Annotated in this window: 42 protein-coding genes, 1 pseudogene and 2 riboswitches (1 of these 45 running past the window's edge); of the genes and pseudogenes, 38 read left to right on the forward strand and 5 right to left on the reverse strand. The window is 42.1% G+C overall.

Translation table 11 applies throughout. The features are described 5' to 3' along the window. The 22 genes from IEX94_RS12750 to IEX94_RS12855 all read left to right on the forward strand — a co-directional run. Positions 1 to 379: Rpn family recombination-promoting nuclease/putative transposase (locus IEX94_RS12750; RefSeq protein ID WP_188857962.1), on the forward strand; the 379-nt coding region annotated here is incomplete at its 5' end. A gap of 48 nt (positions 380 to 427) precedes the next feature. Next, entirely contained in the window at positions 428 to 625 is a 198-nt protein-coding gene (locus IEX94_RS12755) for a hypothetical protein (protein WP_188857964.1), read from the forward strand. 250 nt (positions 626 to 875) lie between these two features. Continuing rightward, positions 876 to 1,664, forward strand: a complete 789-nt coding sequence (locus IEX94_RS12760) for a carbon-nitrogen family hydrolase (protein WP_308425604.1) — start codon at positions 876 to 878, stop codon at positions 1,662 to 1,664. Between the two features lie 25 nt (positions 1,665 to 1,689). Further along, positions 1,690 to 2,856 (forward strand): pyridoxal phosphate-dependent aminotransferase, encoded by a 1,167-nt coding sequence (locus tag IEX94_RS12765; protein WP_308425605.1) that lies wholly within the window; start codon positions 1,690 to 1,692, stop codon positions 2,854 to 2,856. 79 nt (positions 2,857 to 2,935) lie between these two features. Beyond that, positions 2,936 to 3,047: riboswitch (SAM riboswitch) on the forward strand. A gap of 457 nt (positions 3,048 to 3,504) precedes the next feature. Continuing rightward, positions 3,505 to 4,521 carry a methionine ABC transporter ATP-binding protein gene (locus IEX94_RS12770; RefSeq protein WP_188857969.1) on the forward strand — a complete coding sequence of 339 codons (1,017 nt, stop codon included), beginning with the start codon at positions 3,505 to 3,507 and terminating at the stop codon, positions 4,519 to 4,521. 5 nt (positions 4,522 to 4,526) lie between these two features. Next, complete coding sequence (locus IEX94_RS12775; protein WP_156854325.1) at positions 4,527 to 5,189, forward strand: methionine ABC transporter permease; 663 nt, start codon at positions 4,527 to 4,529, stop codon at positions 5,187 to 5,189. A gap of 33 nt (positions 5,190 to 5,222) precedes the next feature. Continuing rightward, positions 5,223 to 6,365, forward strand: coding sequence for an alpha-hydroxy-acid oxidizing protein (locus tag IEX94_RS12780; protein WP_229782710.1), 1,143 nt, complete (start codon positions 5,223 to 5,225; stop codon positions 6,363 to 6,365). A gap of 30 nt (positions 6,366 to 6,395) precedes the next feature. Next, positions 6,396 to 7,481 (forward strand): iron-containing alcohol dehydrogenase family protein, encoded by a 1,086-nt coding sequence (locus IEX94_RS12785; RefSeq protein ID WP_188857972.1) that lies wholly within the window; start codon positions 6,396 to 6,398, stop codon positions 7,479 to 7,481. 18 nt (positions 7,482 to 7,499) lie between these two features. Further along, a complete protein-coding gene (locus IEX94_RS12790) occupies positions 7,500 to 8,312 on the forward strand; it encodes a MetQ/NlpA family ABC transporter substrate-binding protein (RefSeq protein ID WP_188857973.1) in 813 nt (270 codons plus the stop codon). A gap of 456 nt (positions 8,313 to 8,768) precedes the next feature. Further along, positions 8,769 to 9,995: an NRAMP family divalent metal transporter gene (locus IEX94_RS12795; protein WP_188857975.1), complete on the forward strand. Its 1,227-nt coding sequence runs from the start codon at positions 8,769 to 8,771 to the stop codon at positions 9,993 to 9,995. A 39-nt stretch (positions 9,996 to 10,034) separates the two neighbouring features. Next, the gene (gene pxpB, locus IEX94_RS12800) at positions 10,035 to 10,781 is read left to right on the forward strand and encodes a 5-oxoprolinase subunit PxpB (protein ID WP_229782711.1); all 747 of its coding nucleotides are present in this window, start codon (positions 10,035 to 10,037) and stop codon (positions 10,779 to 10,781) included. A gap of 5 nt (positions 10,782 to 10,786) precedes the next feature. After that, on the forward strand, positions 10,787 to 11,554 hold the full coding sequence (locus IEX94_RS12805) for a LamB/YcsF family protein (protein ID WP_188857977.1): 768 nt from the start codon (positions 10,787 to 10,789) through the stop codon (positions 11,552 to 11,554). Further along, positions 11,555 to 12,514 carry a 5-oxoprolinase subunit C family protein gene (locus tag IEX94_RS12810; protein ID WP_229782712.1) on the forward strand — a complete coding sequence of 320 codons (960 nt, stop codon included), beginning with the start codon at positions 11,555 to 11,557 and terminating at the stop codon, positions 12,512 to 12,514. Between the two features lie 552 nt (positions 12,515 to 13,066). After that, positions 13,067 to 14,260 (forward strand): glycosyltransferase family 4 protein, encoded by a 1,194-nt coding sequence (locus tag IEX94_RS12815; protein WP_188857979.1) that lies wholly within the window; start codon positions 13,067 to 13,069, stop codon positions 14,258 to 14,260. A gap of 14 nt (positions 14,261 to 14,274) precedes the next feature. Further along, the gene (locus tag IEX94_RS12820; protein WP_229782713.1) at positions 14,275 to 15,555 is read left to right on the forward strand and encodes a glycosyltransferase; all 1,281 of its coding nucleotides are present in this window, start codon (positions 14,275 to 14,277) and stop codon (positions 15,553 to 15,555) included. 353 nt (positions 15,556 to 15,908) lie between these two features. After that, complete coding sequence (locus IEX94_RS12825; RefSeq protein ID WP_188857981.1) at positions 15,909 to 17,165, forward strand: nucleotide sugar dehydrogenase; 1,257 nt, start codon at positions 15,909 to 15,911, stop codon at positions 17,163 to 17,165. Positions 17,166 to 17,602: 437 nt separating this feature from the next. Beyond that, positions 17,603 to 18,427: an ABC transporter permease gene (locus IEX94_RS12830; RefSeq protein WP_188857984.1), complete on the forward strand. Its 825-nt coding sequence runs from the start codon at positions 17,603 to 17,605 to the stop codon at positions 18,425 to 18,427. A gap of 17 nt (positions 18,428 to 18,444) precedes the next feature. Further along, positions 18,445 to 19,371 (forward strand): ABC transporter ATP-binding protein, encoded by a 927-nt coding sequence (locus IEX94_RS12835; RefSeq protein ID WP_188857986.1) that lies wholly within the window; start codon positions 18,445 to 18,447, stop codon positions 19,369 to 19,371. Between the two features lie 26 nt (positions 19,372 to 19,397). Beyond that, on the forward strand, positions 19,398 to 20,693 hold the full coding sequence (locus IEX94_RS12840) for an accessory Sec system protein Asp2 (RefSeq protein ID WP_188857988.1): 1,296 nt from the start codon (positions 19,398 to 19,400) through the stop codon (positions 20,691 to 20,693). Then, positions 20,665 to 21,573: a class I SAM-dependent methyltransferase gene (locus IEX94_RS12845; protein WP_188857990.1), complete on the forward strand. Its 909-nt coding sequence runs from the start codon at positions 20,665 to 20,667 to the stop codon at positions 21,571 to 21,573. Before IEX94_RS12840 ends, IEX94_RS12845 begins: the two co-directional genes overlap by 29 nt. Next, entirely contained in the window at positions 21,574 to 24,303 is a 2,730-nt protein-coding gene (locus IEX94_RS12850) for a glycosyltransferase (protein WP_188857992.1), read from the forward strand. A 131-nt stretch (positions 24,304 to 24,434) separates the two neighbouring features. Beyond that, positions 24,435 to 26,840 carry a cell wall-binding repeat-containing protein gene (locus IEX94_RS12855; RefSeq protein WP_188857994.1) on the forward strand — a complete coding sequence of 802 codons (2,406 nt, stop codon included), beginning with the start codon at positions 24,435 to 24,437 and terminating at the stop codon, positions 26,838 to 26,840. A 66-nt stretch (positions 26,841 to 26,906) separates the two neighbouring features. Here the strand turns inward: IEX94_RS12855 and IEX94_RS12860 are convergent, their stop codons facing one another. Together IEX94_RS12860 and IEX94_RS12865 are read right to left on the reverse strand one after the other, a co-directional pair. Further along, positions 26,907 to 28,892, reverse strand: a complete 1,986-nt coding sequence (locus tag IEX94_RS12860; protein ID WP_188857997.1) for an acyltransferase family protein — start codon at positions 28,890 to 28,892, stop codon at positions 26,907 to 26,909. 274 nt (positions 28,893 to 29,166) lie between these two features. Continuing rightward, positions 29,167 to 29,904: a PIG-L deacetylase family protein gene (locus IEX94_RS12865; RefSeq protein WP_188857998.1), complete on the reverse strand. Its 738-nt coding sequence runs from the start codon at positions 29,902 to 29,904 to the stop codon at positions 29,167 to 29,169. Positions 29,905 to 30,030: 126 nt separating this feature from the next. On the opposite strand from IEX94_RS12865, the gene IEX94_RS12870 reads away from it, so the two are divergent. The 8 genes and pseudogenes from IEX94_RS12870 to IEX94_RS12905 all read left to right on the forward strand — a co-directional run bounded on the left by IEX94_RS12870 (position 30,031) and on the right by IEX94_RS12905 (position 48,739). Further along, positions 30,031 to 31,131, forward strand: coding sequence for a heparan-alpha-glucosaminide N-acetyltransferase domain-containing protein (locus IEX94_RS12870; protein WP_188857999.1), 1,101 nt, complete (start codon positions 30,031 to 30,033; stop codon positions 31,129 to 31,131). Positions 31,132 to 31,412: 281 nt separating this feature from the next. Then, positions 31,413 to 33,842, forward strand: coding sequence for a cell wall-binding repeat-containing protein (locus tag IEX94_RS12875; protein ID WP_188858000.1), 2,430 nt, complete (start codon positions 31,413 to 31,415; stop codon positions 33,840 to 33,842). Between the two features lie 206 nt (positions 33,843 to 34,048). Beyond that, positions 34,049 to 36,913 carry a cell wall-binding repeat-containing protein gene (locus IEX94_RS12880; RefSeq protein WP_188858001.1) on the forward strand — a complete coding sequence of 955 codons (2,865 nt, stop codon included), beginning with the start codon at positions 34,049 to 34,051 and terminating at the stop codon, positions 36,911 to 36,913. Positions 36,914 to 37,069: 156 nt separating this feature from the next. Continuing rightward, positions 37,070 to 37,176, forward strand: a riboswitch (SAM riboswitch). 132 nt (positions 37,177 to 37,308) lie between these two features. Then, a pseudogene (locus IEX94_RS12885) lies at positions 37,309 to 38,685 on the forward strand (LLM class flavin-dependent oxidoreductase). A 295-nt stretch (positions 38,686 to 38,980) separates the two neighbouring features. After that, entirely contained in the window at positions 38,981 to 41,350 is a 2,370-nt protein-coding gene (locus IEX94_RS12890) for a S8 family serine peptidase (RefSeq protein ID WP_188858002.1), read from the forward strand. 94 nt (positions 41,351 to 41,444) lie between these two features. Further along, entirely contained in the window at positions 41,445 to 41,966 is a 522-nt protein-coding gene (locus tag IEX94_RS12895) for a BsuPI-related putative proteinase inhibitor (protein ID WP_229782714.1), read from the forward strand. 126 nt (positions 41,967 to 42,092) lie between these two features. Beyond that, entirely contained in the window at positions 42,093 to 46,712 is a 4,620-nt protein-coding gene (locus IEX94_RS12900; RefSeq protein ID WP_229782715.1) for a cell wall-binding repeat-containing protein, read from the forward strand. Positions 46,713 to 46,999: 287 nt separating this feature from the next. After that, entirely contained in the window at positions 47,000 to 48,739 is a 1,740-nt protein-coding gene (locus IEX94_RS12905; RefSeq protein ID WP_188858005.1) for a cell wall-binding repeat-containing protein, read from the forward strand. A gap of 45 nt (positions 48,740 to 48,784) precedes the next feature. Here the strand turns inward: IEX94_RS12905 and IEX94_RS12910 are convergent, their stop codons facing one another. Continuing rightward, positions 48,785 to 49,822: an LCP family protein gene (locus IEX94_RS12910; protein ID WP_188858008.1), complete on the reverse strand. Its 1,038-nt coding sequence runs from the start codon at positions 49,820 to 49,822 to the stop codon at positions 48,785 to 48,787. A 213-nt stretch (positions 49,823 to 50,035) separates the two neighbouring features. Further along, positions 50,036 to 51,013, reverse strand: a complete 978-nt coding sequence (locus IEX94_RS12915) for an LCP family protein (RefSeq protein ID WP_188858010.1) — start codon at positions 51,011 to 51,013, stop codon at positions 50,036 to 50,038. Positions 51,014 to 51,249: 236 nt separating this feature from the next. Here IEX94_RS12915 and wecB point away from each other — a divergent pair, with 236 nt between their 5' ends. From wecB to IEX94_RS12955, 8 genes are all read left to right on the forward strand, one after another. After that, complete coding sequence (gene wecB / locus IEX94_RS12920; protein WP_188858012.1) at positions 51,250 to 52,365, forward strand: non-hydrolyzing UDP-N-acetylglucosamine 2-epimerase; 1,116 nt, start codon at positions 51,250 to 51,252, stop codon at positions 52,363 to 52,365. Between the two features lie 326 nt (positions 52,366 to 52,691). Further along, positions 52,692 to 53,468 (forward strand): putative hydro-lyase, encoded by a 777-nt coding sequence (locus IEX94_RS12925; protein ID WP_188858014.1) that lies wholly within the window; start codon positions 52,692 to 52,694, stop codon positions 53,466 to 53,468. Positions 53,469 to 53,747: 279 nt separating this feature from the next. Further along, positions 53,748 to 54,062, forward strand: coding sequence for an AbrB/MazE/SpoVT family DNA-binding domain-containing protein (locus IEX94_RS12930; RefSeq protein WP_188858015.1), 315 nt, complete (start codon positions 53,748 to 53,750; stop codon positions 54,060 to 54,062). Beyond that, positions 54,062 to 54,502, forward strand: coding sequence for a type II toxin-antitoxin system VapC family toxin (locus IEX94_RS12935; protein ID WP_188858016.1), 441 nt, complete (start codon positions 54,062 to 54,064; stop codon positions 54,500 to 54,502). The genes IEX94_RS12930 and IEX94_RS12935 overlap by 1 nt, the downstream gene beginning before the upstream one ends. 351 nt (positions 54,503 to 54,853) lie before the next feature. Beyond that, positions 54,854 to 55,225, forward strand: coding sequence for a hypothetical protein (locus IEX94_RS12940; RefSeq protein ID WP_188858017.1), 372 nt, complete (start codon positions 54,854 to 54,856; stop codon positions 55,223 to 55,225). Between the two features lie 834 nt (positions 55,226 to 56,059). Beyond that, positions 56,060 to 56,284 (forward strand): DUF1659 domain-containing protein, encoded by a 225-nt coding sequence (locus IEX94_RS12945; RefSeq protein ID WP_188858018.1) that lies wholly within the window; start codon positions 56,060 to 56,062, stop codon positions 56,282 to 56,284. A 58-nt stretch (positions 56,285 to 56,342) separates the two neighbouring features. Continuing rightward, on the forward strand, positions 56,343 to 56,558 hold the full coding sequence (locus IEX94_RS12950) for a DUF2922 domain-containing protein (RefSeq protein WP_188858020.1): 216 nt from the start codon (positions 56,343 to 56,345) through the stop codon (positions 56,556 to 56,558). Between the two features lie 103 nt (positions 56,559 to 56,661). Beyond that, positions 56,662 to 56,796: a YvrJ family protein gene (locus IEX94_RS12955; RefSeq protein WP_188858022.1), complete on the forward strand. Its 135-nt coding sequence runs from the start codon at positions 56,662 to 56,664 to the stop codon at positions 56,794 to 56,796. Between the two features lie 456 nt (positions 56,797 to 57,252). On the opposite strand, the gene IEX94_RS12960 is transcribed toward IEX94_RS12955, so the two are convergent. Continuing rightward, positions 57,253 to 57,671, reverse strand: the 3' portion of a protein-coding gene (locus IEX94_RS12960; RefSeq protein ID WP_188858024.1) for a MetQ/NlpA family ABC transporter substrate-binding protein. It continues 397 nt past the right edge of the window; 419 of the gene's 816 nt are visible here — the last part of the coding sequence; its start codon lies off the right edge, out of view; the stop codon is at positions 57,253 to 57,255.

Genomic DNA, 57,671 nt, shown 5'->3' on the forward strand with positions numbered 1-57,671 from the left:
ACCCGTTATTCCTTTAGTTATGTATCACGGAAACACAAGTTGGAATACTTCCGATATGCTTCGTAAGGCAATTGCAAATTATGATGACTTGCCGCGGGAAATACGTCAATTTATTCCCAACTACAAATTTTTGCTTTTTGATTTCACTAATTTTCCAGATGAAGAAATCAAGGGTGAAGCTCGTATCCGGATTTTAATTACGATGTTCCGCGATATTCGTAAGGCGGAATCGGTTCAAGAATTGCTTAGGATCCTTGAAAGAAGTATTTCTTATTTGCAGGAGTTGGATGATAAACAGACGGGTATGGAATACTTTGAGACGAAGCTGTACTATATTTTCAGCGCGGCGACGAATGTCACACTGGGAAATACGGATTAAATTACGGAAAAAATTAATAACAGTTATCCAGAAGGGAGCAAAATTATTATGAGCCTGGCTGATATGTTTCGTGAGGAAGGTAAAGAACTAGGTAAAGAGGAAGGTAAAAAACAAGGTAAAAAGGAAATGGAAGAAATACTGGTTAAAAACTCGATAAAAAAAGGCTTAGATCCTCATATCATCGAAGAAATAACTGGTCTATCACAAGAAGAAATCCAAAAAATCGCCAGCAATGTTAAAGAATAATTTTACTGCGTACCAAATGGTATGAAGCCGACCTGATCAAGCGTAACCAAGCGTTCCATACTATCTTAATCATAACTGGGACACTTGCACTGACCCCGATGTCCCGCTCATAACTGGGACACTCGCTCTGACCCCAATGTCCCACCAACCCCAATGTCCCAGCGGAAACATGGACGATATTCTGTCCATGTTTTTTATGTATGATAGGTGGAAGTGTGCTAATATGATATATATTTGAAAGGGGATGGATATGATGAAAGTTGCTGTTTACCAAATGGAACTTGTACCAGGTTCCCCGCATGATAACAGGGAAAAGGTGAAGCGTTGGGTTGGATCAGAAGTAAAGAATGATAAGCCAGACATCATCCTATTGCCGGAAATGTGGACAACATCCTATGTGCTGGAAGAGCTCCAAACAATTGCAGATGATGCATTAGAGCCTACTAAATCTTTTTTAAGTGAATTGGCGAAGGAATACAAGATTAATATTGTCGGTGGCTCGATTGCGAATAAAGTGGATGACAAATTATATAATACGAGTCTTGTTTTTGACCGCGCCGGCAACCTTGTTTATGAATATAGCAAGATGCACCTCGTACCGATGTTGAACGAACCAGCATACTTGACTGGTGGCAAGGAAAAAGTGCAAACTTTTGAACTCGATGGGATTCGGATGGGTGTCATTATTTGCTATGACCTGCGTTTTCCAGAACTCACGCGCAAGTTGGCGTTAGACGGGGCGCAAGTATTATTTATCCCTGCCGAATGGCCGAAACCGCGTACCAATCATTGGGTTAACCTGCAAATAGCCCGCGCAATTGAAAACCAAATGTATGTCGTATCTGCAAACAATGTCGGCACCCTGAATGAGGTTGAATACACCGGAACTTCTTTAATCGCAGACCCTTGGGGAGATGTTCTCGTAAAAGGTTCAGAAGATAAAGAAGAAACATTACGAGGCACAATCAATCCGGACAGGGTAATTGAAGTCAGAAAAAGTGTCCCAATCTTTGAAAGCCGTGTCCCAGAGTTATATTAAATATACAAATAAAGAGGTTATGTCAATGGAATTTTCGAATCGCCTAAAGGAGTTGCCCGTTCAATTTTTTGCAACTCTCGTAGAAAAAGTGACAAAAGCATACGCAGAAGGTCGCGATGTCATTAATTTGGGGCAAGGGAACCCGGATCAACCAACTCCACCCAATATTGTGCAAGCTTTGCAAGAAGCTGCCGCAGACCCAAATTCACATAAATACTCGCCGTTTCGTGGCACAGCGGAATTGAAACGAGCAGCAGCCGATTTCTATAAGCGGGAATACAATGTCGATTTAGACCCGGAAGCGGAAGTAGCTGTTTTATTTGGGACGAAGATTGGCTTAGTCGAACTACCCCTCGCCTTAATGAACGAAGGCGACATGCTGTTACTGCCAGATCCAGGCTACCCGGACTATCTATCTGGCGTCAAGCTTGCGAATGTTCGGCATGAAGTAATGCCATTACTTCGAGAAAATGCATTCTTACCAGACTATGACAAGCTCACGCCGAAACAATTAGAAGAAGCGAAATTACTTTACTTAAATTATCCGAATAATCCTACAGGAGCCATCGCTTCCAAAGAATTTTTCGAAGAGACGGCACAGTTAGGCAAGGAGCACGGTATCGGTATCGTCCATGATATTGCTTACGGTGCAATAGGCTTTGACGGGAAAAAACCGGTTAGTTTCCTCGAGGTAGAGGGCGCTAAAGATATCGGGATCGAGCTTTATACCTTATCGAAAACATACAATATGGCCGGTTGGCGAGTAGGATTTGCTGTTGGGAACGCGAAAATGATTGAAGCGATCAATCTCCTGCAAGATCATTTATTCGTTAGTCTGTTCCCCGCAGTCCAACATGCGGCGGCTGTTGCCTTAACTGCAGAGCAATCAAGTGTGGAGGAATTAGTCGAGCTGTATGAAGGGCGCAGGAATGCATTAATCGCGGCATGTAAACGGATTGGTTGGGAAGTTGAAGCTCCTAGTGGCTCGTTCTTTGCATGGCTGCCGGTTCCGAGTGGGTATACAAGTGAGCAATTTGCTGATTTGCTACTGGAAAAGGCTGATGTTGCTGTCGCCGCCGGAAATGGCTTCGGGACGTACGGGGAAGGTTATATCCGGATCGGTTTACTAGTTGATGAAGCCCGTCTTGAAGAAGCAGTCGAACGGATTGAAAAACTTAAACTTTTCTCTTAGTCTGAAAGATTACTAAAATAAGAGTTGACGACACGTAACTTTTGCTGTAGTCTATATCAATATAATTAAATAGTTTTATCTCTTATCAAGAGTAGCTGAGGGACTGGCCCGATGAAGCTCGGCAACCTTTTTATGTCAACCATAAAAGAGGTGCTAATTCCAGCAAAACGTGATGTTTTGAAAGATAAGAGAGGACCTCTGAATACATACAAAGCCTCTCTTTCTTTAGAAAAGAGAGGCTATTTTTATTGTATAAGCAACTATAAAGTAAAAGTGTTGTGATAACTTAGGTGTCCAGGGCCAGCCACGTCCGCTCTGCGCCCAGCAACTAGCAGATCTTTTGGTGGGACGAGCAGTGCGCATTCCCAAACTTCACACTCCTCCAATCGATAAGTCAACATCGGCTCAAAACTAAAGGAGGGCCGTTTAAATTCGGGCTAAAGCCCAACGGCGGGATACCGCTGAAGGAGCATGGTTCCTTTATCTCATTCCGGAGTGCTCCAGTTTGTACGTTGCTACGACGCACAGGATGTGCTAGTGCAGGTGTTGCGACAGGACGTCGCGTTTTTAACCTGCAAGGGCGCTTCCGCCTTTGTTTATACCAACTATTTCTTAATCTAAAGACGATTGGAAGGGAAAGGTAGATAGATGATCAAATTAGAGAACATCACGAAGGTATTCCCATCTAAAAATGGGAATGTTACAGCGGTAAACAATGTTAACCTTCATGTAAAAAAAGGTGAAATCCACGGTGTCATTGGCTACAGTGGTGCTGGTAAAAGTACCTTAATCCGGCTCGTCAATTTACTGGAAAAGCCGAACAGTGGAACGGTAACAATCAATGGCACAGAGCTAACAGCCCTATCAAATGAAAATTTGCGGAAAATGAGACAGAAGATCGGAATGATTTTCCAGCATTTCAATCTCATGAAGACTGCAACCGTTTATGAGAACGTAGCAACACCACTAAGACTTCTAGGGCTTAACAAAACAGAAGTGAAAGAACGTGTAGAAAAATATTTGAAAATTGTTGATTTAGGAGACAGAGAGGACAGCTATCCTTCTCAATTATCTGGTGGACAGAAGCAGCGGGTAGCCATTGCACGCGCATTATCACAGGAACCAGAAATCCTGCTGAGCGACGAGGCGACAAGTGCCCTTGACCCCGAAACAACTAATTCAATTCTTGATTTACTCCTTAAGATTAACAAAGAACTTGGGATAACCATCTTACTCATTACCCACGAAATGAGTGTTATTCAGAAGATTTGTGACGACGTGTCGGTTCTTGAAAATGGAGAAATCGTTGAACAGCGCTCCAGTATCGAATTGTTCACCGATCCCCGTCATAAGACGACAAAGAAGTTTTTAGATACGATTTCCCAGCGTAAATTATCCGCATCACTCATCAACCAATTGAAACTAAATGGTACGGTGACAAGCCTGACCTTTATTGGAGAGAGTGCCGGGGAGCCTTTACTTGCACAAGTGATTGAGAAGTTTAAAGTGAAGCCGAATATTTTAACGGCGAATATTATGGAATTGAAAAACGGAATCGTCGGAAATCTGATCATTCATCTTGTTGGTGAACAGGATCAAATCAATGCCTCCTTAACGTTCTTAAACGATCAAGGGGTCGTAACAGAAGAAGTGGAGGGTGAATAAATAAAATGGAAAACTTTATCGAACAATGGCTGCCTATTATTGGCCAAGCTATCATTGAAACGTTTCAAATGGTCATCATTTCCTTATTTTTTGCGATTTTGATTGGGGTGCCTTTAGGCATACTTGTTGTACTGACACGCCCGGGACAATCATTGGAAAATAAATTCGTCTATCAATTATTGAATCTCGTTATAAACATAGTCCGCTCGATTCCGTTTATTATTCTATTATTCTTTATTCTGCCATTTACGAAATTCTTGGTCGGCACAACGATTGGCGTGCAAGGTGTTATCGTTCCACTCGTTATTTACACCGCACCATATCTTGCACGCTTACTGGAAAGTTCTCTACTCGAAGTGGATAGCGGAATTATTGAAGCATATAAAGCAATGGGGATTAAAACACATAAAATCATCTGGAGTGTCATGCTTCGGGAAGCACGTCCATCCATCGTTTTAGGCTTAACAATTGTTACAATCAGCTTGATCGGTGCGACCGCAATGGCCGGTCTAGTCGGTGCAGGGGGACTCGGAGATCTTGCGTATCGTTTCGGACACTTACGTTATGAAGTAGATGTCATGTATGCAACGGTCTTTATCTTAATCATCCTCGTCCAAGGAATCCAGTCCCTTGGTAACCGGATCGCTGCACGTTTGAAAAAGGATTAAACGGAAGAAAGCCAACTTTAGGAGGTAGAAGTCTTGACGACTACAAAGCCGAAAGATGCATTCATTACGAACCTAGAAACAACGGAGACTTTTCCTTTTCGTGTAGAAGAATTAGAGGCAAAAGCGAAAGAAAAAATGTCGAAAAATGCATTTGGATACACCCGCTCAGGAGGCGGAGGGGAGGAGACGTTGCGGAAAAACACCGCTTCATTCGAGAAATATTCTATTCTGCCCCAATATTTAAATGATGTCTCCAACGTGGATACAAGTATTGAGCTATTTGGTCATACGTACCGCCACCCATTTTTGCTCGCTCCGATCGGAATGCTGAAAACTACGCATGAAGAAGCGGAACTTGCGGTTGCAAAAGCAGCTGCGAAATTGGATGTACCTTATATACAAAGCACGGTTTCCAGTTACGCAATCGAGGAAGTGGCAGAGGTTTCAGAAGGTAGTCCAAAATGGTTCCAGTTGTACTGGTCCAATAACGAAAATATTTCCTTTAATATGGTAAAGCGTGCAGAAGAAGCAGGCTATCAAGCAATCGTCCTTACTATCGATACAACAATGTTCGGCTGGCGCGAGGAGGACATGACGAACCGATTCTCACCGCTGAAAGCAGGCTACGGAAAAGCGAATTATATTACAGATAGTGCCTTTCTATCCACATTAAAGCAGGACGACGAGGCATCTGTCGTAGAAGAAATTTTGCAAAACATTTACCATCCGAAGTTAAGCTGGAAGCATGTTGCTGAACTGAAGAAACGCACATCTCTCCCGGTTTTATTAAAAGGAATCCTACATCCGACAGATGCAAGACTCGCGATTGAAAACGGGGTCGATGGCATTATCGTTTCCAACCATGGCGGTCGGCAGTTAGATGGTGTCATCTCTAGCATTGACGCGCTCCCAGCAGTTGTAGAAGAGGTTGGAGGGGAAGTCCCGATTTTAATCGATAGTGGCATTCGCCGCGGAGCAGATGTCGTTAAAGCACTTGCGCTAGGTGCCGACGCGGTTTTACTCGGCAGACCTTACGCATATGGGCTAGCCCTCGCTGGACAAGCCGGTGTTGAAAAAGTACTCACAAACTTTATGCAGCAGACAAGATCCTCCCTTGCGCTTGCCGGAGCGTCGAGTGTCAAGGCAGCGCGAAATATTCATATTTTGAAAGATTAAGCGAAGTAGGCGAAAAAAGGAGCACGTTAGATGGCAACAGCAATTGTAAAAGGAGCACCAGGCCATTACCGGACCGGTTCCGGTGTTTTAAAAGAATTACCGACGCATCTGGCAGATTTAGGTGTAAAAAATATTCATATTGTAAGTGGCAGAAAGGCATGGCAAGCGACATCACCCTATCTTCCGGAAGAATTGGATCACCAAGCATTAACATTCGTCGATGGTCCTTGCACATTAGAAACGAGCGAACAATTAGCAGCAATGTGCGAAAAAGAAAAAGCGGATGCTGTCATCGGTATCGGCGGAGGGACTGCACTCGATATTGCAAAAGCAGCAGCCGTCCAAGCTGGAATCAAGTCGGTTCTAATACCGACAATCGCAGCGACCTGTGCCGCCTGGACACCGCTTAGCGTATTCTATGAAGCGGACGGAACTCATTCCCACTATACCGAGTTCCCGGTAGCGAACACGCTCGTCCTGATTGAACCAGCAATCATTGCAGCTTCACCGATTCGATTTTTGAAGGCTGGGATCGGTGACACTTTGGCAAAATACTATGAAGCAGACGCGTTAGTTCGCAGTTTTTACAAGAATCAAGAATTCCCAGTTTGGTTGCAAGTTTCCCAGTTCGCTGCAAGAGCATGCCGCGATATTTTATTAAAAGACGGAAAAGCTGCACTTGAATCGGTTTCGAAGCAAGAAGTTACCGACGCACTTGCCCGCGTCATCGAAACGATTATTATGACAGGCGGCATGGTCGGTGGCTTCGGTGAAAAAGCGGGCAGGATTGCCGGGGCCCACTCGGTTCATAACGGTTTAACGGAGGCACCTAGTGTCAAAGATTTCTTGCACGGATCGATTGTTGCTTACGGTACGTTAGTCCAACTTGCGATAGAAGGAAAAGAGGAAGAACTCGACAAACTGCTGCAGTTTTATAAAGAATGGGAACTTCCAACATCATTAAAAGATTTATCCGTAGATGTAAAGGACACGGAATTACTAGGAAGGATCATTAAAAAGATTTTACTTCCACAAGAATCAATCCATTTAATGGAAGAAAAAGTGACAGAAGACATGTTAGAAAAAGCAATCTTCTATGTCGAAAATAAAATATGAAAGAATGAGGGGAAATAAATGAAAAAGACATTATTAACAGCAATACTTGCAAGTGTATTAATTCTATTCGCTGCTTGTGGCGGCGGCTCGGATGAAGGGGAAGGACTGCTCGAAGATGGAAAACTCGTTGTTGGAGTAACAGCAGGACCGCATGAAGAAGTTTTAGAAAAAGTGAAAGAGCTTGCGGAAGAGGAAGACTTGACGATTGAAATTGTGTCATTCAGTGATTATGTAATGCCGAACGTGAGTCTATCGGAAGGGGAACTCGATATCAACAGTTTCCAAACGGAGCCATTTTTTGATCATATGAATGAAGAACGTGGCCTGGATTTAGTAAAAGTTGCCGATACGATTACTTTCCCAATGGGAATTTATTCTGAGAAAGTTACAGATATAGCTGATTTAGAAGACGGTGCAAGTATTGGTCTTCCAAGTGACCCGACAAATAGTGGACGTGCATTATTATTATTTGAACAAGCTGGCTTAATCACGCTAGAAGAAGGACTTGGCGTAAACGCTACTGTCAATGATATCGCAGAAAATGAACATAACTATGAATTTATTGAGCTCGATTCTGCACAAATTCCGCGTCAGCTTGGTGAAGTGGATATCGCAGCAATCAACTCGAACTTTGCAATGGAAGCAGGACTTGTACCTGGAGAAGACTCGATTTTCATTGAACAAGATTCCACTTTTGTTAACTTGATTGCGGTACGCAAAGAAAACGAAGACGATCCAGCCGTTCAACAGTTCATCGATATTTATCAATCGGATGAAGTGGAGCAATTTGTTGAAGAAACGTATGGAGGATCGATCATTCCTGGTTGGTAGGTAGTTGGACAGAAATTGAATGTAAAAGTAGTGGGTAAGATCATCAAAATATGATTTTACCCGCTATTTTTTTGACAGTTTTTAAGTATTGGAATTCTCAACGTCCGAAAGCTCCTTTCCCTAGTTCGGATATTGCCCCCTATATATAATCAACAATCAATTAAGTTGAACTTTTCAATCGCATGATCCATCCACAGTCTATTCTGTACTGGCATGAAGATTAGCCATTTTTCAATGCAAAGTTTTCTCAATATTATGTGATATCGTAACTCGATTTTCAAACTTGCATGACCTTGTTATATTACTTATATTATATTTTCGACTTGTCGAATCTTTGGTTTTGCTTTTTTGAAAGAAATGTAACTAGTCAGGAACAAAGAAGCATACTAAAGATACTGACAAGTTTTTTATCATGCGCTGTATTTGACAAACAACTAGAAATTCAAGGAGGTCAACATGTCAAATTTAAAACAAGAAAACACATTACTTTCCGTGAAGGATCAGAAGGCTCGTAGAAGATCCCTCATTGGAGCGGCGTTTTTAATGGCAACGTCTGCAGTGGGGCCGGGATTCCTCACACAAACAGCAGTATTCACAGAATCGCTTTTGGCAAGCTTCGGTTTTGTCATATTCATTTCGATTCTATTAGATATAGGTGCACAGCTTAATGTATGGCGTATTATTAGTGTTTCAGGACTGCGCGGTCAGGAAATTGCGAATAAAGTTTTGCCAGGGTTAGGGTTCGTTGTCGCCATCTTTATCGTTATTGGTGGTCTTGCCTTTAATATCGGAAATATTGGCGGGGCAGGCTTAGGAGTTAACGTTGTACTAGGAATAGATCCAACAGTCGGAGCATTGATTTCTGCTGCATTTGCAATCTTCATATTCCTATCAAAAGAAGCTGGAGCGGCAATGGACAGGATTGTAAATGTTTTAGGAGCATTGTTAGTCCTTTTGATAGGTTATGTCATGTTCGTGAGTCAACCACCGATGGGGGAAGCGATTTATCGGACGTTCGTTCCACTTGAGCTTGATGTGTACGCGATTATTACAATTGTTGGTGGTACGGTTGGTGGGTATATCACGTTTTCTGGAGGCCACCGGTTACTCGATGCAGGAATTAAAGGTAAGGAATCGATTCCCGAAGTGAAAAGAACGGCTGTACTCGGTATTAGTGTCGCTTCACTCGTCCGGATTTTACTTTTCCTAGCGGTGTTAGGAGTTGTTTCTCAAAGAGTTGCCCTTGATCCGAGCAATCCTGCAGCAACTGTTTTCCAATCAGCCGCTGGTGATATTGGTTACCGATTATTTGGGATCGTTCTATGGGTTGCGGGTATCACCTCCGTCATAGGAGCGGCATATACATCCGTATCCTTCTTGCGCACCTTCCATCCGGTCATTGATAAATTTCATAAATACTGGATCATCGCATTTATTATCATTTCAACATTCGTATTTGTGACGATTGGTGAAGCTACAACCTTGCTTGTTCTTGCGGGAGCGGTAAATGGCTTGATTCTGCCACTCGTATTAGGCTCTATGCTGCTTGCAGCCCATAACAAGAAGATTATAGGAGACTACAAACACCCGGTGTGGTTGACGATATTTGGAGCGCTCGTTGTCATCTTAACTACAATACTCGGAGTCCGCACATTGATTCAAATGATCCCACAGCTATTCTAATCATGATAGAATAAGAATACACATGGTAAACGTGAAATCATGACAGAAATGGTGAAAGCAATGTTTGAAATCAGTATGTACGGTGATAGGGGAATTCGAATCCAACTAGGAACTGCGATTTCAAAAAAGACGAACGAGCGTATTCGTCATTTCTCTGTTCTCTTGGAGAAGGAAAATATTCCGGGAATCATCGAATGGATTCCAGCCTATACAGCATTGTCGATTTATTATGATCCATTTTTGATTTCATACGATTCCTTAGTGAATCGTATGAAATCCCTTTATGAAAAACATTCACTCGTCGAATTGCCTCCACCGCTAGTTACGGAGATACCTGTCTACTATGGGGAGGAATATGGTCCCGACCTTGGATTTGTCGCTGAACATAATGGACTTACCACCAAAGAAGCAATTCAGATTCATACGGGTACCAATTATCTTATCTATATGATGGGATTCTCTCCGGGATTTCCATATCTTGGGGGGATGTCAAAAGAAATCGCTACCCCACGGCATGCATCTCCCCGGGCAAAGGTTCCAGCAGGAGCTGTAGGGATAGCTGGTGCCCAAACGGGAATCTATTCAATGGAAAGCCCTGGAGGCTGGCGAATTATCGGAAGAACTCCAGTGAAATTATATAATCCATTCGATAGGCAACCCATTTTACTTCGAGCAGGGAATTATATTCGTTTCTCCTCTATAACAAAAACAGAATATGAGGAAATTCAGACAGCTGTATCACTTGGAACTTATGAGCCGAAAGTGGAACAATACAGAGGGGAGTGAAAGGCTTGGAAAAATATCTCGTCGATATAAATAGTGATTTAGGCGAAAGCTTTGGTGCGTACCAAATTGGTCAAGATGATGCAGTTATGAAATATATTACTTCAGCAAATATTGCAGCGGGCTTCCATGCAGGTGATCACAATGTGATTGCACGCGCTGTAAAAATGGCGGCCGAAAACAATGTCGGAATCGGTGTCCATCCTGGGTTCCAGGATTTGCAGGGATTTGGCAGACGCCTACTTCATGTGGACCCTAAAGAAATCTATAATCTTATCGTTTATCAGATTGGTGCCGTCCAGTCTTTTGCAAAGCTATTTGATCAGGAATTGAGTCATGTGAAACCGCACGGGGCATTGTATAATCTTGCAGCGAAAGACTTCCAGCGGGCCCAGGCTATCGCTCATGCAGTTTATGATTTCGATCCGAATCTTATCCTGTTTGGACTTGCAGGCAGTGAGCTTGTGAAAGCAGGGGAAGCGGTTGGTCTCCAAGTTGCGAATGAAGTTTTTGCCGACCGCACTTATCAGCCGGATGGGTCACTCACACCACGGAGGGAAGCAAATGCAATGATTGAAGATCCTAAACAAGCAGTGGATCGGGTAATCCGGATGGTGAAGGATGGAAAAGTAGAAGCTGTAGATGGAAGTGATGTGTCAATCACCGCAGATACGATCTGTGTTCATGGCGATACAGATGCGGCACTTGCCTTTGTGATGGAACTGCAACAAGGATTAGTCAAAAATGGGATTACGATAAAAAGAGTGGGGAAGTAAATGGAAAAGAGAATGATTGAAGTGTTGAAGCCCGGTCTCGCAACATCTGTGCAGGATTTAGGTCGGAGTGGTTATCAGCAACTGGGAATGGTAGTTGCAGGTGCCATGGATCACTTTGCTCTTCAGATTGGAAATATCCTTGTTGGGAACAGGCGAAGTGCAGCAGGTCTAGAAGTCGTGTTAATGGGACCGAAACTACGCTTTTTAAAAGACACGGTCATTGCAATTTGCGGTGCCGACCTGTCTCCAACAATTGACGGTAAAACGATTCAGTTGTGGAAATCATATCGCCTTTCTGAAGGACAAATCCTATCCTTTGGAAAACCTGTCACAGGTTCTTATGCTTATATCGCAGTGAGTGGCGGCATACAAACACCAAGAATTATGGGAAGTCGCTCAACCTATGTCAAAGCAAAAATCGGTGGATTGGATGGCCAATATCTTGTAAAAGGTGACGTCCTTCCAACTGGGGATCCTGTTTTGGGATGTTCTGGAAGGCAGCTCCACCCTAATCTAGTACCAGATTATGATAAACCAAGGAGAATTCGCGTTATTCTTGGTCCCGACGACAAGTCCTTTACGAAGCAGGGAATACGCACATTTTTAACAGGAACCTACAAGAAGACGTCCCGTACAGACCGGATGGGTACTCGTCTAATTGGGCCGAAGATTACCCATGCGAAGGGAGCGGATATTATTTCAGATGCAACCTTCCCCGGAACAATCCAAGTACCGGCAAATGGCCAGCCCATCATCCTACTTGCTGACCGGCAGCCAACTGGCGGATACACAAGGATTGCCACGGTAATAACAGAAGACATACCAAGATTAGCCCAAATTCAGCCAGGAAAAGAATTGACTTTCGAAGCGGTCAGCCTGGGGCTCGCCCACAATTTATACATGCGCCGCGAACGAATGCTAAAATTACTTAGCCAAGTGGGACAAGGAGTCCATCCTTAACGAACCGAGCAGGATAGACCCTTCGTCCCATTTCTCCAAATAATGCCTCTAATTTTGTTAACCTCATGTTCATGCTAAACAATGCTCTCATCTGGACTGCTCCAGATTTGGAACTCTGTTTAAGATTTCAGCGAAACACTCTCATGCAGAATGAAATCAATCAGCTTTTCATTAGAACTAATCTTTTGTCTAAACCATGTCTAGTTATACACGATGTTGACGGATCATGCTTGATAGGGATGAACTGCTTTAATGATTTAGGTGCCAAAGTTGAGTATAAGAGCAAAAATTGAATACAAAATATGACATAGACTAAAGGCGTAATCTATCTGGCTCACCAGCTACCCGCAAAGCAAAAATATTCCCTAAGCTGTAAACCGTGCCTTGAATCTTGAGTTTATTCGGAAGTACATCACATAGAAAAGGTTATGTCTTCGCCTCTTTGTGTATAAAGAATATGAATTTCATTTGTAATAGCATTGTAATTATCGTAATGTGTAGATTTATGATAAAATAGTAAGGGTGTTTACTTGCGATTAGGAGCGTTCATTCATGTCAAAAAAAGTTTTACTCATGACCCAGAATTTCTATCCCGTCATCGGGAGCTCCGGCAATCGGATGAAGAACATTTATCAACTGCTGAATGAAAACGGCATTGATGCAGATGTATTAACGACCGAACCGGCTTACCCGAATAAGAATATGTACAAAGATAGCGAATTTTGGGATGAAGAATCATTAAACGAAGAAAAACATAAAATTATACGAGTTCCAATTAAAAATAATCGATTTCAAAATCATATTTTAAGCAGATTATTTTTTTATTTGGAAATCATGTACCGCTTCTTGCTCGAACTATGGAAACTGAGAAAGAACGGCTACGATTATATATTAGTAAGTACACCGCCAATCTTTATCGTATTCTCCGCTTTTATCGGGAAATACGTCTTAAAATCGAAACTGATTCTTGAAGTTCGTGATCTTTGGCCGGATAGTCTTATTGGAGTAAAGACTTTCCATAATAAACCGATCATTAAAATCTTCCGCTATCTTGAGAAGAAGATGTACAGAAAGGCAGACTCCATTGTGATCAATAGTATCGGCTTCTATGATCATATCAAAGTAAAACTCAAGGAAGACAAGCCGATCACGTATATGCCGAACGGCCCCCGCCAGTATGAAATTACGGAAGAGAAACCGGGGACAAAGGAATTTCGTGTCGTCTATACAGGCAACCTCGGACTCGCCCAGGATATTGACCACCTCAAACAAGTGGCTAATTTGCTGCACGCGGAAGGAATCCGTTTTGATGTAATCGGTTATGGCGTTCGGACAGAAGAGTTTGTGAACTACTTAGCAGAAAATAATTTAAACACCGTCCACGTTCATAAACCGACAACGCGAAAGAAAAGTCTTGAACTTATTAAAAACAGCAATGTCGCAGTCGCTTTTCTCAATGATGAAGAAGTGTTTTCCACCGTCTTACCAGGGAAGATCATCGATTATATGACATGCAAGACACCAATCATTGCCGGTGTGAAAGGAACAGCCGCCGATATGATCACAGAGAACGAAACCGGGTTCACCTTCGATCAGGCAGATGTCGAGGGAATCGTTGCGAAAATTGTCGATTTAAAAAACGACAAAGTAACCGAACAGCAACTCGGGGAAAATGGTATCCGTACGGTCAAGGAATATTTTCTTTGGGAAAACAACATTAAGAAGTTAATTGATATTATTAAGTAATGAGGGAAAAATAAATGAAACGTGTAGGAATGTTTGTATGGAATCATTTCACGAATGATGCAAGGGTGCTTCGGGAATGTACGACATTATCCCGGAATGGATATGACGTCGAACTCATCTGTATTGATGACCCGAATGACCCGGACGTGAAGCAGTATGAAGAAGTGAATGAACATTTCCGTGTTCACCGGATGCGCAGATACCCAGTCACACTAGAACTGCTTCAGAAAGCATATCGCTTCACCGCAAAACATAAATGGCCAGCTCTTCCAATCCTAGCAGTCTGGGGTTTGATGCTTTATTTTATCCCAATAATCACGATTCTGCTAACAATTCTAGTTGGCCTATTATTAAAAACAAAAGTACGAGTCGTTTGGATCCGCGGGGCATTAATCCTGCGCATGATCATCAAAGGGCACCGTGGCAAATATGATATCTATCACTCCAATGACTTGAATACTATGCCACAAGGTTATATTAGTGCGAAATGGCGTTTTAAAAAGAAGCCGCTCATTTACGACTCGCATGAGGTCCAAACGAGCAGAACAGGTTATGATAGTCCGTGGTATAAACGCTTCGAACAATTTTTCATTAATCGTATGGACAGTATGATAGTTGAAAACGACACCCGAGCGAAATTTAATGAAGAACTTTACGGTTTTTACCCGCATGTGTTGCACAATTATCCATCCCTTGAGATCCAGCAAGTGGATGGAAAAGTTGATTTGCATGGCATACTTGGGCTCCCTAAAGATGAGAAAATTCTCCTCTATCAAGGGGGAATTCAGGCAGGAAGGGGTCTAGAAAAGCTAGTTGATGCCTATCCGTTATTTAATGAAGGAACTCTTGTCTTCATCGGTGATGGTAAAATTAAAGACAGTCTTGTGCAAACAGTGAAAGAAAGGAACTTGGAAGATGGCATTCGTTTCATTCCAAAGGTTCCTGTAAGAGACCTGCCGAAATATACGAAAAATGCCTATCTCGCGTTCCAAGTGTTGAATAATATCAACTTCAACCACTGGTCCGCTTCATCGAATAAATTATTCGAGTATATGATGAATGAAGTCCCGGTCGTCGCTTGTAACTTCCCAGAAATTGAAAAAGTCGTGGAAGAAAGTGAGGTTGGCGTCACAATCGACCCGCACAAACCGGAGGAAATCGCCAAAGGGGTAAACTATTTGCTTGAAAACCCTGATAAACGCTCTGAGTTTAGCGCTAATTGCAAAAATGCTCGAAAGAAGTATAATTGGGAGATAGAGCAAAAGTATCTGCTTGAAGTTTACGAGAAATACTAATCAAAAGTGGAAGCGCCCTTGCAGGTTAAAAACGCGATTTGTTTCGCAACACCTGGGACTGCGATTACTCGTCCCACCGAAGGGCGTTTGCACTAGCACATCCTGTGCGTCGTAGCGACGTACGGACTTCCGATTTTACCCGTAGGAGATAAAGGAAACATGCCCCTTTAGGGGTAGACGTGAGTTGGGCCTTGTCCCGTTCTTAGTCGGCCTTCCTTTTCTCCTTGAGTCGATGTTGACTTATCGTACGAAGGTGAAGGAAGTCCGCTAGTCGCTGGGCGCTGGAGCTAGACGTTGCTGAAACACGCAAAACTAACAAAAAATCTATACTAAAAAGAAAGAAGGAATTCATTGTGAAATTATGTACCATCGGATTAGGATATATTGGACTACCGACTTCCATTATGTTTGCGAACTATGGAGTAGAAACAATCGGCGTCGATGTGAAAAAAGAAGCAGTGGACATGTTGAATAATGGAACCATTCATATAGAAGAGCCAGGTTTACAAGAAGCATTAGAAGAAGCCATGGAAAAAGGAAACTTCCGTGCATCCTTAACACCGGAGCAAGCTGACGTATTTATTATCGCCGTTCCAACGCCAAATAAACCGGACGAGCACCGTTCAATGGATATCACGTATGTTATGCAAGCAATCGACAACATGATTCCGGTTCTTGAAAAAGGAAATGTCGTTATCGTTGAATCAACAATCGCACCACGTACGATGGATGACTATGTAAAACCGCGCCTAGAAGAAGCGGGCTTCACAATCGGTGAAGATATCTATCTAGTACATTGCCCAGAGCGCGTACTTCCAGGTCAAATCATGCACGAACTTATATACAACAACCGGATCGTCGGTGGAATCACCGAAGCTTGTACGGATAAAGGTGCCGACGTTTACAGTACATTTGTTAAAGGTGAACTCATCAAAACAAATGCTCGTACAGCAGAAATGTCCAAATTAATGGAAAACACATACCGTGACGTGAATATTGCTCTGGCAAACGAACTTGCGAAAGTATCGAACGAGCTTGGCATCAACGCGCTAGAAGTAATTGAAATGGCGAACAAACATCCACGTGTTAATTTACACACACCTGGACCAGGAGTTGGCGGACACTGCCTTGCAGTCGATCCGTACTTTATCATATCCAAAGCGCCAGAAGCTTCAAAAATCATCAGTCTTTCCCGTGACGTAAACAATTCCATGCCGGAATATGTAGTAAGTGCCGCAGAAAGTCTTGTGAAAAAACATAACGGTAAGAAAATCACAATCTTCGGCCTCACCTATAAAGGAAACGTCGATGATATCCGTGAAAGCCCAGCAATGGAAATCTATGAAATCTTAAACAAAAAATCAGAATATGAAGTGGTAGCCTACGATCCGCACGTTTCGTTGAGCTTCGTCGAACAAGACTTAGACAAAGCACTTGACGGATCCAACTTAGTCTTAATCCTAAGCGACCACAACCAATTCAAAGAACTAACAGACGAAGCATTCAACAAAATGAACAACAAACAAATATTCGACACCAAAAACATCGTCCAAAAACACTCAGACGATATTGCCTACATTAACTACGGTAATTTATACGAGTATCTCTAAATGCTTGAAGAAGTTGGGGGAGTTTTTAAAGAAAGCAATAGATTTGTTTTGTTTAACTAGATGTAAATCCGAACAACGTCTTTATCAGCTCCGGGAATATACGGAGACTTCAGTGGGGGCCGGCATTGGTCACGTCCTGTGACCAATGCCGGCACTAGAACATCCTGTTTGTCGGACGGCCTAGGTGGTGAGACCTCGCAGAGCGCAAAGCGTGCGAGACAGGCTAAGAACACGCTTGTATGTGGGAACGTCTGCGTTAACTCGTCCTGTGCGTCGAGGAACACCAGCCGCCCACGGAAAGCGATGTATATTACCGGAGCAAGATAAGAGGCACCCAATATGTCTTGTTCGGATTTACTTCTCAAGCTAGTATTGACTCCCAACCTTTGACTTTGATACACCACTATAAATTACAAAAATAAAGGAAGCTAATGCATATGTTTAATTCAGTAAGACAAGTAGTCAAGGAACAACTTGACCATAAAGATCTTATTTTCCGAATGGCCAGCTTTGAAATCAAAGGAATGTACCAACTACATTACCTCGGATCACTCTGGCAAGTCATCAACCCAGCCATTCAAGTAAGCATTTACTGGTTTGTATTTGGCTTAGGAATCAGAGGGGGAGAACCGGTACAAACATCAACCGGTGAAATTCCCTTTTTCCTGTGGATGCTAATGGGACTCATTCCTTGGTTCTTCATCAGCCCAGCCATTATCCAAGGCTCCAACAGTGTCTACCAGAAAGTGAACATGGTTTCCAAGATGAACTTCCCTGTCAGCTTACTTCCGACGATTCGGATTATCGGTAACAGCTTGCAGTTCTTCATCTTAATGACACTTCTGATGATCGTACTATTTATTTACGGGTTCACCCCGACCATTTATTTCATACAAATCATCTATTATATCATTAGTATGTTCGCTTTCCTGTTTTCTTTTGCATTACTTAGTTCTACAATATCAACGCTAATACGGGACTATCAAATGTTGCTACAGTCGATGGTACGGATGGTTCTGTACTTATCACCAATCCTTTGGGACCCGTCAGCAGGCCGTGTTCCAGACTGGATGGCCGACGTCCTGCAATTGAACCCGATTTACTATATTATTGAAGGATTTAGGGATTCCTTCCTGGGGAGAGGCTGGTTCTTTGAAGATCCACTCTATCTTATCTACTTCTGGGCTTTAACCCTAACAATTTTAGTCATCGGTTCGAGCGTCCATTTGCAGTTCCGGAAGAATTTCGTAGATTATCTATAATTAAATGAGGTTTTCTTATGGAAAAGAAATTAAAAGTAGAATTTAAAAATGTATATAAATCATTCGAAATGCATGCCAAGCAGAAAGAGAAACTAATGGAACTCTTTTCGATTAAGCGCAGGAAACAGCGAAAAGAATTCGTCGCTGTAAAAGACGTCTCCTTCAAAGTGTATGAAGGAGAAAGTGTCGGGATTATCGGATTGAACGGTTCCGGGAAATCAACCATTTCGAATATGCTTGCCCGCGTTATCCAACCGACAAGCGGTGAAATTACAATCAATGGAGAGACTTCCTTGATTGCTATTTCAGCAGGTTTAAACAATAACCTGACAGGTATTGAAAACATTCAGCTTAAATGTATGATGCACGGTTTAAAAGATGAAGAAATTGAACGTCTCACACCGGATATCATTGAATTCGCCGAAATTGGTGATTATATTAAGCAACCAGTGAAAAACTATTCAAGCGGGATGCGTTCCCGTCTCGGGTTTTCCATTTCCGTTCATACGGATCCTGACGTCCTTGTCATTGATGAAGCATTATCTGTCGGTGACTCTACCTATGCCCAGCGTAGTTTAGAGAAAATGAATGAATTTAGAAAGCGCGGCAAGACCATCTTCTTCATCAGCCACTCCGCTGCCCAAGTGAAGCAATTCTGTGATACAGCAATCTGGATTCACTACGGGGAAATGAAGATGATGGGCGACTCAGGAGACGTACAAAAAGAATACCAGCAGTTCATTAACTGGTTTAATAAATTAAGTCAGGAAGAAAAAGTAGCCTATAAAAATAAAATGCTCGCAAGCCAAACAAGTACACCAGACAATGAATTAGTTCCACAAAGAGAAAACATCAAAAAGAGAAACATCAGAAACCTCGTCACAAGCGGGGTCATGCTATCGATTGTTGCAGTACTGGGGGTCCTCTTAGGATTAGGTTATTAGTTTTTAAATCAAAGGGGAGAGACGGCATGAAATTTAATGAATCAACTTATCAGGGAAGTACAAAGGAAGTAACCTACACACTGGAGGAAGCGGAATATAACACAGATTATCTCATCATCGTTTTCTCCGGTTTTTCTCCAATAACTGCTGCGAACCAATACCGTTACAATTATGTTCGCACTCTAAGAAGAGTCGACGCACACAAACTGTTCATCCTAGACAAAGACGGACCACGGGGCAGTTATTATTTAGGGAAAGAGATGAGCTTTGATTTTGAACAATCAGTCAGTGAACTAATCCATGACACGATTGATAGGCTCAAGGTAGATAAAGAAAAAGTAATTACGGCGGGCACTTCAAAAGGGGGAAGTGCAGCCATTTACTATGCGTTGAAATATAAGTTGGGTCAAGCAATTGCAGGCGCCCCGCAAACAAAGATTGCAGATTACATTACACGATACGCCGAAGAAACCGCAGCCCATGTGATTGGAGAAACGAGTAAGGAAGAGAAGATCAAACAGCTCAACGCTCTGATTGTTGATGAACTTGCTAACAATAACGAAACACTCCTCACCATCTTAGGGAGCGTCCATGATAAACAATACCCAGATCATATCGTTCCCTTCGTAGAGGAGATGGAAAAAAGAAATCATCCTTATACCTTATTGTTGGATGAGAACATTAAAAGTCACGGCGATATAGCTAAACATTACCCGGATTTTATTGTCAATAAACTGCTTGACCAGATAAATGGATTCACCGTCGAACCAGTCAGCTATCAATTTTCAGACGATGCATTTATGATTACGACAGACACGGTGCCACCACCCGGTTACAGTGCAAAAATCCGCTTTTACGATGGCGATAACGTCCTGCGGGAAATGGACTATGACAACGGCTGGCATACCTTTCCGTTGAACTTATCCAAGCCAACAATTATTACAGTTTCCTATTGCCTCGTAAAGAATTGCTCTGCTGCATTCCGTGACGATGTAGGAGAACATTTTATTAGCGATACGAACGTCATTTGCAATCCTACCATTGAACAAAAAGATGCTGCAATCCACTTTGCTTTGAACCTTGATACAGAACAGAATGTTAAATTTGCTTTTTACACCTATTATAATCGCAAAATTATTGATAAAATAATGTATCAAGAGAAGCAAACGATGACCTACACGCCACAAGAGCCGGGCAGATATTTTATAAAATACTTCATCATGCTGCCGTCCGGCGAGAAGGTCACCGGCAAATCAGATGAAATACATATAGGCGAGATTGGAGTTCTAGCACATGAAGAAAAATACGGATCGAGTAAGTGAAGCATATTATGATGAACTGGGATCGGAATTCGGTAAGAAGGTAAGAGACCGAATCCACTGGATTTTAGCCTCGAGTAAAGGGGAAACCATTCTTGACGTCGGCTGCTCCCAAGGTCTTGTTTCCATCCTGCTTGCCAGGGAAGGGAAGAAGGTCGTAGGTATCGACATGTTAGAAGATGCGATCGAATACGCCAAGGAACAACTCGAACAAGAAGAAGAACCAACAAGAAGACATCTCGAATTAATCCATGATAATTTTGTAAGTCACAGCTTCAGCACGACCTTTGATTGTATCGTCATGGGGGAAATTCTTGAACACCTATCTGATCCCGACCGTTTTATCACGAAGGCAATCAGCTTGCTGAATCCTGGAGGAAAGCTAATCATTACCGTACCATTCGGTATTAATGATTACTTCGACCACAAACATACGTATTATATGAAAGATTTATTCGCGTTCCAGACGAATGAACTCCATCTATCCGAAGTGAAATTCCTGAATGGTTGGGTCGGCGCACTCTACCAGAAGGACGCCACATCAACAAATAAACCAATAGACGAGACAATGCTTACGGAACTAGAGGCGGCTCTCGTCCAACACGAACGGAAATATGTGAAGCAGCTGCTCGAATTAAAGGAAGAACGGGACGAGCTGAAAGACAGTGCAGAGGATAAATACCTTCAGGAAAAGATGGAAAAGGTAAGAGCCCAACAAGAGCTTTACCTGCAATACCAGGCCGAAGAAGAACTGCTCAAGAAAATCGATCAGTTGGAAGAACAATATAAGAGCCTGCGCATGAAATATAATAACTTAAAGTCATCGAAGCTAGGAAAACTAACGACAAAATATTGGAAATGGCGAAGAAAAAGGAGTAATTAGATGTATTCCAATAAGACAAGACTAAAGACAATTCAAGATAAGAAGAGGGAACTGCTGAACCGCATGCTGAAAGAAGTGAAAATGCTTCAAGATGCAGGAGTGGAGCTTGATCCTGGCTTACTGAAGCTCTCTGAAAAAGCTATTGAACAAATGAGTCCAGCAGAACTGGCGATGAGTTATCAACAGCTTAAGGATGAGAAGAGTGATGTCGATTTCTTAGAAAGAATTCAACCAATCCTTGATACGATCCCTGTTACAAACGGCGGACGTTTCTATCAACCGATTGATTTAAAAATTGGAATCATTGCTGACGAATTTCTCTTTTATTCTTACGAGAATGCCGCGAACATGGTTTATATCACGAGAGAGAATTACAAAGAACATGAAGACATTGACGTATTCATCGTCGCTTCTGCTTGGAAAGGCCTTGACCTCTCATGGAGAGGGTTAGGAAATCCGAATAACACGAACCTGCGGGAAGAATTATACGAAATGATTTCCTATTACCGGGCGAAGGATATTAAGATTGTTTTCTATTCCAAAGAAGACCCAACGAATTATGATGCATTCGTCGATATCGCGAAGCACTGTGATTATATCTTCACAACCGCGAAAGAGAAAATAAATGACTATAAAGAATACTGTAATAATGACAATGTCTTCGCCCTCGAATTCGGCTTTAACCCGATTTATAATAACCCGGTTGGAATGAAGCAGACGGAGAAACTGGATGGGGCGATTTTTGCCGGGTCCTGGTATGAGAAATATCCGCACCGTAAAAAAGATACGAAAATGATTTTCGACGGGGTTATCCATGCGAATAAAGAATTAAAGATCATTGACCGGAATTATCATCTGAACTTGAATCGACATTTCTTCCCAAGGGAATATATACGTCATCTATCACCAAGCATTGAGCACCAGACATTACAGAAAGTGTTCAAGCTGTATAACTGGGTCATCAACCTGAATTCCGTCCAGAAGAGTGAGACGATGTTCGCCAACCGGGTGTACGAACTCCAGGCAATGGGGAACTTGATCCTCTCAAACTATAGTCTCGGAATCAATAACCTATTCCCGAATATTTTCATCATCGACAGTACCGAGGAAATCAGTGACATTATGAATAATGTGACGGATAAGGAACTGTACATGCATCAGATGGAAGGGGTACGGACGGTAATGAGACAACACACGACATTCCACAGGCTAAACGACTTACTGCAAAAAATCGGCTACGAGCGGTCCTTTATTAAGGACCGTAAAATCGCTGTCGTATTCGAGCCAGGTGATGACAAGGCGCAGGAGAATTTCCAACGTCAATCCTACCCACATAAAACAATTGTGACGGCGGAATACGTGGCAGACTATTATGAAGAATTCGATTATATTACCTTCTTCCATCCCGATTATGAATACGGGGAATACTACCTAGAGGACTTAATCAATGGCTTTAAATATACTGATTCCTCGTATGTTACGAAAGATGCCTACTACAACCATGGAGAACTGCAAGAAGGTGTAGAGCATGACTTCGTATCGACTGTAAACGATAAGTATAAAACTGTGTTTGATACAACTGATTTTACGTTAAAAGAATTGCTTGAGCTGGATGGTTCATTAGAGAGAGGGAATGGATACAGCATTGACTCCCTGGAGCTTGATGTGAACCCGGTAGTAGAGCGTGAAGATGATGCAGCATACAAACTATCCGTTATCATCCCAGTTTATAACAACGGCCGCCATCTCTATAGCAAATGCTTTATGAGTCTGAAACGCTCGTCCATTTTCCATGATATGGACATTATTCTCGTGGATGACGGATCGACGGACAACGAAACATTGAAAATGGTTGACCGACTCGAGCGACTTTATCCGAATATCCAGACGTATAAATTCGATGACAATGGAAGTGGCAGTGCATCCCGACCAAGAAATAAAGGGTTTGAACTTGCGAAAGCGGATCTCATCACTTACCTTGATCCAGATAACGAGGCAGTGAATGACAGCTATGCGCATTTATTGAAAGAAATGGAAGAGAATCCATATCTCGACCTCGTCGTTGGGGATATTATCAAATACGATACCGAGCGAAAAGTCATGAACTACTCGAAAAATGCATTCAAATGGGATAGTTCAGGTATCGTCTCAGATACTCGGGCGTTCTTACATGACTCGATGCTCCGTGCTCAAAGTATCCAAGCGCTAATTGTGAAGAAAAAAATCATCGCAGACAACAATCTGCAAATGGTGGAAAGAGCAGTCGGCCAAGACACCTTGTTCTTCCAACAACTCATTTTGAACTGTAATACATTCAAGGCAGTCGACCGTATTATTCATATTTACTACGCTGCTGTAACGACATCCGTAACGAACAGCATCTCAAAACGCTTCTTTGAGAAATATCTCATCTTGGAAAGAAAAAGATATGAGTTTTTGGAGGAAGAAGGTTTGCTCGATCTCTATCTCACCAATCGATTCAACAGTTACTTTGTCGGCTGGTACCTCGTCCGGGTACCGCGCTTGAAAGAGGAGGAAGCAGAAGAAAGCTTGAAGATCCTCTATCAAATTTACGATATTTATCGCAAAAAGGTAATCGACAAAGCACCAATCATCGAGATGTTTGAAAAATCCATGCGTAAAGGCGAATACGAAGAGTTTATCAACTACTGCCGTGTTCACTTCAGCATGAAACGAGTAAAAGAGAAAAAATCTAAAGTAACAGCTTAAACGTGGGGATTAGACTTCCCCTCTTTTTTGTTAGGGAAAATTTGTCTGAAAAATGTCAAAGCATGGTAGAAAAACCAATATCATTTATGGTATCTTTAAAGATAAAGAAACAATGAGGAGGAAACGGAGCATTGAAGAAACAGGTTAACAAATTATTCGTTCTAGCCGTAGCAATCCTAGCATTAGGCCTACTTTCATTCGAACAAGTGCATGCAGATGAGACCGGCGCAATCACCTTTGACTTCGGGAAAAACAATGTAGAGCTGACTGACACATTGTCGATTGAAGTAGTTAATGACGAAGAAAATTCGACAATACGGATTATGGATTCAGGCGAGGAACTTTATCGGGAGGATCTCTCCCTCGTACAAGTCACGAACCTGTACCAAGTAAATGTTGAGAATGAGACTTATGGAATTATTACATATCGTTACGATGGTTCTGGAAACGGACTATACTTTGATGTAATGAAGCTATCCTCATCAGGCGTTGAAGAAGTATATACTTCTGAAGTGTTTGAACGGGCAACTTATGCCGTTACAGATGACGGAATTACCATCGAATACCCGGAATATGAGGAAGATGATGCGATGACAGAACCATCTGGACTTGTAGAGCAGCATTTTAAAATCAAAGGCAATCAAGTGGAAGCTGGGCAAGCCTCTCTATCCGATATTAGCTTGGAAAAGGATGCTTCCGCACAAGTAAACTATAAATATAAGAACCCATCCTATGCGGAAATCAACAAGATTTTAACAGAAGAAGCATTGAATGCAGGAATTGCTCCAGAGATTGTAAAAGCAATTGCCTATCAGGAAAGTAACTGGCAGCAGTTTTGGAACGAGGTACCAAGCCGTGTAAAAAATAATTGTAAGGTAACAGATGGTAAAAAACTAGCTTGGGACGGAACGAATGCCCTGCTCGGCTATGACTGTATCGGTATTGGTATTATGCAAGTTTCCAACCATATGTATAAGAAGGAAGGTCCGGAAAAAGACCAATATATTAAGAAACTAAAAGAAGATATTCGCTTCAACATTAAAGAAGGAATTCGTATTTTACAAGATAAATGGAAATACAAAAATGGCAGTAATCCTATTATTCCAACCGTGAATGATGGCGATCCGATGGTTATTGAAAACTGGTATTTCGCTATTATGGCTTATAACGGAATGCTACCGAGGAATAACCCATTAGCAAACCCATATACTGCTTATCAGGAAAATGTGTTTAAGAGATTACGAGATTTAACACTAATCGATATTACACCATTCCCGACACATACGCTTGAGCCATACAAGCTAGCAAATGAACAATTGCGTTTCCGTTCGAACAAGTATGAAATGACTGGACCGCAGCACTATTCCAGCCAATCACTTAAAAAAGGTGATACAGCTTACACGAATACACGCTCGTTGAACTTACGTAAAGGACCGAGCACAGGCTCAGATGTCGTCGCAAGTCTACCTAAAGGAACGAAATTAACGGTTACAGGAGAATATAGAGGAAACAACTCACGGGTCAACCAATATGTCTGGTTGCCAGTTCGGACAAACTCTGGACAAACTGGCTGGGTATCATCCAGTTATGTGACTGCTGGAGATTATGTGGATGTTTATCCGCTGGAAGGACAGAACCGTTTTGAAACAAGTGTCGCCATCACAAACCATGGTTGGCACTGGGAGCAACCGGAATATGCCGTTATCGGGCGCGGGGATTTACCGATTGACGCACTAACTGGAAGTGTGCTGGCATCAAGTTTAGATGGTCCATTATTACTAACGAGAAATGACCGCTTGACACCAGCTGTTGAGCAGGAGTTAAAACGAATCCAGCCGAAATATGTTTATATTCTCGGTGGTAAGGGTGCGATCTCCGCAAACGTCGAAAGTCAGCTGAAGAGTATGTTTAAAAATTCCCGAGTGGAACGACTGCAAGCAGACCTTCGATACGGAACAGCTGCCAAAGTGGCAGAAGTCATCGCTTCTAAAAATAAAGTAACGGAAGTCTTTGTAACAACTGGTGACGAGAAGTCATCCGACCCACTAGCGATCGCACCGTACGCAGGAGAGAAGAATATTCCAATCCTGCTTACGAATAAGAAGAAATTAAGTGATGAAGCACGAAACTTTATTACGAAAAACAAGATTTCTAAAGTAACGATTATCGGTGGAAAGACAGCTGTTTCCGCTAATGTAGAAAATGAGCTGAAAAAGTTAGTTGGTAAAGTGGAACGCGTTTCTGGAAAGGCTCGCTTTGATACGGGTCTAGCTATTATCAACAAGTATTACAACAAGAACCAATTAGATGATATCTTTGTCGCACAGGGGATGGATATAGCAGACGCATTAAGCACCGCCCCACTTGCAGCGAAGAAAGGGAGCCCACTCGTGCTCACACTATCCGATCAAGTACCGAAATCTGTAAATACTTGGTTGAAATCAAATACACCAACGAAGCCGGATATTTACTTCCTTGGTGGAAACAATGCAATTCAAAACAAAGTACGTAACAACATTATCAATCTAGTAAAATAGGTATTAGATAAGAACAAAAAAGAGAAAATCCCTCAATTCATGAGGGATTTTCTCTTTTTGTATAACTTATTTTAACAGCGGTACAAGCTCTTCCCTTACAAAAGGAGCGAGTGTACTTGAATATGTTGCCGTAATATGATGACTATCCGTATAGACCAATACATTTCCGACAACAGCTTTACAGTAGTCGTCCTCACAGAATCGGTCGGTAAAGTCAACATAATGCACATTCTCCGGTGGATTGTTTAACTGATCCCACGGTGCATCAGCAGGGAGAATCTCCTCCCGTTCCACCGCACAATCTAAATTATCCGCACCGTTTTCTTCTACACAGGAAGGAACATCAAAGGTAAAACGCGGGTTATCCCGAACGGCAAAGACTGGAATATCATGTTCCTCTAAGATTTCCCAAGCCTCGACATATCCGTCAGGCACTTCTTGACGCTGGGTAACATCCGCCGTTGTAAATACAAGATCCGGCTCCAACTCTAAAATAACTTCCATTAAGTTTGTATTCCATTCTGTACAATCTTCCTCATCAAATTCCTCGGTAGAGAAACGACAGCCACTCTTCGTATACGAGTTGATCTGTATTTTTTCCTCTTCTGCAAATCCTTGTAGGGCAGGTAGCCAGTGTGCAGAGTGCGAGCCGCCTACAAGTGCTACCGTATATTCAGGATTATCCGTTTCACCGTAAATACATTCAATAACTTCTGTCTCTCCAACAGCTTGGTGACAACCATCTGCATAAAGGTCTGGTTGGTCGTTCCGGGCTTGTACCGGAGTAGGGACAACCGGTTCACCCGTCTCACCGCTAACATCAGCAAAAGCTGTTACTGCCGCTCCTGGATAATCTTCTTCATTCACCACATCTGTCAGCTGGTCTTGCTGTTTAGCAATCGTCTGTGACCAGAATCCGGAGAGGACTAATACCGGAATCATGAAGAGAATAGCAATCGTCGCCGTCTTCCACTTCACGTTCAAGCTCTTTCTATTTCTGATTGGCTTCTCAACAAATTCTGTCGTCACATAAGCTAGGATGGCTGATAACAGCATAATGAGTAATCCTTCAAGCAGGCTAGCCGTTTCATTTCCTGTAATAAGGAAGTAAAAGATTAAGATTGGCCAATGCCAGAGGTAGAACCCGTAGGAAATGCCGCCGAATGTAACAAGTGGCTTCGAGCTAAGTAAGCCATAAGCACTATATTTACCACCCTGATTTCCAGCAATTAAAATGAACAGTGCACTGAGGACTGGCCATAATGCCGCGTAACCTGGGAATATGGTTGAGACTTGTAAAATCAAGCCACAGCTTACTAACCCGAAAAGGCCGAGCCAGCTCAAGATAATACTAATTTGTTTATTCACTTTAATGTTCGTAATCAGTAAGGCGAGAATTCCACCTGCGCTGAATTCCCATACTCTTGTAAACGTGTCGAAATATGCCCAAGGTTGATTCACATCTGTTTTATAAATCGAGTAACCAAGGGAAATAAAGAATACGACAATCAGTGTCCCGAGGAACACAGGTCTTACTTGCTTTTTGAAGATAAAACGAGCAAGCAGTATCGTTACAAGTAAGAGGAGCGGCCAAATAATATAGAACTGCCCCTGTAAAGACATTGCCCAGAAATGCTGGAATGGGCTAGCTTCATTATTCTGTGCTAGATAGTCTACTGAATTAATCGCGAGCTGCCAGTTCTCGAAATACAAGGCGGAAGCAAGTAATTCCTGAACGGTCTGATCCCATCTTACTTCCGGCAGCCAAATGATACAGGCAATCCCCGTAATAAATAGGACGGTAAAAGCAGCCGGGAACAATCGCTTCATCAACCTCAGAATAAAGCCGCTGAAATCAATCTTGCCGTATCGCTCATATCGCCCAAGCAAGGAAGTTGTAATTAGAAATCCTGCCACAACGAAGAATACATCGACCCCACCGGAAACATTTCCGAGCCAGATATGATAGACGGCAACGAGTATAGAAGCAACCGCCCGTAACCCTTCAATCTCCAGCCTAAACTTCCTGTCGGCTTTCTTGTATAAATCCATGTATCTCACGCTTTCCTTTTCATTGTTTATCGCAGTGTTACTGGCTACAGGACTCCCACCTCAAACGTTGGGGAACCCACCAATTAGAAATGGGATCTCCGCGCGATCAGTAACAGCCCGATTGGTTCCACTAACATTCAGTAGGGGAAGAAAAGCCCTACTGAATGAAGGTTCCCTTTATGATGCTTTCATTCTATTAAACTTACGTATTATGAATAAAGCACACCCTTAAGTTTACCGAATTACCGGTAACTTGTCTAATCCATATAATTCCTCAGCTTCCTTCATACTCGTGATAAGGACTGACCGGGTTCTCTTCCAGCGTAATAAAGTATTCCGGAACTGACTTCCAGCCGATCCCGTACATACCATTTGCAAAGTCTTCTTGCTTGTACGCGCGGCTCGCTTCAACAATGACATCTCGGTAATCTTCATCATAATTATCTTTTTTAATTTCCACATCTAGAGGAGTGAAATTATTCCCGAAGTAAAATGTCCCATCCTCAATTACACCTTCATCCATTAAATTACGAAGCGCATGTCCAGCATTCGCGTGATCTTCATGCGGGTCATAATAGCTGAATGTTTTATGACTTGCATTCGGGTAGCGTCCTTCATATTCCCGGATAACCTCCTCAACTTCTTCAACCTTTAAGGCACCATCTGAATACCCGATTTTTTCGACATTATCTGGATCCACACCAAGTATATCTACCGCAAGATCGAACTCCCGGTTCCTCGCGTCGGAAAATTCTTCTGGCGTTAAATCTAATTTCTCCCGGACAGCAGAATTCGCTCCGTCCGTTAATAGAACGACATGCACATCTCGCCCCTTTACGACATGGTCATGGATCGATACGCCAAATGTAATGACCTCATCGTCCTGGTGGGGGATATAATAGATGACTTCATCTAAATCCTTATGTAAAATATCAGAACGGAAAAAGAATACGAGGATTAATGCAGCGGCAAGCACAATGGCTCCAGCTGTAATATACTTTCTTTTATTCATCAAAGGACCTCCTTTCTCTGTTATTATATTACAATATTCGATACGAACAATTAAATTATGGTACAATTTTCTAAGGTTATAAGGAAAAGATGTTTTAAAAGTACTAGATTAGGGAATGTGATATCTATGAACAAAGCTATTAAAAAGAAAAGCAGAATCTACTCGCTGGACGTTACGCGAGGGTTTATTGTTTTCTTATCTATCTTTACATTCAGTATCCCAGGGGTATTCAGTCATGCGCCTTGGTATGGGCTAACGCTGCTTGACACGATCTTTCCGGCTTTCGTCACGATCTTTGGAACGAGTATGGCCATTGCTTACCAGAGAGGAGTAAGTGCAAAGCGGATGACGACCCGCACATTACGGTTGGTTATCTTTGGGTTATTGTTTAACATGGTAGCCGCTTGGTCGCTGGATTTGTCTACACTGAGGTTCACCGGGGTATTGCAGTTATTTGCCGTGCTAGGTGTGCTCACTGTCATCATTACTAAATACATTAAGCGAATCGGAGCTTTGATTGCGCTTAGCTTTATCATATTCGGCATTTACGGGGCTTCCTTGCTTATCGTAGGTACAGGATGTGAAGACGGGTTGCCACAGATGGGCTGTAATCCATCCCATTTAATTGATCCGGTAATATTCGGGGAGAACCATACATATGCTGGGGGGGGACGTGGTCACGATCCAGAAGGAATAGCAACAATGTTTTCCGCACTAGGCAATGTGTTGCTTGGATTTGCAGCAGGGAAAATTCTTCTGGATAAAGGGAGGAACGTTGCAAAACGCTTATTTACCTTTTCGACTATCCTTATACTTATCTCACTTGCGGTCAATGTGATTATTCCATTCAATAAGCGATTATGGTCGCCATCGTTTGGAATCATTACTGCCGGATTAACGATATTTATCCTAGCAATCTGTTATTTACTATTTGATAGAAAAGAACCAGCCGAAGTACACCCGTTTAAAAAATCCGTGCATTGGGTACTAGAAGCATATGGGAGAAACAGTTTCCTCGTTTACTTTGGGAAGTATGTCTTATATGCGGTTCTAATTAACACAAGTATCACGATTGGCGAACGTTCAGTCTTGCTAAACACCCTTTTGATGGAATTCTCGGGCAGTTTCGGACTTCCAGCTGAAATAATATATTTCATTATTTACTTTGGACTTTGGTTATTCATCACCCTTTATGCTCATAAAAATAAAATATACGTCAAAATTTAGTCTTTATTCCTATAAGTCTATTAGTAAAAAAATATCAAACAATTAATCTAAAAGCTATGGTATAATAACTTCCATAAGTTGCTATTTTGTTTACCAACAACAAAAAATCTATTATTCCTCCACAGAGCGGGTGACGTTTTACACGTTACGACATTACATAACAGATCCGACACCTAGAACCTTCCGCTTACATGAGAAGAAAGGACGGTGAAAATCGTAGCTGATTTGTTTGTTGTTTGTAATATAATTGGAATCTGATTTCCATTTCAGGAGGGATTTTTGTGGTCACAAAAAGTAAGAAACGTTTCAGCTTACTTAGTATGTTCACTGCATTGATCATGGCAGTATCCTTGTTCTCGCCAATTTCAATCTTTGCACAGACTAATTCAGCAGAGGGGAAACTTTCTAGTAATCTAATACAAGAATTTGAAGAAAACGATAAAGTATCTTTCGTTGTTGAATTCAACGAAAAGGCTAATACAGCCGCAGCAAAAAACAGTGTAAGCTTATCTGGACTTTCTGAAAAAGAAGCGGAAGTTCAGCAACGAGAAGCAGTAATTAGTGCTTTACAGACAACTGCAGATAAAACTCAAGCAGATGTCTTAAGTTACTTAGAGAATAACACCGATGCGGAAGTAAAATCATTCTATATCGCAAACATTCTTATTGTAACAGCAACTCAGGAAGTAGCTGAAGAAGTTGCAGCATTCCCTGAAGTTAAAAGCGTTACAGCTAGCCCGGAAATCACATTAGTTGACCCGGTAAATACTGAAAACGGCTTGAATGATATCATTGACGACTATCCATTTGGATGGAACGTTGATCATGTTAAAGCTCCAGAAGCTTGGGATAAAGGTTTTGACGGTGAAGGTATCGTAATTGGTAACATTGACTCTGGTGTTCAATGGGATCACCCAGCAATCCAAGATAGCTACCGTGGTTATAATGCAGAAACAGGCGAAGTTGATCACTCTGCAAACTTCTATGATGCTATTAATGGCGAAAAAGAAGCATACGATGACAACGGACACGGTACACACGTAACTGGTACTACATCAGGTCAAAGCATTGAGGCTGGAGATTACTCCGGTGCTTTAGGTGTTGCACCAGGTTCAACTTGGATTGCAGCTAAAGCTCTTAACTCAATCGGAAGCGGTCCACTAGATGCATTTGTAGAGGCAGCAGAATGGATGTTAGCTCCAGGTGGAGATGCAGCTAATGCACCGGACATCATCAACAACTCATGGGGAGTTGATTCTGGTGGAGAAACGTTTGATAATGAGTGGTTCCGTGATGTAATTGTTTCTTGGACAGATGCGAACATCTTCCCAGTATTTGCAGCAGGAAACCTAGATAACCCTGAAGAAGGATCAATCTTTGTTCCAGCATTATACCCAGAAGCATTTACAGTAGGTGCAATTGATAAAGATAACAGCCTTGCTGATTTCTCAGCAAAAGGACCGTCACCATATGGTGAAGTAAAACCTGAAGTTGTAGCTCCAGGTGTAAATGTTCCATCTTCATACCCAATTGACGATATTGCATGGGCTGGCGGTACTTCTATGGCAGCACCAGCAGTTGCAGGTGTTGTAGCACTTGCTAAACAAGCAAACGAAGACGCAACAATTGAAGATATTAGAAATGTTCTAACTGAAACAGCAACAAACTTAACGGACGATGAATTCACTGAAGAAGTTAACAATGGTTTCGGTCATGGATTGGTAAATGCTTTAAAAGTAGTTGAGGAAATTACTGAAGAAGAGCCGACTCCTGATCCAGATCCAGATCCAGATCCAGAACCAGAGCCAAAAGATCTTGAGCGTATCTTCGGTCAAAGCAGATACGACACGGCAATTGAGATTAGCCAAGCTTGGGAAGACGACTCTGTTGACACAGTAATCGTTGCCCGTGGTGATGACTACGCAGACGCCCTAGCTGGTGTTCCTTTAGCACACGTACTTGATACACCAATTCTTTTAACTACAGACAATGATAAGATCATTGAGAAGACATTAGCTGAAATTGAAAGACTTGGCGCTACTGAGGCAATCGTTCTTGGTGGAGAAGGTGCAATTGCTCCTACAACCTACAACAGATTAGCTTCAGCAGTTCCTGAGATCAATCGTTTATCTGGTGACACCCGTTTCGAAACTGCAGCAGAAATTGCAGAAGCATTCGCTGAAGTTAACGGTGGCGAACTGAATGAAGTTGTTGTAGCAAACGGCTTGAACTTCCCGGATGCACTGACAATTGGTTCATTCGCAGCTCAAACGGAAACTCCAATTGTATTAACATTGGATGACCGTGTACCAGAAGCAACACAAGAACTACTTGATAAGTACAATGTAGCTGAAACTACAGTAGTTGGTGGAGAAGCAGTTGTTAACGCTGATGTAGAAGCAGCTCTTCCATCTGCAACTCGTCTAGCTGGTAATGACCGTTACGGTACTAACGTTGCAATCTTAGATCACTATGAGTCTGTAGACAGCGGTCTGTACATTGCAACAGGTAAAGATTATGCTGATGCTCTTACAGGAGCAGTTCTAGCAGCACAAAACGATACTGCGATTCTGTTAGTTCATGATAAGATTCCAAAAGAAATCGCACCTTACCTCGATGCAAATGACGTTGACTTCTCTGCAATCTTTGGTGGTAAAAATGCAGTAGGTGACGATGTTAAACAAGCTCTAGAAGACTACCTGAACGAATAAGTTCGGTAGGAATCTACGAAAACATCCTATAGAGTAGGCCAATACTCTGTAGGGTGTTTTTTGTTGTTTAATTTTACCCTGTAAGAGCTCATCAGCATAAACTCACATTGCAGTATATAAGCTATGCATATATTTGTCCAGTATAATATATCTATTTCGTTTATAATGGTTATGGGTAAAAAGTAACATATGGGTAGGGAAAATGAATGAGTGGAAAGTTTAGTAGAATTACATATGGATTTATGGTGTTGATTTTGCTGTTGAATGTGGTTGCGCCGAGCTTAACCTTTGCGGCAGCTGACAGTAAACCACCTGTAATTGAAGATATTAAGGTGAGTCCAGATGAAGTTGGTGTAGGAAATCAGATTGAGGTATCTATGAAAGTGACCGATGATGATTCAGGTGTAGAATGGGTGTCTACTCACTTCGACTCTCCGGTCAATACCTCATCTATTATAATCTATTTAGAAGAAAATGATGAAACTGGACTATGGGAAGGCAGTCATACGCTAGATTCCTATACACATGAAGGGGAATGGGAATTTTCCCATATTTGGGCTACAGACTATGCGGGTAATACTGCAAGCTTATATGCTCGAGATATTCCCGATATAAGTGATTTAAATTTTATTGTTAAACCAGAATTAGATGTCAATCAAGCTGAATTTCCTTATTATGTTACGGTAACGAATGAAAAATGGGGAAACAAAGTAATCGATAAAGATGTATACATCGGACCAGATTCCATTATTGAAATTGAAGGTAATGTAGAAATCACAGGAGATGTTTATATCTATGGAATAGTAAGAAATAACGGGAATTTAACAATCAATGGTACCCTTCATGCACATTCAGTAAATGACAAGTTTGATTATTGGGAACCTGGAGCAATTGTATTCTCGGATGATTCCACGCAAAATATAAAAAATACCAATGAAAGCACAGAACCATACGATGTCCCATTTGAAATATTTAATGAAGATTTAACAAATGAAACGGGAACTATCGAGATTGAAGGAAAAACACTTCCTTTTGTTGATGTAACGATTAAAAATGAAGCATTATCGCTTGATTACCGCGGCTATTTCTCAACGACAATTGAGGATGTTTCATCAAATAAAATTCCATTTGAAGTAGTAGATGCTTTTGGAAATACAATAGATAAATATGTTGAAGTTAAAGATGTAGTTACACCAGAAAAAGTAACTGACTTTAAAGTAATAGAGACTAATTCTGATTCCATCACCGTTAGCTGGAATAGTGTGAAGGACACCGATTTAGCTAATTATATTTTATATGTAAACGATGAAAAAGTGGCTATAGCAAAGGCTGACGAAACAACACATATTTTCACAGATTTGCAAGCAAATACGGAGTATAACTTATCCATTGTTGCAGCAGATGAGAGTGACAATGAAAGTGAGAAATCAACAATTAAAGCAACTACAAATCCAGAAACTCCAAGTGTAGATGCTGTAACAGAGGAAGATGAAGTAATTACTGGAACATCCAGCCCGGCAGTCCAAATTATAGTAAACGCAAATGGAAAAGAGTTAGCAACTGGAAAAACGGATGAAAAAGGCAAATTCAGAATTACTATTCCGAAACAAACTCATGGAACTGAGTTGACTGTAGTGGCTGTTGGTAAGAACGAACAGGAAAGTAAAGCTACAAAAGTAACAGTAGCAGACACTACACCGCCAGCAGCTCCTGAAGTCAATGAAGTAACCGATCAATCAACGGAAATTACCGGTAAAGCAGAAGCTAATTCAACGGTCATTGCAAAAGTAGCGAATAAGGAAATTGGACAAGCTAAAGCAAATGCGAACGGTAATTTTACAATAAAAATCACTAAACAAACTGCTGAAACGGAAATCGCTGTGACAGCGACAGATAAAGCAGGAAATGTTAGTAAGGCAAGCAAAGTTGTTGTAAAAGACGTAACTGCTCCTGAAGCGCCTGCTGTTAACCAACTTACAGACCAATCAACAAAAATTACTGGAACAGCAGAAGCAGCATCCGTCGTAGTTGCAACAGCTAACAATAAACAAATCGGTCGAGTGACTGCTAAATTTGACGGTACATTCGAGATGCCGATTAAGAAACAAGCAGCTGACACAAAAGTTACAGTAACTGCAAAAGACAAAGCGGGAAATGAAAGTAAAGCAGCAACCATCATGGTGAAAAAACAAGTCGAGCGTATTTCTGGATATATGCGTTATGACACGGCAGTTGAAGCAAGTAAACAAGGCTGGGATAAAGCCGATACGGTAATTATCGCGCGTGGCGATGATTTCGCAGATGCCCTTGCAGGTGTGCCACTAGCTCATAAGCTGGATGCACCCATTCTCATGACACCAAGTGATAAACTTTGGAATAATAGTCTCGAGGAAATCAAACGCCTCGGTGCGAAGAATGCAATCATCCTCGGTGGAGAGGGTGCGGTAAGTAAAGCAGTATCCACTGAATTAACAAAAGCTGGCTTGAAAGTCGAGCGGATTGAAGGAAAATCGCGCTTTGAAACAGCTGCATTAATCGCTAAGGAAATCGCACCAAATGGAACGAAAAAGATAGTCGTAGCAAATGGTATGGATTTCCCTGATGCACTTTCCGTCGCATCTTATGCAGCAAAAGAAGGCATGCCAATTCTCTTAACACTAGATGATCGCGTTGCAAAAGCAACAGAATCCACAGTAAAGTCACTCGATGTAAAAGAAACACTCGTTGTCGGTGGGGAAGCAGTAGTTTCCAAGAAAGTACAACAAGCTTTGCCGAAAGCCAAGCGTTTAAGCGGTAATGACCGTTATGAAACAAACATTGCAATCGCGAAGCATTTTGGCGTAGACAGCAACCATATTTATATCGCAACTGGACGGAACTATGCTGACGCACTAACTGGTGGAGTACTTGCAGCTAAAGAAAACAGCGCAATCTTACTCGTCCACCACCGCGTCCCAGCATCCGTCTCCGGCTACATGAACAAGCAAAACTTCCAAAGTCTCTCCATCTTCGGGGGCACCGGAGCAGTTGATGACTCAATCAAAAATGATTTAACAAAACGATTGAAATAAGTACAAATAATCCCCTGTAAAAGTAGACAACCTACTCTACAGGGGATTTTTTCCTCTGCTAATTGGTGAAAAGTAAATTTCGGAAAATTAACCGTTGACAGACACCTACCCTATATGTAGAATGATATTCAATTCTTACTAATCAAATATGAATTACCTTTATCAAGAGTCGGGGTAGGAATCTGGTCCGTTGATCCCGCGGCAACCATTACGTTACGTAATAAGGTGCTAATTCCAGCAAGCAGATGCTTGAAAGATGAGGGGGTGAAGCTATCGAACAAACTCTTCCTCATCCTGGAAGAGTTTTTTTATTATCCCAAATCCTATTAAAAATATAGGAAAAGTATATTATGTGTTACCGAAACAAAAACAAAACAAAAAAGGAGTGGCTAAAAATGAGTAACAAGAAACAAATTCATTTAAACGGTTTTGTACAAAATTCACCATCCCCACATTCTACTGGACTATGGAAACATGAGAAAGATGAAGGACTTAAGCATAATAGTCTCGAATACTGGACGGAAACAGCGAAAGTATTGGAACAAGGTAAATTTGATGCTGTATTTATCGCCGATGTGTTAGGAACCTATTCGGTCTATGGAAACAGTCACGATGCAGCAATCCGCCATGCCGTCCAATTGCCTGCCCATGATCCATTATTAATTATTTCTGCCATGGCACAGGTTACCCGGCATATTGGCTTTGCACCAACCGTTTCAGCTACATATGCCCAACCCTATGCATTGGCACGTCAGTTGTCGACATTAGATCATTTGACGGAAGGCCGTCTTGCGTGGAATGTCGTTACTTCCTATTTGGAAAGTGAAGCGATCAACCTTGGCTTATCTGGTCGTCTGCCAAAGAGTCAGCGTTATGACCGGGCAGATGAATTCTTAGAAGTCGTTTATAAGCTTTGGGAACATAGCTGGGAAGATGATGCAGTTGTGCACGATAGAGCGGGAGACCTATTTGCGGATCCCGAAAAGGTTCATGCCATCAATCATCACGGGGAGTTTTTCAACGTACCAGGAATTCATTTAACGGAACCGTCCCCACAGCGGACACCTGTCTTATTCCAAGCTGGTGCTTCTCCAAGAGGGCGGGATTTTGCAGCGAAACATGCGGAGGGCGTATTCACGAAAGGGCATTCCTTGGAAGCCCAGAAGAATTACTCTCAAGACTTACGTAAGCGGGTCGTCGAACAAGGAAGGAATGCTGATAGTGTCCGCATCTTCCCAATGGTCCTCCCGATTGTCGGTTCCACGGAAGAAGAAGCATATGCGAAATACGAGGATTTGAAGAACCATGTCAGTTATGAAGGAACTGCTGCACTGCTTTCCGGACATACAGGAATTGATTTCTCGAAATATAATCCGGATTAATACATTGAAGATATTGAAACAGAGGCCGTTCAAGGAAATCTTGATATGTATACGAAGGACCCGATAAAGAAGTGGACATTGCGGGAATCCATCCAAAATCATGGCCTCGGTAATGGAACAGCGAAATTCATTGGAACACCAGAACAAATTGCAGATAAAATCGAGGAATGGGCAACAGAAGGAGACGTCGATGGATTCAATATCGCACAAAGCTATTCCTTGGAAACCTTTCGTGAGTTTGTCGATCATGTCGTACCGGAATTACAGAATCGTGGTATCTACCGGAAGGAATACACAGGAAAAACATTACGGGAAAGTCTGTTTGATACCGATTCCGCTCGTTTGCCCGCGAACCATCCGGCAAAAAGAGTATATACCCTAATAAAGTGAAACTTCATTCAGTAGGGGTTTCCTTATCGCCCCACTGAATGTTAGTTGAACAGAATCAGGTATTTACGGACTGTCTATCCCTCACCTTCACATGTTGGGCTTCCCCCATGTTTAGAGGAAGTGATATAACAGACCGTTAATACGTGAAAAAAATGAGAACATACCCTATAAAGTTGATTTACTAACTTTATAGGGTATTTTTGATTAATATCTAATTTTCATAGAACTGGCAACTATGAAGTGTTAAAATGGTATCTATCATAGTTACATAGTTTATAAGTAAGGAGAATGAAGGATGCAGAATAAATCGATAAAATTGTTGTCTGTATTAGCGGTTGTTCTCGTCTTTTTGCAAAGCATTTTGCCAGGAGCAGCCTTTGCGGCGGATAAGACAGAACCTGCGGAGAGTGAGGGAAAGCTCTCAGCCGAACTTCTCAGTGAATTTAATGAGGATGAGCTCACCTCCTTTATCATCACATTTACGGAGAAACCAGATGTGGAGAAGGTTGCCATGGAAGCTGCTCAACAAGCAGATGCGACACTTTCCGAGGGCAATGTAAAAGAGTTACAGCGGGAAGCAGTTGTAACTGAATTGCAAAGAGCGGCTGAAACATCACAAGCGGAAGTGATGCAGCTGCTAGAAGCAGAAGCGGAACAAGGAAATGCAGAAGAAATCAAACCATATTATGTTGCGAACACGGTAGCTGTAACGGCAACAAAAGAAGTTGCGGAGAAAATCAATAATCTAGACGAAGTAGAAAAAATCGTACCAAATAAAGAAAAATACTTACATAACAAAACGAACGCAGAAAGAGCGGCACTCCCAACAAGTCCGGTATGGAATGTTGAACGTGTGAATGCACCAGATGTTTGGGAAAAAGGATATGATGGTACAGGAATAGTAGTGGCGACAATTGATTCTGGGGCGGATTGGACACATCCGGCAATCAAGCAGAACTATCGTGGCTATAATGCAGCGACTGGTGAAGTGAATCATACTTACAACTGGTATGACATTACTGGCGATTCCAGTGAACCGGTCGATGTCGTTGACCATGGAACACATGTAACAGGAACAATCGTCGGCACAAATGGCGAGCAAGGTATTGGTGTTGCACCAGGTGCAGAATGGATTGCGGTCCGTGCTTTTGACAGTAATGGACGCGCATCTGACAGCGATTTACTGGAAGCAGCCGAATGGGTATTGAATCCGACCGATGCAAATGGAGTAGAACGACCTGATCTTGCCCCAGATATCGTAAATAACTCTTGGGGCGGCGGTGGCGGTTATGAAGAATTTTACCGTGATATCGTCAAGGCTTGGGTAGCGGCAGGTATCGTTCCTATTTTCTCAACTGGAAATGATTATAATCAGACACCAGGATCTGTCGAAGCGCCAGCCAACTACCCGGAATCAATCGCTGTCGGTGCGGTTGATCAAAATAATGAATTAGCACCATTTTCACTACTAGGCCCTTCTCCCTATGGTGAAATCAAGCCAGATGTTGTCGCACCGGGAGTAAATATTTATTCTTCGATACCAAATGGAAGATATGGAACGAAACTAGGCACATCGATGGCAAGCCCAGCAGTATCTGGAGTCGTAGCACTCATGAAGCAGGCACTTGCGAATTTATCTGTTCAAGATATCCAAGGCATTATCCGTTCATCTGCAACACCACTGACAGATGATGAATATACGAGTCATCCGAATAATGGGTACGGATATGGATTACTCGACGCAACAGCTGCGATGGAGCAAACGTTAGTAGAGAAAGAAAAATCCGTACAACGAATCAGTGGCTACTTACGTTATGACACCGCAATTGAGATTAGTAAAGAAGGGTGGGATCGTGCAGATACGGTCATTCTAGTAAGAGGAGATGACTTTGCTGACGCACTCACATCCGTCCCGCTTGCCTTTAAAGAAGATGCGCCGATTCTTTTAACTGGCTCTAGCAAACTATATGATAAGACATTGCGTGAGATCAAACGATTAAAGGCAAGGAATGTCGTGATTATTGGTGGAACTGGTGCAATCAGCAATAGTATTCAATCAACATTACAAAATGAAGGCTTAAATGTAAGAAGAATTAGCGGATCGAGTCGGACAGATACAGCGCTTCTCATTGCGAAAGAAGTTAACCCGAGCGGATCAGATCAAGCTTTTGTCGTAAACGGGTATGATTTTCCAGATGCGTTATCGGTGGCACCATACGCAGCGAAGAATGGCATCCCGATACTCGTCACACAGAAAGATAGAATCCCAGCCGCAACCACGAAGGCATTGAGCGATTTGAATGTCGGGAAAACGATTGTTGTCGGTGGTGCAAGTGTTGTAACAAATGCGGTTAAGAACAAACTGCCACAAGCAAATCGAATCAGCGGAAATGATCGCTATAGTACAAACACATTGCTCGCTCAGCATTTCAATCCGGATGTTGAAAAGATGTACATTGCAACCGGAAGAAACTTTGCCGATTCGTTGGCAGGAGCGATGCTTGCAGCGAAGAACAATACTGGAATTCTTTTAGTACACGACCGGGTCCCAGCAAGCGTCACGAAATTTATTACAGAAAAAGATGTTAAGAACCTAACCATTTTCGGTGGTAAAGGTGCCGTAAGTGAAGAGATAAGAGAAGAATTGCTTGATCTATTGAACTAAAAAATAAACCGGGGCATGACCGACTTGACTGCAGATTGTCTGCAAGGAAGAAAGTTATGTCCCGGTTTTCAGATTAAACTATTTTGAGGTGATTATGATGAAGAAAATAGCCGGAATTCTTATCTTAATCGCAGCTCTGATTTTTACAGCTTGCCAGTCAACAGACGATGAAGCGGAGGAAGAGCTGCCTGCAGACAATGAGCAAGAGGAGCAGGAAGAAAATGAAACAGAAGAAGAAATCGAGGGAGATGAAAAAGTGAATACTGAATTAACCTTTGCACTAAACGCAGAAGACGACAAGATGTTTTACACGGTAGAAAACGAAGGAGACGGTGTAGCAACATTAAAATTCGCAACGAGTCAAAAGTATGAATATGAAATTAGTGATGAAACTGGCGTGATTTCGAAGTATTCGGAAGGGAGAGCTTTCCTGCAAGCAGTAGAAGAGATTGATTTAGCAGCCGGTGACGAACAATCTTTTGAAGTCGAATTACCAAAACTTGAACCTGGTGAATATACGGTCAAAATCTATCTCACGGCAAGTGATCTTGCTGAAACATCCGAGATTAGCGAGAAATTTGAAGTAACTTCAGATAATTCCCTTAATATCAATTGACTAATAATTTCAGAACAAATATAATAATATGTAAATCTTTGTAATCAGATTTTAATCTGATTGTTGAAAGGGGGACAGGGGGCTATATTTGTTCTGAAATTGATATCGAAAAGGGGAGGTTTTTAGTTGAGGAAGTTGAAGAAAAGTCTTATATTATTTGCCGCATTTCTATTAGTCTTTTCGAACATCACATTTGTAGCGGCTACACCTTCTAGCATCACTACGAAAGAGATCACAAAAGAACTCGAACGGGCAGACAAAATCAGCAAGGACGAGCTTCAAGAACAGTTCAGTCCAGATGATGAAGTACGCGTTATTGTCGAAGTTGATGGGGACCCTGCAATTCTCGCAGCAACTGCTAAGGGAAAGAAGTTCAGTGATCTGTCAGAATCAGAGAAGGTAGATTTACAATCTAAAAACATAGCAAAACAAGACAAAGTGAAACAGACATTGAACAAAGAGAAAGTCGGAGTAGATTACAAACAATCCTTTGCGACCGTATTCAACGGGTTTAGTGGGATTGTGACATTTAAAGATATCGAAAAAATCGAAAAGGTATCCGGTGTTAAAAAAGTAACAATCAGTACAGAATATAAACGCCCTGAAGCGGAACCGGAGATGAAGTATAGTAAAGAGATCGTCGAAGCACAGAAGACATGGGATGAGTATGGTTATGACGGGGAAGGGATGATTGTTGGAGTAATCGACTCCGGAGCAGACCCGAATCACCGTGACTTTATTCTTTCAGACGATACGGAAGCAGCACTATCCGAATCCCAGGTGAAAGAGTATATTTCAAAACATGACTTACCTGGTAGATATTTCAATGAGAAGGTCCCATACGGCTATAACTATATGGATGAAAATGATGTCATCCAGGACAAGGGTGCCGGTGCTTCCATGCATGGAATGCACGTATCCGGTACGGTTTTAGCGAATGGGGACGAAGATAATGGTGGATTGAAAGGGGTTGCACCAGAAGCCCAGCTTTTAACGATGAAAGTATTCGGAAATGATCCGAATATGGGCTCTACTTGGGGTGACATTTACATTAAAGCGATTGATGATGCACTCGTTCTTGGCGCAGATGTCATCAACATGAGCCTTGGCTCTGTCGCTTCTTTTGTTGACCCGGAAAACCCAGAACAAGATGCTATTAGAAATGCAGTCGAAAATGGAATTCTTTTCTCTATCTCTGCAGGTAACTCTGCACACCTTGGTAATGGGTTCTTCAATCCATATGTATCGAACCCGGATATTGGAGTAGTTGGTGCACCTGGTTTAACGTATGAATCCTTACAAGTAGCGGCTTTAGAAAACAGCCATATGGATATGGATGCACTAAACTTTAATTATGGTGATAAAGAAGGACTCGCGCCATACTTATCTGCAAGCTCAGTCCATCCGAATGATCTCGAGGGTACATTTGAAATCGAGTATGTAGGGATTGGTGACGAAGAAGGCTTTGCAGGAAAAGATTTGACAGGTAAATTTGCCTTTGCAGTCCGTGGGAATGCCTTTGCTGAAACCGCCTTCAATGCCCAGGACGCAGGTGCAGAAGGTGTCATCGTCTATAACCACTCAGACGGCTGGGTGAGCATGCAGTCTGACCCGAAAATTACGATTCCGCAACTATTTATGGCGAAAACAGATGGGGAAGAGTTAAAAGCGGCACTCGATGCCGGGGAAAACGTTACGATTTCCTTTAATGAAGAAACAAAGACAGTAGTGAATGAACTTGCGGATTCCATGTCAGATTTTACATCTTGGGGGCTGACACCGAACTTGGACTTTAAGCCGGAAATAACAGCACCAGGCGGCAATATCTTATCGACACTTGAAAACGATGAGTATGGCACGATGAGCGGTACGTCGATGGCAGCACCACACGTAGCTGGTGGTTCCGCGCTGATCTTAGAGCGTGTGGACGAGCTGTTTGATTTAGAAGGTGCAGAACGCGTACAAATGGCGAAGAATATTTTAATGAATACTGCGAAACCAGTAAGTGACAAAGGTGAATTCAATGAGGACTTCGGAGACGGTGAAATACCGTATTCACCTAGAAGACAAGGTGCTGGAATCATGCAGCTGCACGCAGCGGCGAGTACACCTGTTGTTGTAACTGAAAAGAATACTGGGGAAGCTAAAGTTGCACTGAAAGAAGTCGATAATGAGTTCAGCTTTACACTAGTAGCAAGAAACACGAGCAATCAGGCTGTTTCTTATGACGTGAGTGCGAACTTGCAAACAGACCTCCAGATCTTCGGTTTACTTGGAAATGCCCATTATACAGGTGCGCTTGATGAACTTGAGGCAGTTGAAATTGTAGATGCCGATGTTACCATCAATAAGGGAAATACGTCCGTGAGTATTCCCGCAAACGGCATGATTCAAGTTAATGTCGATGTGGATCTAAGTAACGCAAAAGCATTAACAGTTACAGATGATGGTGACGTAGACTACGTGGCCCCTAACGAAATTTTCCCTAACGGATATTTCGTTGAAGGTTTTGTCACATTTGCAAACGAAGCATATCCAGAGCTATCCGTTCCATTCGTTGGATTTAATGGAGATTGGAATGCAGCTCCGATTTTAGATGAGTTTGTATATGACGGAAAGGATTCCTTCTATGAGCAAGCTGGATTCGTCTATGATGATAACAATGGTTCTTACAATTATCTAGGAATCGATCCAACGACTGATGAAGGCTCCGTGGAAAATCTAGCAATCTCACCAAATGGTGATAACTCACATGATGAAATTATTCCAGTTCTATCTTTCTTACGTAATGCAAAATCTATTGAATATCGTGTCCTTGATAGTGATGGTAATAAGCTGCGGACAATACTCACAGATAAAAATATCACCAAGAATTACTATGATGGCGGAAGAGGACCAGCCTTCTACCTGAACCCGCAAGCAGCATGGGATGGAACAGTGAAAAACAAGGTAGTTGCGGATGGGGAATATATAATCGAAATCGCTGCGACGATTGATTATGAAGGTAAAGATGCACAAGTAGTACAAGTACCTGTAAAAGTTGATACGGTTGCCCCAACATTAACCGCAACACTTAAAGATGACCGTGCGACACTACATGCAGCAGATGAATTGTCTGGTGTCTCCCATATCGAAGTCATTGTCGATGGTGATGTAGTAGACACAATCGCGGCTGACGTGAGTGAGTATACATTTGATAAACTATCGAAAGACAACCGGGTAACATTTGTAGCGGTAGACTACGCTGGTAATGAAACAGCAGTCGATGTTTCAACTGGAACAGACGAGGATATTCCAAATATCTATGTGGAAACGCCAGAAACATTTGAAGCGTTCAACACAAACGAAATCCGTATTGCCGGTACAGTGGAAGATAAATCAGAGATTGTTGAATTTACGATTTCTGGTAAGGATGTCGAATTAACGAAGGAATCCAAAGGAGTTTACAGCTTCGATACGGTTCAAGAGTTTGAAGATGGTGCGAACAAGCTTAAAGTCTACGCGAAGGATGAATTCGGTAATGAAGCTTCCTTATCCAACAGTAGAACATTCTATGTCGACACAACTCCTGCAGTAATTAACGTTACGGCACCAGGACATGTGAAGCATGATGTTACCTCTGTTGAAATAGATATCAATGTAAAAGATAACGCAGAAGGTCTTCGTCTCTACTTAGAGGACAGTGAAATTGCCTACTATGAAGAGACTGGCTATGATATGGTAGCGATTGATAAGACAGAAAGCGTTGAAGTTTCTTTAGAGCCTGGTCAGAATACGTTTGCAGTGAAAGCCGTCGACCTTGCCGGGAACGAAACGGTGGAAAAAGTGAAGATCTACCGTGCAACATCAGCAGACGATGAAGCGGTATCCCGTCTTTACGGAGATTCTCGTTACAAGACTGCAGTTGAATTGAGTAAAGATGGCTGGGATTCCGCGGATACTGTTGTCCTTGCACGTGGGGATGACTTTGCTGATGCCCTTGCAGGTGTACCACTTGCCCATAAATTCGATGCACCGTTACTATTAACACAAACAGATCGTTATACACCTGTAACGAAAGAGGAAATCGAACGCCTCGGCGCATCCACTGTTTACTTACTAGGCGGTGTCGGAGCGATCGATAAAAAAGTCGAAAGTGAACTAAAAGCACAAGGAATTGAAGTAATCCGGGTATCCGGAGATTCCCGTGATAAGACAGCTGCAGAAATTGCAACGATTGTGACAGACGGTGAAGCAGTGGACGAAGTAGTCCTTGTGAACGGCTATAACTTCCCAGATGCTGTTTCCATTGCAGCATACGCAGCTGAAGAAGGAATGCCAATCCTCTTAACTCAGGATGCAAGACTTCCAGAAGCTACGCAAGCCGCCTTATATGACTTGAAAGCAACTGAAACGCTTGTCATCGGTGGTAAGACAGCAATCAATGACAATGTACTGAAACAAGTACCGAAAGCTAACCGTGTATCTGGCGCGGACCGATTTGCCACATCGGTTGAAATCGCGAAACACTTTGACTTGGATACAAAAGAATATTACGTCACTACTGGAATGGAGTTCCCTGACGCACTTGCAGCAGCAGCAATTGCAGCAAAAGACGATACTGGAGTAATTCTAGTAGGAAAATACGTCCATGATTACATGGAAGACTTCATCACAGACAAAGATCTCGAAATCCTTACAATCGTCGGAGGTCAATCCGCAGTAAGCGACGACATCTTTAATGAATTAAAACGTCTTATCGACTAATCCATGAACGCAATCCAAATCTTCTCCGGCCCTAAAAAGCTGGAGAAGATTTTTTGTGGGACGGGAGACTGGGGTCAGAGCATTTGTCCCAGTGGGACAAATGCTCTGACCCCAGTCTCCCACCAAAAGTATCCATTATAACTAACAAATTCTGTTTATTTTTGGTATGATAGACTTAAACTGCCAATCTATCGAACTAGAAAGCGTATAATGAATGAAATAAATAAGCATTAATGCATGGGTCTTAGTTGGTGGAAAACTTTAAGGTAAAATAATAGGAGGGAACTATGAAGAAGAAGCTACATCTGCTCGCTGTTTATGCACTCATCCTGATGTTGTTAATTCCTGCACCTTTCGCTGTCCAAGCGGAAACAGGTGCAACAGAAGAAGGGGAAGAAGAGACTCGGGAGGAAGTGTACAACGCACACGGCATTAAGAAAGGCACCATCATCTACGGAGAAGACATCAGTGAACTCCCGGAAGAAGAATTGCAGTACATACCAGAAGGCTGGCGGGCCGGTGAATTCGAAGAGCCGCACGGAGAAATTGATGAAGATTATGAACCAGAGGGAACCAAAGGCAAGCTGCAAAGCACGTATCCTGACGTCAATAGCTATATCGCGAATATGGAGCATGCCCAAATCGAATATCAGCACAAGCAACAATTTCCTCGTTTTCCTTATCGTTATGGTGTAGGTAGACCAGAGGGGGTTGTCGCCCACGATACAGGGAACCCGAACAACGACAAGATTGAAAACGAAATTGCTTTTATGGAACGGAATTATAAAAACGCATTTGTTCATGCCTTTGTCGACCATAACCGGATTATTGAAATCCATCCACCAGACTACGGAGCATGGGGAGCAGGACGATATGGGAACCAGCGCTTCATCCATGTGGAATTAACCAACTTACGCAATTTTGATGACTTCGCAAAGTCGATCAATAACTATGCCTACTATATCGCAACACTTCTGAAAAACTATGATTTAGGAGTGACAAGCGCTGAATTAAGCGGGAAAGGGACGCTTTGGTCACACTTGGCCGTGTCGAATCATCTCGGGGGAACAAGCTCGCCTGACCCACATAAGTATTTTGAGAAGTGGGGTTATAGTTGGCAGGAATTTACACAACTTGTTACACAGAAATACGATGAGCTAGATGTTAAGAGAATCTCTGGCAGCAGCAGATATAAAACTGCAGCAAAAGTAAGCCAGACTGGTTGGGATCGCTCGAATACTGTCGTTCTAGCTCGCGGTGATGAATATGCCGACGCACTAGCAGGCGTTCCGCTCGCTGCAAAGCATGACGCACCATTACTCTTAAGCCAATCGAATAAATTAACAAAAGTGACGAAAGACGAAATTAATCGTCTCAATGCCAAAACGGTTTATATCCTTGGTGGGGAAAGTGCCCTGGATAAAACAGTCGAAAACGAACTGAAGAAACTTGGCGTCACTGTAAAACGAATTAGCGGTTCAACCCGAATTGAAACAGCAACCGCAATCGCAAAGGAAATCGGCGGGAAAAAAGCAGTTATTGTAAATGGCTATAACTTCCCAGATGCTCTATCTGTTGCAGGCTATGCCGGTCAACTTGGCATGCCGATCCTACTTACACAGTCAGAGCGCTTGCCGGCAAAAACGGAACAAGCTCTCGCAAACTATTCCGAGACGATTGTCGTTGGTGGTAAAGGGGCTGTATCGAAAGAAGTCCTAAACAAGCTGCCAAAACCAACACGAATCGACGGGAATACCCGTTATGCAACAACCGCAGCAGTAGCAAGACATTTTAATTTGAATACGAAAGAATATTATATCGCAACTGGAACGGATTACCCAGATGCGCTCTCCAGTGCGGCCTTAGCTGCGAAAAATAAAACTGGGGTTCTACTCGTAAATAAAGGAGTACCTTGGCAAGTTCGTGAAGTATTGAAAGATCATAAGATTGAAGATGTCACGATTATCGGTGGACCAGCAAGTGTCGCACCAGGTGTACAGCGAAAACTCGCAGAATATATCAATTAAAAAAAGAGAGTCGGATGAAATATCATCTGACTCTCTTTTACATTTTTATTCATAACCAGATACTTGCTCATAACTACTATTAACTGGCTCTTCTACTTGTTCATCTTGATCTTCACGTGATGCAATCTCCAAGTGATCCTTCAACTCCGCCTGAATCTCATATAATGAATCTTCATCTGGAATCTGGTAACTTACCCCATTAATCTTGGTTGGGTACGTTTTGACATTTAGCTTTTCAATATTGCTCGTACTAAAGCCGGCATATTGTTTGGCAAAGCCGAGTCCTTCCCCAATTTTAAGGTTCGTTTCTACATTGTTACCAATCTCTTGTACAAGATCATCGACTTTTGTAATCGTACCTACGGATAGAGCTTTATCGATAATCGATTCGATCACTTCTTGCTGACGTTCGTTTCTGCCGATATCGCCACGTGGGTCTTCATATCGCATACGTGCATAAGCAAGGGCATATCTACCATCCAGCTGCATTTCTCCTTCATAGAATTGAAGTTTCTCTGCTTTACGGTCATCACTATTTTGCTGGAAATCAAACGGTACATCGACCGTGATTCCGCCAAGAATATCTATTATATTTTTAAAAGCGTCAAAGTTTACTGTTGCATAGTAATCAATCGGGATGCCTAGGAAGTTCTCAACGGTATCAATCGTCATTGTCTTCCCGCCGAATGCGTGGGCATGGTTGATCTTATCTTCATAGCCACGGCCAACGATTTCCACCATTGTGTCACGCGGAATACTGACGAGTTTCAGCTTCTCATCATTTGGATTGAACGTTGCTACGATTAATGTATCGGTCCGGCCTAAATCTCCTTCCGACTGATAATCCTCGATACCCATTAATAAAATGGAAACGGGATCATTACTAATCGAAACCGCTTCTTCACGCAGCTCCGATTTCTCTCTCCCAAGGTCATCATAGGATTCACTAGCAGCTTGCATCGTTTGTACTGCCAGATATCCACCGAAACCAACAATTCCTAGAAACAACAGCAAAACGATGAAAAGAAATACACGTAAACGTCTGACTTTTTTCTTTTTTCTTCTGACTACTCGTTTCCCCATGGTTTATACTCCTTTTAATGGTTATCCTCATTATTATAAATTCATTCTCGGAACATTGCAATCTTAATTTTTGGTAATACGCCCACTTCTTTCAATAGACTCGTTTATATTTACTTGCAAACCACTCTCTATTATAGACGAAATAAACCTATAAAAGGTTACAATATGGATACAAATTTCTTAGTTTCATAGAAAAAGTGTAATAAAATTGTATTAATATGGAGATTGGAACGTTTCTTCGACAAATGGCTCCAGATCAAGATGTCTTCGCAGCATTTCTTGGATTTCCTGTCTACTTTCTTCATCGACTTGGAAGTACCAGACGCCGTCATCCATGTAATCGCCAATGCCGTCTAGATTTAATGTGTCGACCTTAATATCACCATCTAACGCGTAGGAGAAAAATCCGCGAATTTCCGGCATTTTCAGGTTTGTACTCATATTTTTTCCAACTGCTGTCATTACGTCATCGAGCTTCAATAGGGAAGAGGTAGATAGCACTTCATCGGCAATTGTCATAAGGATTTCCTGTTGCCTTCTGCCGCGCTGAAGATCACTGTCATGTTTCCGTGTACGTGCTAGCGCCAGTGTCTCTTCACCATCCAAATGCTGATAACCTGGATAGAGGTGAATCGAATCCCGTTTGTTCCCTGAGTTCGGTTCTGAGATTTCATAAGGCACGTTATACCAAATTCCGTCAATCGCTTCCACAAGATCAACAAAGGCATTGAAATTCACCCGGACATAATAATCAACCGGAACATTTAAAAATTCCTCGACTGTTTCCACCGTTGCCCGGGCCCCGCCGAACGCATGGGCATGGTTAATTTTGGTGGAATAGCCGACCTCCGGGATATAAACATACGAATCCCGCGGGATACTAAGGAGCTTCACGGTGTTCGAATCTTTATTGAACGTCGCAAGCAGGAGCGCATCCGACCGGCTCTTGTTATTCTCTATTTCCTCACCGCTATCGACCCCGATGAACAGAATCGATACATGATCATCGACTGGATCGACATCTTTCGTTCTGAGGGTAGATTTTTCATTCTCTCGCCCAATATCCTCGTGAGCATCGGAGACAAGATTATTTGCTTCATTATATAAATAAGCTGCATAACCGACTATGGCGGTAAATGCGAGGCCGACAATTACAAGTAACGTAATGATGATTTTCTTTTTTCTGCTCAATGTTTTGACCCCTTTTGACATTCTTCTTCTAGTTTAACGCGAATCAGCCTACTGTCATAGTCTAAAATCGGATTTCTTCTATTATTATGCATGATTTTTTCGCTTTTCATCCGAGGCTGGATCTGGAAACTTTCTCGAAAGTGTTGAGTTTCTTCTTATGTTTAAGGTATGATTGATTTGTTGTAAAGAGTAATAATACTATATACAAGAAAAGATAATAATTGGAGTGACATATAATGACGAAACCAATACGAGTAATGACGATTTTCGGTACGAGGCCGGAAGCAATCAAGATGGCCCCCCTCGTACTAGAACTTAAAAAACGTCCAGAAGAATTTGAAGCGATTGTAACCGTGACCGCTCAGCACCGGGAAATGCTGGACCAAGTACTAGAAATTTTCGGAATCACACCAGATTTCGACTTAAACATTATGAAGAAACAACAATCCCTCGCACAAATCACGACACGTGCGTTGGAAGGATTAGATGAAGTGATGAAGAAGACACAGCCGGATATCGTACTCGTTCATGGTGACACGAGCACAACATTCGTAGCTGGACTTGCTGCATTCTATAACCAGATTGCAGTTGGACACGTTGAAGCGGGCCTCCGTACATGGGATAAATACTCCCCGTACCCGGAAGAAATGAACCGTCAGTTAACAGGTGTCATGGCTGATCTGCATTTCTCACCGACAGAAAAATCAAAGCAGAACCTACTCAATGAAAATAAACCAGAAGATGCGATTTCTGTTACAGGGAACACAGCGATTGACGCATTGAAAACAACCGTTGATGAAAATTATTCCCACCCGATCTTGGATGAGATTGGTGACCGTCGTCTAGTATTGATGACTGCACACCGCCGGGAAAACCTAGGTGAGAACATGCACCAAATGTTCCGTGCCATCAAGCGTCTGGTTGAGACCCATGATGATATTCATGTTGTCTACCCGGTACACTTGAACCCAGTCGTTCAAGAAACAGCAAACGAAATTCTTGGAAATGACGACCGCATCCAATTAATCGAGCCACTTGATGTTGTCGATTTCCATAACTTCGCAGCTCGTTCATACTTAATCTTAACCGACTCAGGAGGGGTGCAAGAAGAAGCACCATCACTCGGAGTACCAGTTCTTGTATTACGCGATACAACAGAGCGCCCAGAAGGAATCGAAGCAGGAACATTGAAATTAGCTGGAACAGAAGAAGAAAATATCTTCCAATTGGCGAACGAATTGTTATCAGATGAAGCAGCACATGAGAAAATGGCTAAAGCCTCAAACCCGTACGGTGACGGAGAAGCCTCCCGCCGCATTGCAGACGCAATTACCGCCCACTTTAAAAAGTAGCGGGACATTGGGGTCAGAGCAACTGTCCCGCATTCTTGGACTGGGACATTGGGGTCAGAGCAGCTGTCCCACTTTCTCATCCTAATTTCTACACAGAAAAATAAATAATAGATAAGCGTCAAGAAGGCCTGTCAGCACCATTATCAACCATACCTGGGGTTGAGAAGGAACGGACAGGCCTTTTTGAGCTAATTTTACATGGATTAATGCATCATATGGTAAGAAGATAATCTAACTCATTTAAAAAAACTGTCTCACCAGGGAGGACATTATGGGGAAGTTACAACGTGCTCGATATTCATGCCAATAAAAGGAGATGATCGAGAATGAAAGCGGTGGAAAACTTAAGAAAAAAGATCAGAACAGGAGGATGGGATAGACAGACGACAGGCCAAGTCCCAGGATATACGCAGACGAACCTCGTTATTTTACCGAAAAAGTATGCTTATGACTTTCTGCTTTTCTGTATGCGTAACCCAAAAACTTGTCCATTAATCGAAGTAACGGATGCTGGATCTCCAGTTCCGAAAAAATCAGCACCAACTGCGGACTTACGTACAGACCTTCCGAAATATCGCATTTATAAAAATGGAGAACGAACGGAGGAAGTAACAGACATCATAGCTTACTGGCAGGATGATTTCGTATCATTCTTAATTGGTTGTAGCTTTACATTTGAAAAACCTTTGTTGGAAAGTGGAATTCCGATTCGCTATATAGAGGAAGGTCGTAATGTTTCGATGTATACGACTAATATTCCGTGTGAATCTGCCGGTATCTTTCAAGGCCCCATGGTTGTCAGCATGCGTCCAATGAAGCCGGAAGAGGCGATTCGGGCAGTACAAATTACGTCAAGATTCCCATCCGTTCACGGTGCACCTGTCCATATCGGTGATCCCGCACAAATTGGAATCACGGATATAAACAACCCGGATTTCGGAGACGCTGTTACGATTCATGAAGGAGAAGTTCCTGTATTCTGGGGTTGCGGGGTCACACCACAGGCGGCCGTAATGGCGAGTAAGCCAGAGCTAATGATTACACATGCGCCTGGGCATATGTTTATTACTGATGTAAGGGAAGAGGAACATGCTGTGATTTAGGGTGCAGACAGTTCATTTTGGGTTGAAATTAGGGCGCAGTGCTCACGTTCACAGTGGATATACTGAAGTTAACAAAAGAATTGCCGAAGTTCAAAATATATTCGCTGAAGTTCATAATTAAAGTGGGACAGTTGCTCTGACCCCAATGTCCCGCTATCCCTAACAAGGGAAAAAATCAAAAGAACAAAAAAGATAAGTATAGAAATGCAGGTATGAATTATAATAAAAGGTATGATAAAATAATGAGTAAGAATTATAGTTATAAGAGAGGTGAATTCAATGGCGTTGTTGGAGAGAGATTCTAAAAACAAGCGTCCGCCCGCTGAAGTAATTTCCAGAGCGATTTCGGAGCGAGGACAGACGGTTATACCTAAAGAATTCCGGGAGTATTTGGAAATTCATGACGGGGATCAATTAGAATGGTCGGTGAATGAAAAAGGAGAAGTCGTGGTCTCGGTGAAGAGGACAGAAGATATCATGGATTTGTATGGTTCCTTACCGGTGCAAGAGCAGCAAGAGCGTGATTTTGAAGAGATTTTAGAGGCATCGAAAAAAGAGCGGTTAGAAAAGAGAAGAAATGAGGGGAATATATAGTGGCGACGGAGATGTGGGTGGATACGAATGTCATTGTTCGTTTCTTAACGAATGACCACCCAAAACTCTCTCCCATTGCTAAAGGGATTATGCAGCAAGTGAAAGAAGGAAAACTCATTTTGCATGTTAATCCCTTTGTGATAGGGGAGTGTGTATTTGTTTTACAGGGGAAGGTATATGGATTTCGTCGGCAAGACATAGCCGAACGTCTCCAGCGATTTTTATCGGTCAAAGGAATCGAGTGTAAAGATAAAACACCACTGATTCAAGCCTTAAAGAATTACGGCCGCACGAATGTGGATTTTGCAGATGCATACATACCTGCTTATGCGAAACATATGGGACCTGAAAAAGTCATGACATTTAATGTAAAGGACTTTAGAAAAGTGGATGCTGAAGTCTTTTCTCCGGAAGAGGTGTTGGGAAGTTTTGAAGAATGATTAGGTAATCATGTCAGAACGATAACATATCTTCCGGAATTAGGGCTATTTAGTCGAATAGCATGGTTATATCAATGATTATTTTTAGTAAACAATAAAATTAATCTATCCATTAGACCTGTCCGTGCTTAGTGATGGCGATATCTAGCTGTGAAGGGTGCTGAGAGGTCTTTTTGAGTTGAAACTAGGGTGATGCCCGTGTTCACGAAGCAGCTCAGGATCACAATAAAATGCTCCAAATTACAATTCTACTGGGACAGTTACTCTGACCCCAATGACCCTCAAACTGGGACACTTGCTCTGACCCCAATGTCCCACCTTCACGTTTCATTTAACTAGGAGTTGGTTAAAATGGAACTAAGGGAGGTTTTTCACATCGGATCATTTACGGTACTAGGTGCGATCGTTATACTTACCGGGTGGTTTGCGCTCGTGGAATACGATCAATATCCTGAATCAGAACGGAAAGAAATTGTAGACCGAATTAAAGGTAGTCCTGCAGCCATAATCGTTGTTGCTCTGATGCCTGTTGGGATTGTTGTCAATATGTTAGGAAACGCAGTCGGCTCTTTATGGATGGTTATTATCGGGGCAACGCTCATATTTGTGCAGAGTATCATCGTCTCCCTCTTGTTCTGGAAAAGAAAACGCTGGAAAAGTATTGTGCTGCTTATTGCCATGATTGTGCTGGGAATTTTCTTGTATATGCCGTTATTTATGTGAAAATCATTTTTTAACGTGGTCATACCTTGGCAGCAGTTTGATGTGTTTTTTTAATCAGTTTAATGTACTTTTCATTATACATCCATTGTTACTTTCGATTTTTAGATACAATTACTAAATTGATTACAGACACCACAAGAGCCACAAGTGAAATGATTAATGCAATCGTAACCATAATTTTCATCCTTTATGTTGATTTTTTTGAATAAAGAGGGTATGATTAACATAGAATTATGGGTAGGAGGAGATTTTACTCCCCTCCGTGGTGTTTAGAACTCTAACGTTGCGATCGTTTAGAGTTCTTTTTCTTTTTACGTCTTTTGTGTCTGTCTAATACTATGACAATCAGATTAGTGATTGCTATTATCAGGTTGACCACAGACGTAATCAGAATCAAAACCTGCTCCATACTTCTATGCCCTCCCTTCTATAAAGGGATGGAAGGTATCATACCCTCAAGTCTAAATATACATAATTATTTACATTTACTCAAGTCACTCCAAGACTTTAAGGCCCATTTACAGTATATTTTCTTCGTGCATATCACAATATTGGTGAGGATCCTATGGGATTGAAATCTTGAATACCGGAGCGGTGGATCTGATAATGGAACTATCGCTTATTTTATTTGAGAAACCTCTCAAAATTGATTTCAATACTGGAATTTCCTTCTCTTCCTCTTTATTCATTGTTATTCCCTTCTATCTGAACGGTATTGGCTGGAATGATTATTTTTTCCACCCACAGAATAAACTATTTCCAAAAAAGTTTCGTCCCTCACACCCCCAATCCCCACCCCCCTTCGATTATAGAGTTGAAAGGGAGGTGAGGCACATGGCAGCACAAGACTTAACACAGTCGACACTGCAACTCGTTTTTCTGACAGGGGTTGACCCGGAATCGGGTAATTCCACGTACAAGAATAAGAGCTTTAACAACGTGAAAACGAGCGCAACGGCAGATCAGTTATATGAAATCGCGATTGCGTTCGAAGGGTTGCAGCAGCACCCGCTCACGCAGATCAACCGTCGTGACAACTCCGAGATTCGCGAAGGCTAAGCTCGAACACGGAGCCTAGCTCCAAGCGAACCAATCAACTACAGAGAGGAGGGGGACCATGAAAAGGTTACAAATGCAATTTGAAAACCAAGAAGGAAAAGTCGTCACGTATACACTGGATGACCCGGTTGAGCCAATCGACCATGAGGCAGTAAACGAGGCAATGGATACGGTTATTGCCCAGAACGCGTTCAATTCCAGTGGCGGTGAATTAGTTGCGAAACGAGGCGCTCGTGTCGTTGAACAGATAACAGAAGAAATCGAGATTTATTAAAATCTAGAGACTAGCGGGGCCCCAATTGTTCATCTGGACGATTGGGGTCTTGCGCTATATTAAAGAAAATGAATCAATCACTTTCAAGAAGGAGGGATGAGAAATGGATGCTTGGTATTCGTTTGTCGCGGAAGTTGGCTTCCCGATTGCGGTGACTTTTTATTTACTCTACCGGATCGAAGGGAAGCTCAACCTGCTCATCGATTCCATTCACCAGCTGCCGGATAAGATGAAATAATAGATGATCATTCCAGTTTATTCTTGCATAACAAAAAAACCTTATTCCGACAAATGAAGGAATAAGGTTTTTTGGACTTTTTAGCAAGCTGCAACAGCTTGATGCGCCGTCTTGGCTGCACGTTATATTATTTCAAATCCAATTCCTAATATTCGAATTCCCCATGTGGTCAAATAAAGAAGTGGATCTACGTCAATATTTTGGACATAAAAAAGTTAATTTATCTAAATTTAATGAATTTCATAATAGTATTTAATGCTTCGCCATCACCATATGTAGTTGAGTTGGTTCGTTCCCAACTACATATGGTGATGGTGAAGCTGACTTTGGTAATTATGAAATTCATTCGAGTGATAAAAAATATCATGTATGTTCTAATTTAGTTAACGGAAGGGTGTACCTGTACCTGCTTTCCAAGTACCCTTCAAAAGATAGGAAGAGTCGGGATTTTCTGTTTTAAAATGCCGGAACTGCTGATTCTCCTTCACGTTCCTCCAAAAACTCTCGTACTTCTTCACTTGTCATTGCTTCAGATAATTTTTGAATTAACTCTGAATCTACGTTATCTTCGCGGGCAACTAATGTAATAGCAAATTTATTGTCTTCTTTTTCAGTGATAAGCGCATCATCAGCCGGTGTTAAATCTAAATGACTCGCATGCGTTGGATTCATAATGACACCATCTACATCTTTGTATAAACGTGATAACGAAGCAATTTCTGCTTGCTCAAAACTGTAGTTGTGTGAGTCATCTATGATATCTTCTAATCCATATTGCTCTCCGTCAATCTCACTTAACTCAATTAAACCATGTGAATCCAATAAGCGTAAAGAGCGATCAACATTAGATGGATCATTGGCAATACCAATTGTTA

It is taken from the genome of Oceanobacillus indicireducens (assembly GCF_014647195.1).
GTDB classification, from domain to species: domain Bacteria; phylum Bacillota; class Bacilli; order Bacillales; family Amphibacillaceae; genus Oceanobacillus; species Oceanobacillus indicireducens.

What these genes read in the sequence shown, in the direction of transcription:
- IEX94_RS12870 (WP_188857999.1), top strand. Translation starts at nt 30,031, where the DNA reads ATGAACAAAGCTATTAAAAAGAAAAGCAGAATCTACTCGCTGGACGTT.
- IEX94_RS12820 (WP_229782713.1), top strand. Translation starts at nt 14,275, where the DNA reads ATGAAACGTGTAGGAATGTTTGTATGGAATCATTTCACGAATGATGCA.
- IEX94_RS12835 (WP_188857986.1), top strand. Translation starts at nt 18,445, where the DNA reads ATGGAAAAGAAATTAAAAGTAGAATTTAAAAATGTATATAAATCATTC.
- IEX94_RS12950 (WP_188858020.1), top strand. Translation starts at nt 56,343, where the DNA reads ATGAAAAGGTTACAAATGCAATTTGAAAACCAAGAAGGAAAAGTCGTC.
- IEX94_RS12770 (WP_188857969.1), top strand. Translation starts at nt 3,505, where the DNA reads ATGATCAAATTAGAGAACATCACGAAGGTATTCCCATCTAAAAATGGG.
- IEX94_RS12830 (WP_188857984.1), top strand. Translation starts at nt 17,603, where the DNA reads ATGTTTAATTCAGTAAGACAAGTAGTCAAGGAACAACTTGACCATAAA.
- IEX94_RS12955 (WP_188858022.1), top strand. Translation starts at nt 56,662, where the DNA reads ATGGATGCTTGGTATTCGTTTGTCGCGGAAGTTGGCTTCCCGATTGCG.
- IEX94_RS12860 (WP_188857997.1), bottom strand. Translation starts at nt 28,892, where the DNA reads ATGGATTTATACAAGAAAGCCGACAGGAAGTTTAGGCTGGAGATTGAA.
- IEX94_RS12755 (WP_188857964.1), top strand. Translation starts at nt 428, where the DNA reads ATGAGCCTGGCTGATATGTTTCGTGAGGAAGGTAAAGAACTAGGTAAA.
- IEX94_RS12790 (WP_188857973.1), top strand. Translation starts at nt 7,500, where the DNA reads ATGAAAAAGACATTATTAACAGCAATACTTGCAAGTGTATTAATTCTA.
- IEX94_RS12845 (WP_188857990.1), top strand. Translation starts at nt 20,665, where the DNA reads ATGAAGAAAAATACGGATCGAGTAAGTGAAGCATATTATGATGAACTG.
- wecB (WP_188858012.1), top strand. Translation starts at nt 51,250, where the DNA reads ATGACGAAACCAATACGAGTAATGACGATTTTCGGTACGAGGCCGGAA.
- IEX94_RS12810 (WP_229782712.1), top strand. Translation starts at nt 11,555, where the DNA reads ATGGAAAAGAGAATGATTGAAGTGTTGAAGCCCGGTCTCGCAACATCT.
- IEX94_RS12925 (WP_188858014.1), top strand. Translation starts at nt 52,692, where the DNA reads ATGAAAGCGGTGGAAAACTTAAGAAAAAAGATCAGAACAGGAGGATGG.
- IEX94_RS12840 (WP_188857988.1), top strand. Translation starts at nt 19,398, where the DNA reads ATGAAATTTAATGAATCAACTTATCAGGGAAGTACAAAGGAAGTAACC.
- IEX94_RS12785 (WP_188857972.1), top strand. Translation starts at nt 6,396, where the DNA reads ATGGCAACAGCAATTGTAAAAGGAGCACCAGGCCATTACCGGACCGGT.
- IEX94_RS12760 (WP_308425604.1), top strand. Translation starts at nt 876, where the DNA reads ATGATGAAAGTTGCTGTTTACCAAATGGAACTTGTACCAGGTTCCCCG.
- IEX94_RS12815 (WP_188857979.1), top strand. Translation starts at nt 13,067, where the DNA reads ATGTCAAAAAAAGTTTTACTCATGACCCAGAATTTCTATCCCGTCATC.
- IEX94_RS12895 (WP_229782714.1), top strand. Translation starts at nt 41,445, where the DNA reads ATGATGAAGAAAATAGCCGGAATTCTTATCTTAATCGCAGCTCTGATT.
- IEX94_RS12940 (WP_188858017.1), top strand. Translation starts at nt 54,854, where the DNA reads ATGGAACTAAGGGAGGTTTTTCACATCGGATCATTTACGGTACTAGGT.
- pxpB (WP_229782711.1), top strand. Translation starts at nt 10,035, where the DNA reads ATGACAGAAATGGTGAAAGCAATGTTTGAAATCAGTATGTACGGTGAT.
- IEX94_RS12880 (WP_188858001.1), top strand. Translation starts at nt 34,049, where the DNA reads ATGAGTGGAAAGTTTAGTAGAATTACATATGGATTTATGGTGTTGATT.
- IEX94_RS12890 (WP_188858002.1), top strand. Translation starts at nt 38,981, where the DNA reads ATGCAGAATAAATCGATAAAATTGTTGTCTGTATTAGCGGTTGTTCTC.
- IEX94_RS12850 (WP_188857992.1), top strand. Translation starts at nt 21,574, where the DNA reads ATGTATTCCAATAAGACAAGACTAAAGACAATTCAAGATAAGAAGAGG.
- IEX94_RS12775 (WP_156854325.1), top strand. Translation starts at nt 4,527, where the DNA reads ATGGAAAACTTTATCGAACAATGGCTGCCTATTATTGGCCAAGCTATC.
- IEX94_RS12795 (WP_188857975.1), top strand. Translation starts at nt 8,769, where the DNA reads ATGTCAAATTTAAAACAAGAAAACACATTACTTTCCGTGAAGGATCAG.
- IEX94_RS12865 (WP_188857998.1), bottom strand. Translation starts at nt 29,904, where the DNA reads ATGAATAAAAGAAAGTATATTACAGCTGGAGCCATTGTGCTTGCCGCT.
- IEX94_RS12930 (WP_188858015.1), top strand. Translation starts at nt 53,748, where the DNA reads ATGGCGTTGTTGGAGAGAGATTCTAAAAACAAGCGTCCGCCCGCTGAA.
- IEX94_RS12910 (WP_188858008.1), bottom strand. Translation starts at nt 49,822, where the DNA reads ATGGGGAAACGAGTAGTCAGAAGAAAAAAGAAAAAAGTCAGACGTTTA.
- IEX94_RS12765 (WP_308425605.1), top strand. Translation starts at nt 1,690, where the DNA reads ATGGAATTTTCGAATCGCCTAAAGGAGTTGCCCGTTCAATTTTTTGCA.
- IEX94_RS12945 (WP_188858018.1), top strand. Translation starts at nt 56,060, where the DNA reads ATGGCAGCACAAGACTTAACACAGTCGACACTGCAACTCGTTTTTCTG.
- IEX94_RS12905 (WP_188858005.1), top strand. Translation starts at nt 47,000, where the DNA reads ATGAAGAAGAAGCTACATCTGCTCGCTGTTTATGCACTCATCCTGATG.